General features: G+C 33.9%; 43 protein-coding genes, 1 tRNA gene and 1 pseudogene (2 of these 45 only partly in view). 24 read left to right on the top strand and 21 right to left on the bottom strand.

Translation table 11 applies throughout. From position 1 onward, the window contains the following. The 10 genes from I130_RS05820 to I130_RS05775 form a co-directional block, all read right to left on the bottom strand. Window positions 1–361, bottom strand: partial view of a dipeptide epimerase gene (locus tag I130_RS05820; RefSeq protein ID WP_034920396.1) — the 5' portion only. It extends 659 nt beyond the left edge of the window; the window shows 361 of its 1,020 coding nt (coding positions 1–361); the start codon lies at window positions 359–361; its stop codon lies beyond the left edge, outside the window. Between the two features lie 21 nt (window positions 362–382). Further along, window positions 383–1,831, bottom strand: a complete 1,449-nt coding sequence (locus tag I130_RS05815) for a sodium:solute symporter (protein WP_034920393.1) — start codon at window positions 1,829–1,831, stop codon at window positions 383–385. Between the two features lie 19 nt (window positions 1,832–1,850). After that, on the bottom strand, window positions 1,851–3,440 hold the full coding sequence (locus I130_RS05810) for a glycoside hydrolase family 10 protein (protein ID WP_232224029.1): 1,590 nt from the start codon (window positions 3,438–3,440) through the stop codon (window positions 1,851–1,853). Between the two features lie 193 nt (window positions 3,441–3,633). After that, a complete protein-coding gene (locus I130_RS05805) occupies window positions 3,634–5,133 on the bottom strand; it encodes a SusD/RagB family nutrient-binding outer membrane lipoprotein (protein ID WP_034920390.1) in 1,500 nt (499 codons plus the stop codon). 5 nt (window positions 5,134–5,138) lie between these two features. Further along, on the bottom strand, window positions 5,139–8,204 hold the full coding sequence (locus tag I130_RS05800; RefSeq protein ID WP_034920388.1) for a SusC/RagA family TonB-linked outer membrane protein: 3,066 nt from the start codon (window positions 8,202–8,204) through the stop codon (window positions 5,139–5,141). 170 nt (window positions 8,205–8,374) lie between these two features. Further along, window positions 8,375–9,862 (bottom strand): SusD/RagB family nutrient-binding outer membrane lipoprotein, encoded by a 1,488-nt coding sequence (locus I130_RS05795; RefSeq protein ID WP_034920510.1) that lies wholly within the window; start codon window positions 9,860–9,862, stop codon window positions 8,375–8,377. Between the two features lie 10 nt (window positions 9,863–9,872). After that, window positions 9,873–13,046 (bottom strand): SusC/RagA family TonB-linked outer membrane protein, encoded by a 3,174-nt coding sequence (locus tag I130_RS05790; protein ID WP_034920385.1) that lies wholly within the window; start codon window positions 13,044–13,046, stop codon window positions 9,873–9,875. 170 nt (window positions 13,047–13,216) lie between these two features. Further along, a complete protein-coding gene (gene murQ, locus I130_RS05785) occupies window positions 13,217–14,029 on the bottom strand; it encodes an N-acetylmuramic acid 6-phosphate etherase (protein WP_034920383.1) in 813 nt (270 codons plus the stop codon). 70 nt (window positions 14,030–14,099) lie between these two features. Then, window positions 14,100–15,635 (bottom strand): beta-N-acetylhexosaminidase, encoded by a 1,536-nt coding sequence (locus I130_RS05780; RefSeq protein WP_083932866.1) that lies wholly within the window; start codon window positions 15,633–15,635, stop codon window positions 14,100–14,102. Between the two features lie 18 nt (window positions 15,636–15,653). Next, window positions 15,654–16,943, bottom strand: coding sequence for a sugar MFS transporter (locus I130_RS05775; protein WP_034920381.1), 1,290 nt, complete (start codon window positions 16,941–16,943; stop codon window positions 15,654–15,656). A gap of 501 nt (window positions 16,944–17,444) precedes the next feature. Here I130_RS05775 and lepA point away from each other — a divergent pair. Continuing rightward, on the top strand, window positions 17,445–19,241 hold the full coding sequence (lepA, locus tag I130_RS05770) for a translation elongation factor 4 (RefSeq protein WP_034920380.1): 1,797 nt from the start codon (window positions 17,445–17,447) through the stop codon (window positions 19,239–19,241). A gap of 90 nt (window positions 19,242–19,331) precedes the next feature. Here the strand turns inward: lepA and I130_RS05765 are convergent, their stop codons facing one another. Further along, window positions 19,332–21,194 carry a cation:proton antiporter gene (locus I130_RS05765; protein WP_034920378.1) on the bottom strand — a complete coding sequence of 621 codons (1,863 nt, stop codon included), beginning with the start codon at window positions 21,192–21,194 and terminating at the stop codon, window positions 19,332–19,334. A 299-nt stretch (window positions 21,195–21,493) separates the two neighbouring features. Here I130_RS05765 and I130_RS05760 point away from each other — a divergent pair, with 299 nt between their 5' ends. From I130_RS05760 to I130_RS05735, 6 genes are all read left to right on the top strand, one after another. Beyond that, on the top strand, window positions 21,494–22,357 hold the full coding sequence (locus I130_RS05760; RefSeq protein ID WP_034920376.1) for an MBL fold metallo-hydrolase: 864 nt from the start codon (window positions 21,494–21,496) through the stop codon (window positions 22,355–22,357). 8 nt (window positions 22,358–22,365) lie between these two features. After that, window positions 22,366–24,042, top strand: a complete 1,677-nt coding sequence (locus tag I130_RS05755) for a S8 family peptidase (protein ID WP_034920374.1) — start codon at window positions 22,366–22,368, stop codon at window positions 24,040–24,042. Window positions 24,043–24,048: 6 nt separating this feature from the next. After that, window positions 24,049–25,899: a M1 family metallopeptidase gene (locus I130_RS05750; protein ID WP_034920372.1), complete on the top strand. Its 1,851-nt coding sequence runs from the start codon at window positions 24,049–24,051 to the stop codon at window positions 25,897–25,899. Window positions 25,900–25,996: 97 nt separating this feature from the next. Further along, window positions 25,997–26,389 carry a ribonuclease P protein component gene (gene rnpA, locus I130_RS05745; RefSeq protein WP_034920370.1) on the top strand — a complete coding sequence of 131 codons (393 nt, stop codon included), beginning with the start codon at window positions 25,997–25,999 and terminating at the stop codon, window positions 26,387–26,389. Beyond that, window positions 26,370–28,004 carry a S41 family peptidase gene (locus I130_RS05740; protein WP_034920369.1) on the top strand — a complete coding sequence of 545 codons (1,635 nt, stop codon included), beginning with the start codon at window positions 26,370–26,372 and terminating at the stop codon, window positions 28,002–28,004. The genes rnpA and I130_RS05740 overlap by 20 nt, the downstream gene beginning before the upstream one ends. Window positions 28,005–28,316: 312 nt before the next feature. Then, window positions 28,317–29,558: a cation:proton antiporter gene (locus tag I130_RS05735; protein WP_034920367.1), complete on the top strand. Its 1,242-nt coding sequence runs from the start codon at window positions 28,317–28,319 to the stop codon at window positions 29,556–29,558. A 159-nt stretch (window positions 29,559–29,717) separates the two neighbouring features. Here I130_RS05735 and I130_RS05730 read toward each other — a convergent pair whose 3' ends face one another. The 3 genes and pseudogenes from I130_RS05730 to rpiB form a co-directional block, all read right to left on the bottom strand. Next, complete coding sequence (locus I130_RS05730) at window positions 29,718–30,158, bottom strand: GNAT family N-acetyltransferase (RefSeq protein ID WP_034920365.1); 441 nt, start codon at window positions 30,156–30,158, stop codon at window positions 29,718–29,720. 180 nt (window positions 30,159–30,338) lie between these two features. Continuing rightward, window positions 30,339–31,246, bottom strand: a pseudogene (locus tag I130_RS05725) (cation diffusion facilitator family transporter). Between the two features lie 3 nt (window positions 31,247–31,249). After that, window positions 31,250–31,681 (bottom strand): ribose 5-phosphate isomerase B, encoded by a 432-nt coding sequence (rpiB, locus tag I130_RS05720; protein WP_034920363.1) that lies wholly within the window; start codon window positions 31,679–31,681, stop codon window positions 31,250–31,252. A 1,106-nt stretch (window positions 31,682–32,787) separates the two neighbouring features. Here rpiB and rnr point away from each other — a divergent pair. The 3 genes from rnr to I130_RS05705 are packed head-to-tail and all read left to right on the top strand — an operon-like array spanning window position 32,788 to window position 36,429. Next, entirely contained in the window at window positions 32,788–34,983 is a 2,196-nt protein-coding gene (gene rnr / locus I130_RS05715; RefSeq protein ID WP_034920362.1) for a ribonuclease R, read from the top strand. A gap of 11 nt (window positions 34,984–34,994) precedes the next feature. Next, window positions 34,995–35,666: a head GIN domain-containing protein gene (locus I130_RS05710; RefSeq protein WP_198012033.1), complete on the top strand. Its 672-nt coding sequence runs from the start codon at window positions 34,995–34,997 to the stop codon at window positions 35,664–35,666. A 31-nt stretch (window positions 35,667–35,697) separates the two neighbouring features. Next, window positions 35,698–36,429: a LysE family translocator gene (locus I130_RS05705; RefSeq protein ID WP_034920360.1), complete on the top strand. Its 732-nt coding sequence runs from the start codon at window positions 35,698–35,700 to the stop codon at window positions 36,427–36,429. Between the two features lie 67 nt (window positions 36,430–36,496). Here the strand turns inward: I130_RS05705 and I130_RS05700 are convergent. Both I130_RS05700 and folB read right to left on the bottom strand, forming a co-directional pair. Continuing rightward, a tRNA-Cys gene (locus tag I130_RS05700) sits at window positions 36,497–36,567 on the bottom strand. 54 nt (window positions 36,568–36,621) lie between these two features. Beyond that, window positions 36,622–36,978, bottom strand: coding sequence for a dihydroneopterin aldolase (gene folB / locus I130_RS05695; RefSeq protein WP_034920358.1), 357 nt, complete (start codon window positions 36,976–36,978; stop codon window positions 36,622–36,624). A gap of 198 nt (window positions 36,979–37,176) precedes the next feature. Between folB and I130_RS05690 the strand changes: the two genes are divergently transcribed. The 4 genes from I130_RS05690 to I130_RS05675 all read left to right on the top strand — a co-directional run bounded on the left by I130_RS05690 (window position 37,177) and on the right by I130_RS05675 (window position 39,945). Further along, entirely contained in the window at window positions 37,177–38,850 is a 1,674-nt protein-coding gene (locus tag I130_RS05690; protein WP_034920347.1) for a glutamine--tRNA ligase/YqeY domain fusion protein, read from the top strand. A 128-nt stretch (window positions 38,851–38,978) separates the two neighbouring features. Next, window positions 38,979–39,353, top strand: coding sequence for a YtxH domain-containing protein (locus I130_RS05685; RefSeq protein ID WP_034920346.1), 375 nt, complete (start codon window positions 38,979–38,981; stop codon window positions 39,351–39,353). 4 nt (window positions 39,354–39,357) lie between these two features. After that, the gene (locus I130_RS05680) at window positions 39,358–39,708 is read left to right on the top strand and encodes a phage holin family protein (RefSeq protein ID WP_034920345.1); all 351 of its coding nucleotides are present in this window, start codon (window positions 39,358–39,360) and stop codon (window positions 39,706–39,708) included. A gap of 9 nt (window positions 39,709–39,717) precedes the next feature. Continuing rightward, the gene (locus I130_RS05675) at window positions 39,718–39,945 is read left to right on the top strand and encodes a DUF6327 family protein (RefSeq protein ID WP_034920344.1); all 228 of its coding nucleotides are present in this window, start codon (window positions 39,718–39,720) and stop codon (window positions 39,943–39,945) included. Window positions 39,946–40,010: 65 nt separating this feature from the next. Here the strand turns inward: I130_RS05675 and I130_RS05670 are convergent, their stop codons facing one another. Beyond that, window positions 40,011–41,003 carry an SPFH domain-containing protein gene (locus I130_RS05670; RefSeq protein ID WP_034920343.1) on the bottom strand — a complete coding sequence of 331 codons (993 nt, stop codon included), beginning with the start codon at window positions 41,001–41,003 and terminating at the stop codon, window positions 40,011–40,013. A gap of 71 nt (window positions 41,004–41,074) precedes the next feature. Between I130_RS05670 and I130_RS16195 the strand changes: the two genes are divergently transcribed. After that, window positions 41,075–41,752, top strand: coding sequence for an outer membrane beta-barrel protein (locus I130_RS16195; RefSeq protein WP_051119617.1), 678 nt, complete (start codon window positions 41,075–41,077; stop codon window positions 41,750–41,752). A 5-nt stretch (window positions 41,753–41,757) separates the two neighbouring features. Here the strand turns inward: I130_RS16195 and gltX are convergent, their stop codons facing one another. Further along, a complete protein-coding gene (gltX, locus tag I130_RS05660; protein WP_034920342.1) occupies window positions 41,758–43,272 on the bottom strand; it encodes a glutamate--tRNA ligase in 1,515 nt (504 codons plus the stop codon). Window positions 43,273–43,437: 165 nt separating this feature from the next. Here gltX and I130_RS05655 point away from each other — a divergent pair, with 165 nt between their 5' ends. The 5 genes from I130_RS05655 to I130_RS05635 all read left to right on the top strand — a co-directional run bounded on the left by I130_RS05655 (window position 43,438) and on the right by I130_RS05635 (window position 50,730). Continuing rightward, the gene (locus tag I130_RS05655; protein ID WP_034920340.1) at window positions 43,438–46,755 is read left to right on the top strand and encodes a DUF4175 family protein; all 3,318 of its coding nucleotides are present in this window, start codon (window positions 43,438–43,440) and stop codon (window positions 46,753–46,755) included. Then, window positions 46,736–47,170: an rRNA maturation RNase YbeY gene (ybeY, locus tag I130_RS05650; RefSeq protein ID WP_083932865.1), complete on the top strand. Its 435-nt coding sequence runs from the start codon at window positions 46,736–46,738 to the stop codon at window positions 47,168–47,170. The genes I130_RS05655 and ybeY overlap by 20 nt, the downstream gene beginning before the upstream one ends. A gap of 13 nt (window positions 47,171–47,183) precedes the next feature. Then, window positions 47,184–49,055 (top strand): tRNA uridine-5-carboxymethylaminomethyl(34) synthesis enzyme MnmG, encoded by a 1,872-nt coding sequence (mnmG, locus tag I130_RS05645; RefSeq protein WP_034920339.1) that lies wholly within the window; start codon window positions 47,184–47,186, stop codon window positions 49,053–49,055. Window positions 49,056–49,129: 74 nt separating this feature from the next. After that, window positions 49,130–49,993: a class I SAM-dependent methyltransferase gene (locus I130_RS05640; protein WP_051119616.1), complete on the top strand. Its 864-nt coding sequence runs from the start codon at window positions 49,130–49,132 to the stop codon at window positions 49,991–49,993. Window positions 49,994–50,220: 227 nt separating this feature from the next. Then, window positions 50,221–50,730, top strand: coding sequence for an OmpH family outer membrane protein (locus tag I130_RS05635; RefSeq protein WP_034920337.1), 510 nt, complete (start codon window positions 50,221–50,223; stop codon window positions 50,728–50,730). Between the two features lie 239 nt (window positions 50,731–50,969). On the opposite strand, the gene I130_RS05630 is transcribed toward I130_RS05635, so the two are convergent. Beyond that, window positions 50,970–51,365, bottom strand: a complete 396-nt coding sequence (locus tag I130_RS05630) for a DoxX family membrane protein (RefSeq protein ID WP_034920333.1) — start codon at window positions 51,363–51,365, stop codon at window positions 50,970–50,972. Between the two features lie 6 nt (window positions 51,366–51,371). After that, on the bottom strand, window positions 51,372–52,526 hold the full coding sequence (locus I130_RS05625; protein WP_034920331.1) for an ATP-binding protein: 1,155 nt from the start codon (window positions 52,524–52,526) through the stop codon (window positions 51,372–51,374). 70 nt (window positions 52,527–52,596) lie between these two features. Between I130_RS05625 and I130_RS05620 the strand changes: the two genes are divergently transcribed. From I130_RS05620 to I130_RS05610, 3 genes are read left to right on the top strand one after another with little or no spacing between them, the layout of a single operon-like run. After that, window positions 52,597–53,784 (top strand): phosphoglycerate kinase, encoded by a 1,188-nt coding sequence (locus I130_RS05620; protein WP_034920329.1) that lies wholly within the window; start codon window positions 52,597–52,599, stop codon window positions 53,782–53,784. Window positions 53,785–53,831: 47 nt separating this feature from the next. Further along, the gene (locus I130_RS05615; RefSeq protein ID WP_034920327.1) at window positions 53,832–55,430 is read left to right on the top strand and encodes a lytic transglycosylase domain-containing protein; all 1,599 of its coding nucleotides are present in this window, start codon (window positions 53,832–53,834) and stop codon (window positions 55,428–55,430) included. A gap of 19 nt (window positions 55,431–55,449) precedes the next feature. Continuing rightward, the gene (locus I130_RS05610; protein WP_034920326.1) at window positions 55,450–56,430 is read left to right on the top strand and encodes a DUF4837 family protein; all 981 of its coding nucleotides are present in this window, start codon (window positions 55,450–55,452) and stop codon (window positions 56,428–56,430) included. A 49-nt stretch (window positions 56,431–56,479) separates the two neighbouring features. On the opposite strand, the gene tatA is transcribed toward I130_RS05610, so the two are convergent. After that, a complete protein-coding gene (gene tatA, locus I130_RS05605; protein WP_034920325.1) occupies window positions 56,480–56,695 on the bottom strand; it encodes a twin-arginine translocase TatA/TatE family subunit in 216 nt (71 codons plus the stop codon). A gap of 115 nt (window positions 56,696–56,810) precedes the next feature. Here tatA and I130_RS05600 point away from each other — a divergent pair, with 115 nt between their 5' ends. Next, window positions 56,811–57,671: the 5' portion of a M23 family metallopeptidase gene (locus tag I130_RS05600; protein ID WP_034920323.1), read on the top strand. Its footprint extends 9 nt past the window's final position; 861 of the gene's 870 nt are visible here — the first part of the coding sequence; it begins with the start codon at window positions 56,811–56,813; the stop codon falls past the right edge of the window.

Here is a 57,671-nt window from a genome sequence, read left to right as displayed (position 1 = left end):
AATTAAACCCCCACATTTTATAAAGTGCTTGCTTATTTCTTTTTCCGTGTAGATCATGCATGGCCATATCCAAAGCACATTGCGCAAATGGGTTATCTTTTAGATGCGGAAACGTAAGTTCCCAAAGTTCTTCTGGCTTTAAGTGAATATTTTCTGCAATAATATATTCAATAGATTTTATTGAAGCTATCATAGCCTTAGTATAAACTCCATAATAAACCGTTGCTGCTGCCTCTCCATATCCGGTATATTCCCCATCGGATAAAGCAACTATTAAAGTCTCCTGAAAATCTCTTGAACCATGACTAATGGTAAAGGTGTTTTTAAGCTCTAGGTTGTAGGTATAGAATTCAAGTTTCATAAGGTCTATTTCAGTATTTAACTACAGGTATCCTGGTTTTCTGTTATACAAAAGCGCCAATCCTATACAGGTAATCGCAGCATTTACCAGCAATATTTCAAATCCGAATTTATATCCGTAAAACCAGCTTACAGAATTTTGATCTAATATGAAAGATAAAATTGGAGACAGAATACAAACAAGTGGCACCCATTTATCTTTTACTCCACGCTTAGAAAGCAATCCAAATGCAAACAAGCCTAATAACGGACCATAGGTAAAACCCGCAACCTTAAAAACGGCACTTACTACACTGCTATCATTTAAGGAATTAAAAATTATGATTACCACGAACATCAATAATGAAAAACCTATGTGCACTAAAAATCTTGTTTTTTTCTGATTGGTCTTTCGTTTTGATATATCTAAAATATCTACACAAAATGAGGTTGTAAGGGCAGTAAGTGCAGAATCTGCACTAGAGAATGCAGCCGCTACAATACCTATTAAGAATACAACTCCAGCGAAAGTGCCAAAATAGTTTAGAGCAAGAGTTGGATATAGATCATCTGTTCTTTCTGGTAATAATATATTCTGATCTAAGGCATATTGATAAAGCAGCACTCCTAAGGCTAAAAACAATAAGGTAGAAATAAAGAAAACTATAGAGAACCAGAAAATATTCTTTTGAGCATCACCTTTACTTTTACAAGTTAGATTCTTCTGCATTACATTTTGATCCAGTCCGTTCATGGCGATAGTAATGAATATCCCCGCCAGAAAGGTTTTGTAGAAATTTCTATCTGATCTCCAGTCCCAATCAAAAACGGTAGACATTTTGTTTTTTGAAACAAGACTAAATACCTCTCCTACATTCAGATTCATATGATTAATAATCACGATGATACTAATAATTACAGCGGCCAATAAAAATGTTGTTTGAAGGGTATCTGTCCAAACAATGGTTTTAATTCCTCCCCGAAAAGTATATAACCAGATAAGTAAAATGGTTGTTAGTACGGTTACGAAAAATGGAATTCCAAATGCATCAAAAAATGCGATCTGCAATACTACTGCTGCTAAAAACAATCTAAAAGAAGCACCGATAGTTTGAGAAATAAGAAAAAATGAAGCCCCAGCCAGATAAGAATTCTTCCCAAATCTATCTCTTAAATATTCATAGATAGAAACCAGCTGAAGTCTATAAAAAAGCGGAATTAGTACAAATGCGATGACGGCATATCCCACCATATTTCCCATTACAAATTGAAGATAAGTCCAATTGGAATTTCCGACCTCTCCAGGCACTGATATAAATGTTACTCCAGATAATGAGGCTCCCACCATTCCATAAGCCACTAAAAACCACGGAGATCTTCTGTTTGCTGTGAAAAAGGTAGTATTATCTGCCTTTTGAGAAGTAAAATGACTTATAATTAGCAGTAATATAAAATATCCGGCAATTACGCCAAAAACCAATAATGGGGTCATATTGTAAAATTTTATTTAGCTATTTAGCTTCAATCTTAATTTCATTGAAACTGCTCTGATTTCCAGTTTTGTCTACTGCCGTAACACCAATAAAAGTTAATGGATCTTTTTTCTCCTTTTCTTTTAAATAATGAGAGAATTCTATAGAATTTTTTGTTCTGTCAAGGATTTTATAATCCCAGTTGTTTCCATATTTATAAAAAACCACCCAGCTGGATACGTCTCCTAATTCTGAATGAGACCAAGAAATATTTACCTTATTCCCTACAATATTTGTTGAAACCGAAGGTGTTTCTGGCAATACCTCATCTAACCACGGACTCGCAGGAACCAACGCCTGTTTTTTGTAGGGACCGTCTACCAATGCTTTTGCAAGATTTGGATATTTTAATAATGGAGCGATACTCCAGTGCACAGTTCCTTTACTCTCTGCAATCATGCCACGCGTTAACATGATCTGATTGATCGTTTCATCAACATTGGCAGCATCTCCCCCAAAATCTATATTAATTCCCGGCCATAAATGGCGATCCTGAGTATTTTCACTTTCCCACCAACCAAGAAGCACAGGAAAGCTCTGTGCCATTTGATTTATCTTCCAATATAACTGAGGAGTAAAATAATCTATCCAGCCTTTATTTAGCCAAAGTTTAGCGTCTGCATACAGTTCATTGTACTGGTCCATCCCAGAAATTGATTTTGGATAACCAGGTCTCCAGATTCCAAAAGGACTTATCCCAAATTTTACATCTGGTTTTTCTTCTTTGATCTCTTTATAGATTCGCTTTACAAATTCATTTACTTCATCTCTTCTCCAATCTGGCTTAGTAAGCTTTCCTCCTGTTTTTAAATATGCTTGATAACTTTCTGCATCTGGAAAATCTGCACCTTTATTATAAGATGCGTATGGGTAAAAATAATCGTCGAAATGAATTCCATCTATATCATATCGTTTCACAATATCCATAACTACAGCTGAGGAATGATCTTGTGTTGACTGCTTGGAAGGATCCATCCACCACATTCCATTCTTTAAACTCACCATGAATTCTGGGTGCATCTTCACCATAGATTTAGGAGCTACAGCCCCACCCGTAGAATGATGCGCTCTATATGGATTTAACCATACATGCAATTCCATGCCTCGGTCGTGCGCCGCTTCTATCCAAAAATTAAGCGGGTCGTAATATGGATTTGGAGCTTTTCCAACCTCTCCAGATAAAAAGAAAGACCATGGCTCTAAATTACTTTGGTACAAAGCATCTGCCTGTGGCCTTGCCTGAAAAATCACTGCATTGTAATTATGATCCTTTAAAAAATCTAATAGTTTTATTGCTTCATCCTGTTGTTGCTTTGTAGATAACCCAGACTTACTTGGCCAGTTTATGTTTGCCACAGTGGCAATCCATGCTGCACGAAATTCGCGCATTACATAAGGGCTAGTTTTAAATACCTGAACCGCTGGTATATTTTCTTCTCCTTTAATTTCCTTTTCAATTTCAGAAACTTTGGGCGATGGTTTTTCTACTCTCTGCGGTAATTCCTTTTTAGGAGTTTTAGGTTTTGAGGTAACTTGCTTAGGAGTTTTACAACCGGAAAAAACAAGCATTAATACTAAGGTTAGTATTACAAGAAATCTATTATTCTGCATCAGAAAATTTTCTTTAAAAGTAGAATTCGTTTTGGAATATATATACGAAATTATAGTAGATTTTTTATAAAAAGGTCCTCCAGTTTATAACCATTGGAGGACCTTTAAAATTTTAATGACATTATTAAAACTTAATACGATAAAACACTCTTTAGCCTTCTACATCCCACCAAACTGGTGTAGTTAATCTCACATAGGGATCATTATTGGGCATATTCTCATAATTTCTGTCTTCCTCATTATATTCATACATCATTGCCTGAATCCAATCATCTTCATTGGGAAAGATGTCTTGATTCACATTTTCTGGACGAACTAATCCTGGATATATATCAGAACTATAATCTACTCTTCGAAAATCCACCCATGTTTCAGGGTTTAAGACGTTAGCAATATATTTTTGAATAAATATCTCTGACAGTCCAAAATTTTCCGTTCCAATTTCATCATCAATTGTATTTAAATATGCTGATATATCTGCTGAAGGGATTCCAAGCTTCTGCATATCGGCTTCAATACCTAATACATAATCTGCATAAGCGCTTGCTTTATCCCCTTTCCTAAATTTTGCCTCAGCTTCAATAAATTTAAGCTCACTATACGTGATCATATATGTTGGTGAATTTGGCATTGTGTAAAACCCACCATTCCCTAAAGAATAATCATCTCCAGAATTACCATCTAAACCTCTTCCAGTAACAACTCCTTGATATCCACCATTTATAGCTTCTGGAACAATTACAGTCAATCTTGGATCTTCTACAGGAGTTTCTAGGGCTAATGAGTTTTTAAGTAATTTCACAAAAAAGTCTGAAAAATAATCAAATCGAGAAGAACCATATCCATTTATGCTAAATGGTTGGTTATCGTTTTCCATCTCTCCACCACCATACATGATCAAAGCATTTAAATCATTAGAAGAAATACCTTTTTCTGCTGCTTCAATTATTGCATCAGGATTATAAGCAAACTCACCAGATGACTTTTTAGATAAGTGGTTTAAGTATCTGGCTTTTATAGAATATGCAAATTGTTTCCATTTTTCTTGATCGCCATGATAAAGTACATCACCTCCTTCATCATCTAAACCAATAGCGCTTGGTTCATCTAACTGAATAATTGCTTCATCTAAAAGTTTGAATATTCTAGCATATATCTCTTCTTGGGTTTGAAATTTAGGTGTGATATTCATTGCAGATTCACTGTCATAAGTTTCATCCAAAACAATATCTCCATATTGATCTGTTGTCATTCCTAAAATATAGGCTCTTAGTATTTTCCCAACAGCTACATAGTTAGGAGCCTCAAATTGATTTCCTAAATAGATAAGATCTGAGGTATTTGGTAGCGCATACACATAGGCATTTTGCCAAAGAAAGTAGCTACCCGTGGTTAAGAATGTATTCCATGATTCAGAATAATAGGCAGCAGTATTTTGGGATCCATATTGAGTAATTCCAAGAACTTCTCTTGCCCCTCTATATTGAGCTGTTGCAACAGTATTTTCTATTGCTCCTTGAATCCTATATTGTGGTGCTAACGATGTTGTGGTAGGTGCAGTAACAGATCCGTTCACGTCAAAGTAATCATCGCTGCAAGAGACTGCAGTTGCGATGATACAGATTGATAATAAATATTTATATAATTTCATAATTCTTAAAATTTAAATCTTAGTCCTAAATCAAATCCTTTAGTATTTGGAGTTCCTAAATTGTCTATTCCAACAGATCCTGCTCCGGCAATTCCTGCTCCGTAAGTATTTACTTCTGGGTCTACTCCGCTATAATCTGTTATTGTCAATAAATTTCTCCCAGTGGCATACAATTGAGCCGATCTTAAAGATAGTTTGTCCATTAGAGAAGTTGGTAAATTATAAGTTAGCGTAACATATCTCAATCTGGCAAATGATCCATCTTCTATAAAATTCTCTGCATTTTGAGAATAATAGGTTTGATAGTAAGCTTGGTCCTTATTAACCTGAACAGTATTTGGAGCACCATTAGCATCTACCCCAGAAATAATTATACTTTCATCTCTGTTTGCCGTTTGAGCACTTAATCCGTTATATTGAAGTGCAGATTCTGTTGCATTGTAAACATCGTTACCTTGAACAATATCCAATAAGAAAGATAAGTTGAAGTTCTGGTAGCTTAAAGAGTTTGAAATCCCCAAAGTCCAATCTGGTAATCTACTAACATCTTCAAAAACTGCTGTTTCTAAACTTGGCAATCCACTTGGATTCACTACTACATCTCCGTTATCATTTCTAACTGGTCTCTTACCTCTTAATCCAAATAAGGAACCATCAAGTATTGCTGCTCCTGCAGCCGTATTATTAAATGTCCAAGAGTCTGACAGGTATACTTCATTTAGTTGTCCTGGTAGATCTTTAACCTCACTTTTATTAAGCCCAAAGTTATAATCCATATTCCATTGTAACTTAGATTTTTTCGGAAGTAATTTTACAGATACTAAGGCTTCAATACCTTTATTAATAATAGATCCACCATTTAGTGTAGCGTAAAAGGTTCCTGCAGATGGAGGAACTCGAATGTCTCTTAGTATCTGATTGTCAGATTTGCTATAATACACACTCAAGTCAAAACTTAATCTGCTTTCAAAGAATCTAGAATCTATACCAAATTCATAACTGTCTGTAAACTCTGGTTCTAAATTAGGGTTACCTACATTTACTCCATTATAAGTATAGGCCGAACTAGCTAAACCGTTAATATTTGTTCCTAAAGAACTTTCTAATGCTCCAATTGGTGCATCTTTTCCAACCTTAGCCCAAGTGGTTCTAAATTTTAGATAAGTTAGTCCTTTTGATGAAGTAATGTCTGTACCAGCATTTTTAAATAAATCTGTAATAATTGCTGAAGCTCCTATAGAAGGATAAAAAAAAGATCTCTTGTTTTCTGGTAAAGTTGAAGACCAGTCATTACGGCCAGTAGCATTTAAGAACAATGCATTTTTCCAAGAGAATTTTAATTCTCCAAATACCCCAACAGTTCTTTTTCTGGTAAGTAATTCTGAAATTGACTGGTTGGACTGAAGTACATTTCCTATACTATAAATACCAGGAGCCTGAAATCCTCTCCCATAGTTGTAAGTTGAATGGATTCTTAAGTCTTCAACAGTATTTCCTACTAATGCACTAAAGTTAAAATCTTCAGTAATGTCTTTATCATAACTTAATAAAAAATTGGAAGTGGTTCTTCTATGTTCGCTTTGAAATTGACTTATATATCCATCCCCACGATTTTCAATTAGAGATCCATCTCCTGTAATTCTTTTGCTAAAATCATTATAATAATCTGTTCCTAGTTTGTAGGAGATATTAAAGTCATTTAAGAAATCGTAACTAAGACTTATAATTCCCAATAATCTATGAACTTTGTTTGTATTAGGGCTATTAGCAATACTCCAATAAGGGTTGTCATAAGTTTGATCTGGATAGATCATTTTTTGAGAACCATCAGTATTCAGATAATCATTAATATCAACATTTACAGGATAAGATAATAAACTGCTATAGCTACTACCCGCAGAATTCCCTTGTTTGGTACTATTTGTTTCTGTTACTATATAGTTCGCTGAAGCACCAATTGTAAATTTATCTGTGAGTTTTGAAGTTGTATTTAATTTAAATGAAGTTTTATCATAACTAGTTCCACTTACAACTCCATCTTGGGATAGATCTCCAATAGAAAAGTACACAAGATTTTTTTCTGATCCTCCAGAATAACTAAGATTATTATTATAAGTAATAGCACTATCGTAAAAATCTTTAATATGATCAAAGGTTTGAGCTCCATTGCTTAACCTTTCTCCCCAAGAAAATGGAGAATCCGGATCATAACTAATAACTCCTGTTTCAGACTCTAATTGCTGACCTTGAGCATACATATTTTGAACATCTGGAGTTCCTAGAATATTATCAAAAGATACGGTACCTGAGTAAGAAATAGTACTAACTCCTGCTTTTCCTTTTTTAGTTGTAATTATCACAGCTCCTTCTGCTGCCTGAATACCATAAAGTGCTGCAGCGGCAGGCCCTTTTAGCACAGAAACGCTTTCAATATCTTCTGGATTAATGTCTGATGCTCTGTTAGTACTAGCAACTTCTAAACTCGAATTTGTAGAGTTATCTATGGGAATACCATCTACTACTATTAAAGGTTGATTATTTCCAGTAATAGAAGATCCACCTCTAATTAAGATCACGGCTGAAGAACCTGGTGCTCCACCAGAATTAGCAACGGTTACACCAGAAACTTTACCTTGTAAACCATTGACCATACTAGAATTATTACCCTCCAATAATTTATCAGAATTTACAGATTGAACAGCATATCCTAAGGCTTTTTTCTCTCGTTTAATACCAAGGGCAGTTACCACTACCTCATCCAAACTTTCAGTATCTGTGTCCATTTTAACGTTTAAAACGTCATTGTTACCTAAAACAATTTCTTGAGTTATAAAACCTAATGAGGAGAACACTAATATAGGCGAGGTTTTGTCTGGAATATTTAAATTAAATTCCCCATCAAAATTAGTAACGGTACCTTTATCTGTATCCTTAACAAAAACAGATACTCCTGGTAAGAGTATTCCATCTTTGTCTTGAACCACACCAGATATTTCTCTCTCTTGTGCCCACATTTGAAATGAGAAGAGGCACACTAAAAACAATAGTGCTTTCTGTAAATGTTTTTTCATAATTTAAGTTGATTTTAAAAAGCTCAATTCAATACTTTTTGAACAAGAGAACTATTTTGGTGTGATTATTTTTTGCACTAAGCAGTTATTGATATTGTCTTTTTAATAGCTAAGGATCTACTCCATATTTGTCGTCAGGCCTTTTTTGGAAATATGTATTTAATTACTTATTAATTCACATCCCACCACATTCTTGTGGTTAATTCATCTCCCCCTTGTTGATCAGTCGCTGCTTCAACATTCGCGGGATTATTCAATTTTTCAGAACCTGGATATACAAATCTTCTTGGAATTTGACCATTTGTTAAAAGATCTGCCACAGCAATAGGTTCTAAATTAGGATAACCTGATCTCTTCCAGTTGGAAAAGGTCTCTAGCCCATTTCCAAAAGTTGCTACCCAATATTGTTCATTAATCATTTTTAGAGCTTGTCCATTTACGAAAGGATTTTCTACTAAATAGGTGTCAATTGATTCTTGAGAAATGATACCACCTTCGCCATACATGGATAATTGTTCCATCGCAGACTTAACTCCTGCGTTATAATGGAACTCAACATCACCACCGGCTATTCCCCATCGCTCTGCTGCTTCAGCTAGCATAAATTCTACTTCTGCATAGGTTTGAAAGAAATATGGAGCGTCATAAACTACAACTCCCGACCCACCAAATAAATTTATATTTGGTTTTGAATTTGCAATTCCTCTACTAGGATTATTTATATCTTGTCCAGACTGCAATTCTGGACTGGTATCACCGTCCACTGTGGAACTTAAAACAGAAATCCGAGGGTCATTCCTTTCTTGTAAAAAGTCCAGAAAAGTTTTTGAAATTTTAACTTGAGTGGGAGCCCGTGAAGTAAAGCTTTTTGTAAGTGGGTTAACATTTGGGCCTCCATCGTTGGAGGAATTTTCATATTTAATATAGGCTATATCGGAATTACTTTCCATAACTCCACCATTTATTGCTTTTGTAGCCCAACTTTGGGCGGCAGATTCATCTACTTTTACCATTCGCATCGCTAAGCGCAACATAAGCGAATTAGAAAATTTTTGCCATTTCTCATTATCTCCACCAAACATTAGATCTGCAGATCCATAGGAATTTGGACCTCCTTGACTTAATGTTGTTGATGAACTTTCTAAAAGTGATAGCATGTCTGCATAAATATCACTTTGCTTATCATATGCAGGGAAACGAATACCCTCCAGAAAACCTTTACCTGCTTCACTATATGGAATATCCCCATAAGCGTCGGTAAGTCTACTAAATATCAGAACCTTTTGAATTCTCGCAATTGCCAAATCAGCCTCCGCCGTTGGATCTTCACTTTCTAATAATTGGGCTTCTAGATCAACAATACTTTTAACAGTAGTTTTATATTGTTCTTCAAATAGCCATTCTGTACTTCCTTCCTTATAAACAAAAGAAATATAAGAGGTATTATTCAAGTGTTGCACATTCTGCATCAAATGAATTACGTTATAAAATAAATGAGCTACATAACTACTCCCTCCAGTATATAATTGAGTATAAGTTAATTTGGTAGAAGGATCTAATTGAGTGGGTTTGGTAGGATTTACATTTATTTCATCAAATCCATCATCACAAGACCCCGTGACAAATACCATTATTAAGATTATCAATATTTTTTTCATGTTATTATTTTTAAAATTTAACATTAAAAGAAAGCCCTAAACTTCTTGTCGCTGGAATTCCAAATCGCTCTATACCTTGAGAATTCAGATTATTTAAAGAAGCTTCCGGATCAATATTATCAACCTTTTTTGAAATAAAGAATAGGTTCCTTCCTATAACAGAAAATCTTACATCGCGTAAAAACACATTTTCTAAATAACTCTTAGGCAGGTTGTAGGAAAGACTTAGTTCTCTAAACTTAATAAAATCTGTAGAGTAGACAAATTCTTCAGCGATACCAGAATTTTCTTCTCCAATAAATCCGTAGTATGTTCTTAAATTTTCAGGAGCCACAGTCATTGTAAAAGTTTCCCCAGTAGCATTATCTACTCCGGTCACTTCCAATCCTGTCTCTCTTCCTTCCAAAGTCTTTTTATGTAACCCCCTCATCATTAATTCTCTATTAGTCCCAGAGTGAACACTTCCTCCAAATTTCCCATCAATTAGAAAATTAAGTGTGACATTTTTATAATTAAATGAATTTGAGAAACCAACGGTATATGGTGCTACACCTTGACCCAAAATTTTATTTTCTCCTTGTACTGGTTTTGGAATAGAGCCACTAATGTCATAAATAATATTTCCGTTATCATCTCTTTTATATGAAGAACCGAAAATCACCCCATAATGTTCACCAACAATATGAGAGATAATCGCGTTTTTTGAACGAGACAAACTTCCATCCACATTAATAGCAGTTTCTTCGTCATCGGTGTAAACAATTTTACTATCATTATAACCAAGGTTAAAAGAAGTATTCCATGAAAAATTTTCATTCCTAATAGGATATCCAGCCACTAAAAGTTCTATTCCTTTATTTTGTAATTCTCCAATGTTAAGAATTGAGGAATTATATCCAGAAGATAAAGATGCCGCCGCTCTAACAATATCATTAGTGGTTTGATTTGAATAATATGCAAGATCTATACTTAAGCGATTACCGAAAAATCTACTATCTAAGCCAATTTCATATTCCTTTTTTTGAAATGGAACTAAATTCGCGTTCGGTATTGAATTCCCGTTTATTTGCCCAAAGGATTGTCCCTGAAATGAACCAGTAACAGCATAATCCAAATTTAAGGCATATGCATTGCTTGCTCCTCCAGCTACTTGCGCATAACTTGCTCTTATTTTAGCATAATCAATACTTTTTGGTAATTCAAAAGCCTTATTTAATAAAAAGCTACTACTTAAAGACCAATAGAAATCATTGTTGGGAGAAGTTTTTCCAGGAAAAGAAAGTGTAGAGTACCATTCATTTCTCCCTGTAAAAGTTACAAATAAGAATTCATCGTAGGCTGTTTCAAACGACCCATAAAGTGAATTCGTTTTAGTTTCGTAGAAATTATATGAAGGTTCTGGAAGTGTTGTATTATTAATATCCTCTAGACCAATAACAACAAATAAACTCCCTACAGCATTCAATGCATCATAGGATGATGTTCTGGTATTAGCTCCAATAATAGAATTCGTAGAAATTTTATCGGTCAAATCTTTATCTATTCCTAACATCAAATCTGCATCAAACAACTTGTAGGTAGACTTTCCTTGAGTCATTCTACCTGCTGGCCGGTATGCCGTCCCAAAAGGTGTAACTTGTCTTCTAGTTAACTCATAAGTATCTAAACCAGCCCTCCCAGTGGCATATAACCAATCCGTTATGTCATATTTTAAAGTAGTAGAAGCTATAAATCTATTTTTTTTGTCATCATTATTAAAGTTGTTTACTGCCCAATATGGATTGGAAATAAACTGACTAGGTTGAAATCTAAGCTCTGTACCCTCTTCATTGGATCCTGGCTTTAAATTATAAATATCTAAGCTATTAGGGAGTGTGAAGGCGACTGTATTGGCATTTCCAGGTGTATCTCCCACGGTGATTCGATTATGAACCTTTTCTAGTATATACTTTGTATTGATTGTAGATGTTAATCTTGGATTAATTTTAGCAGAAGCATTAAAGGAAAATGATTTCCTATTTAAATTAGTATTTGGGAAAATATCTTTGTTTTCTAAGTTAGAAAATGATAAACGATAACTATAAATATCTCCTGCATTTGACAACGCAACTGTATTAATAGCAGTAGTTCCAGTTTTGTAAAATTTATCTAAATTATTTCCAGTATTAGAATATGCCCTTTTAACTCCGTCCCAATTATAGACTTGTGATCCATCTAATTTAGCCCCCCAAGATTGTAAAGCACTTGTAAATGAATCATCTATAGCATTGGCCGGATCAGAAATTTCTCCAATACTTCCATCATCATTATATTCAAAACCAGGCTTTAAGGCATTATTTCCCTGTCCATATTCAGTTTGAAAATTCTGAAGATCAGTATTTACCTTGTCGAAGGTAAAAGAACTTGAATATTCAACACCCATTCCTTTTTGACCTTTTCCAGATTTGGTAGTAATCATTATAACACCGTTAGAAGCTTGTGATCCATATAGTGCTGCTGCGGAGCTACCTTTTAAGATAGAAACAGTTTTAATATCATCTGGATTGATAGAAGAAATGTCATCTCCACCATCTCCATGTTCTCCACCAAATGCACCTACTGCGGAACCGTTAGTTTGATTTATTATCGGTATCCCGTCAACAACATAAAGAGGCTGATTATTTCCAGTTAATGAACTAGCGCCACGAATAATAACCCGACTAGAACCTGAAGCACCCGTACTACTTGTTGAAATATTTACACCTGCAACCCTACCTTGTAATGAATTTATAGCACTTGTTGTTTTTACTTGAGATAAATCATCTCCTCCTACTTCAGTTAAGGAGTAACCTAAGGCTTTGGATTCTCTTTTAATACCTAAGGCCGTTACCACAACTTCATCTAATCCCTCTAGATTTTCAACTAGTGTTACATTAAAAGTATTTTTATCCCCTAGACTGAGTTCTTTTGGATCAAATCCTAAAGAGGAAATAACTAATACCGCATCAGTATTGTCTGGCGCACTTAAAGAGAACTTACCATCAATATCGGTTACGGTACCGTTACTCGTATCCTTTATATACACCGAAGCTCCTGTAACAGGCAAACCGTTACTATCTATGACTGTTCCTGTCACCATCCGCTCTTGGGCGAACGCCTGCATTCCAATAAAGCAGAGTAAAATTAAGAGTAATCGTTTTTCCATAATTTAGATCTATTTAATAAACTGTTATTGATTTTTAATTAAATACCGAAGTATTACTAAAATATTTGACTTAACAATTTTAGATGCATAATATTAATGAAAAAAATACAATTAACGTTAAAATTTATGGGTTAAAGTTAAACTTATATAAAATTTTTAGATAAGTGTCTTTATTTTTTATGATTTAAGATAGCTAAACGCACATTTTTGTGCTTTTGTAACAATTCTGAGGCTTCATTTTCATTTAATTTCAATTCTTCCATAATCATCTTAATACCGCGGTCTACCAATTTGCTATTAGAAAGTTGCATATCCACCATCTTATTACCTTTAACTCTTCCTAATTTTATCATTACAGAAGTCGAAATCATATTGAGGACAAGCTTTTGCGCGGATCCTGATTTCATTCTAGTGCTTCCCGTGACAAATTCTGGTCCCACAACCACTTCAATTGGAAATTCTACAGCATCAGCTAATGGTGAATAAGCATTATTGGTAATACAACCAGTAACCAACCCGTTCTCTCGAGCCTTTTTAACACCTCCAATTACATAAGGCGTTGTTCCAGATGCTGCAATTCCTATTAGAACATCATTTTTATTGATATTGAATTCTTTAAGGTCATCCCATGCCTGATTCTTATTGTCTTCTGCATTTTCTACTGCTTTTCTTAGGGCAACATCTCCTCCTGCTATTAGTCCTATTATCACATTATCTGATACTCCAAAAGTTGGAGGACATTCTGATGCATCTAAAACTCCTAATCTCCCACTAGTACCAGCTCCTATATAGAAAAGCCTACCATTGTCATTTGAAATCTTTGAAACAATGGAATCTACTAATTTTTCTATATTGGGAATTACTTTTTCTATAGCAACAGCAACTTTTTTATCTTCATTATTAATATTAACTAATAATTCATATGTTTCCATCTTCTCCAAATCATTATATAGTGAGCTTTGCTCAGTTGTTCTTTTACTCATAGGTGTGATTATTTATTTATAGGGAAGGTTTAGTTATATTCTGTAAAACTATTATAGGTTGTAAATTATATCAATCTAATTCTGCCGATGGAAAAAAATCTATGTTCAATGCTTTCAATCTTAATTTGTGATCTTTCAACCGCGTTGAGAATTCTTTGAAATCATTATGAGACTGAGACCAACCAATCTCTGCAACTGCTATTAATCTAGGCCAAAGACGGTTATCTAGCATTGCGTCGGTTATCACCAATTCTGTCCAAACTGGTGCCTCTACACCTATTATTTCTTCTTCTTTATCTATAAAACCATAAATATCTTCTAAAGTAACTCCAGATTTTTTACACCAGTTATTGGTATGTTCCTGGCCAGAAATATTTGCATGATCCAAATAAAAACTAGTGCAAATAGACTCTATAACCTTAGAACTGTTATGCGGAATCGTCTTCCCATTCCACCTCTGGCTTATGAGGTCTTTACTCACCTTAGCCTTAGAAACTTCTTCCCAACCAATTGGAGTTTTTCCAAAGCTTCTAACAATAGAATCTGCTTTAACTATAAAATTTTCATAGAGGTCATCTTTAATTTCATCACCTCCAATATGTATCCAAGGACCAATAGTTAATTCTGATACTTCTTTAAAAACTTCAGCTACAAAATTATAAGTTTCAGGATTAGTAAGACATAATTTACTCCAGCCCACCTTATAGCCATCAAATAGTTCAGGTGGAGATGCCATTTTCGGGTTAAGGTTACTTAGGTCTTCACAATTTAATTCTGGATATGAAACAAGAGCTGCATACGTGTGACCGGGAAGATCTATTTCTGGGATAATAACAATATGTCTCTCTTTTGCATAAGTTTGCAATTTTTTATAATCTTCTATAGACAAGTAGCCAGATCTTCCATTTTTAACTGATCCATTTCCACCTATTTCAGTAAGTTGGGGTTTACTTTTTAATTCCAACCTCCAACCTTGGTCATCTGTTAAGTGAAGGTGAAGTCTATTCATTTTATAAAGGGCCATCCTATCAAGGTGATCCTTTAAATAATCGATTCCAAAATAGCTCCTGGCAACATCTATCATACTTCCTCTCCAAGTATATTTGGGAGAATCTTGTATATGAAGTTTGGGTATTAAAATGTTTTTAGAGTTTAACGAGCCATCCTCTAAACTGGAAGGCAAAAGTTGTCTTAGGCTTTGGATTCCATAGAAAATTCCCGCTTCACTTGCAGCCTTGAGTGTTACTCCCTCTTTATTAATGTCGAGGATGTAACCTTCCTCGCCCAATTCCATTATTAATGAAAAATCCTCGACTATCCTAAAATTTCCTCGGTCTGAATTCTGCGAGATTTTACTATTTAAATTAGCTTTTAATAGTAATGTATTTAGCAGTTCTGCAGAAACTAGAGCTGATCCCGAATAAGAAATAATGTTGTTTTTCGGTATCCTATACATTCCCCTTTCCACTTTTAAAAATTGTGGCTTAGGAATAATAGCTATTGTAGGATTAGCTTCTCTAATTAAGGATGTGGATCTTGAGGAAGAACAGCCAAACACAGAGACCGTCAAAATAAATAACAGCAGGTTCTTTATATAGCTCTTCATTTTTTAGAATTTATTGGTCTATTTGGTTCTTATTTTATATCCTGAGGTAGCAAAGTATAAAATGTACAAATAACAGGGAATCACCACCCAATAGGCCTTTTGTGGAGAAGAAAGATCTGCAAAAAATCCGTAAACCAAAGGCATAATAGCGCCACCAGCGATAGCCATAATCATTAAGGAAGATCCAACTTTGGTAAATCTACCTAAACCTGAAATTGCCATTGGCCAAATTGCTGGCCAAACCAATGCATTTGCAATACCTAACAATGAAATACAGAGCACAGATACAAATCCATCTGAAAATATAGCTCCAAGACCAAGTGCTAATCCAAGAACTGCAGAGATTTTTAATGCTTTTTCTTGGGACAAGTATTTAGGAATACATAAAATTCCAATTACATAACCAACTAACATAGCAATTAAGGTATAGGTGGTAAAGAATTTTGCATTAGCGAAAGAGATCCCTTGAGCAACCCCATAACTAATTACTGTATCTCCGGCAATAACTTCTACTCCTACATATAAGAAAAGTGCTAAAGCTCCCAACAACAAATGTGGAAATTGAAAAATACTTGTTTTTTTGCTATTAGTATGTGCCAATTCTTCATCTTCTTGATCTGTATCCACTTCAGGTAAAGTTGAAAAATAAATTAAAGTAGCTAGAACGATTAGCACTCCCATCATAATTAAATAAGGGAAGATTACTCTTTCTGAAAGAAGATCCAGTTCTGCTATTTTTTGGGCAACCGGCATTACTTTAAGATTTTCGACTAAAGCATCTACATCCTTTAGCGCAATAGCACCTAAAATAATTGGAGCAATAGCACCGGCTACTTTATTACAAATCCCCATAATACTAATTCGCTTTGCAGCACTCTCTATAGGTCCAAGTATAGTTACATAGGGATTAGCAGCTGTTTGAAGGATTGCTAAACCTGTTCCTTGAACAAATAATCCTAGCAAGAACAGCTCATAAGTACGTGAGTAGGCTGCGGGAACAAAAATTAGAGATCCTACCGCCATCACTAGCAAGCCGAGAGACATTCCTTTTTTAAAACCAGTTAATTTAAGAATCCAGGCCGAGGGTAAGGCCATAACCAAATAAGCGATATAAAATGCGAAAGCCACAAAATAAGCTTCAAAATTATTTAATTCGCATGCGATTTTTAAATAAGGAATTAAAACCGAGTTCAACCATGTGACGAATCCGAAAATGAAAAAGAGGGCACCAATAATAATTATGGAACGGTTAGTTCCAGATTTTGCATTCTTCTGTGCAGCAGTATCAGAAATAGATTGATTTTTCATAGAAGGTACTCTTATGTAAGATTAATTAAAGATGATATGATCACAGTTCTTAATTCTTCGAAAACTATAGATAATGATGCTACATAAATATTATTGAAATATTCTAATCGAGCCTTCTAACGATAACATTTAAATTAAATTAAAAAAAATAAACAGCTTAATTCAAAATAGTTAACCGTCTAATATTTAGCTTTTCTACCAACAAAGAAGAAGTCTTTTTTTAATAAAACCAAATACTTCTATAATTTTTTTTGTAATCTTTTATATGTTTAGTAATTTTTTACAGTTTGGTTTGGTGAAAAAAGTCTTCAATATTTTATTCAGACATCGAATAACTTCAATATTAGATTTAAAAATTGAAATTTTAACAACTTCTCATCCATAATTTCGATTTTGCCAACCGCAGGTAAGAATATTTATACAAACCATATTAAAAAAACTATATTTGTAAACTTTAATATGATGGGTATTTATTGGCCTAATCAACTCTGAAATTGACTCATGAAGAACATACGTAACTTTTGTATAATTGCCCATATAGATCACGGAAAAAGTACTCTGGCAGACAGATTGCTGGAATTTACGGGATCTGTGACCGATCGTGAAAGTCAGGCTCAATTACTGGACAGTATGGACCTGGAACGCGAGCGTGGAATTACTATTAAAAGTCACGCGATCCAAATGAATTATACCTATAAAGGTGAAGAGTATGTATTAAATCTTATTGATACTCCTGGTCACGTAGATTTCTCTTACGAGGTATCTCGATCTATCGCAGCTTGTGAGGGCGCATTGCTAATTGTAGATGCTGCACAAAGTATCCAAGCTCAAACTATTTCTAACTTGTATCTTGCTTTAGAGAATGATCTGGAAATTATTCCAGTACTTAATAAAGTGGATCTTCCAAGTGCTAACATAGAAGTGGTAACAGATGATATCGTTGAATTATTAGGATGTAATATAGAAGATGTAATTCCTGCCAGTGCAAAAACTGGGATTGGAATTGAAGAAATACTTTCGGCAATTATAGAGCGTATTCCTGCTCCATCTGGTAAAATAGATGCTCCACTTCGAGCTTTGATCTTCGATTCGGTTTATAATCCTTTTAGAGGTGTAGAAACTTATTTTAGAGTGATAAATGGTTCTATTAAAAAAGGACAGCATATAAAATTTGTTGCAACAGGTAAGGACTATTTTGCAGATGAAGTGGGAACCTTAAGATTGAAACAGGATCCTAAGAAAGAAATTAAAGCTGGGGATGTAGGATATTTAATTACCGGAATTAAAGATGCGCGAGAAGTAAAGGTAGGAGATACAATTACTGATGCTAAAAACCCAACTACAGAAGCTGTTGCTGGATTTGAAGACGTAAAACCGATGGTTTTTGCCGGAATTTATCCTGTAGATACCGAAGATTATGAAGATTTGCGTTCTTCTATGGAAAAACTTCAGCTAAATGATGCCTCCCTAGTATTTGTTCCAGAAAGTTCAGCCGCTCTTGGTTTTGGATTTAGATGTGGATTCTTAGGAATGCTTCACTTGGAAATTATACAAGAAAGATTAGAGCGTGAATTTGATATGACGGTTATTACAACTGTTCCTAACGTATCTTATCATGCTTTTACTCATAAAAATCCAGACACAAAAATTCTGGTAAATAATCCATCAGATCTACCAGATCCTTCAAGTCTAAATAGAGTAGAAGAGCCTTTCATAAAAGCAAGCATCATTACAAAATCAGATTTTGTGGGTTCTGTAATGTCTTTATGTATTGAAAAAAGAGGTCAAATTACCAATCAAAACTATCTTACTCCTGAAAGAGTAGAATTAACTTTTGATATGCCTTTAGCAGAGATCGTATTCGATTTTTACGACAGATTAAAAACTGTTTCTAAAGGATATGCTTCCTTTGATTATTCTCCAATAGGAATGAGAGCATCTAAACTTGTAAAAGTAGATGTATTGCTTAACGCAAGTATTGTTGATGCACTTTCTGCGTTATTACACGCAGATAATGCTTATGATATTGGAAAGAAAATGTGTGAAAAATTAAGGGAATTAATCCCGAGACAACAATTTGATATTCCTATACAAGCTGCTATTGGTGCAAAGATTATTTCTAGAGAAACGGTAAAAGCTTTAAGAAAAGATGTTACCGCGAAATGTTATGGTGGTGATATTTCCAGAAAGAGAAAATTACTTGAAAAGCAGAAAAAAGGTAAAAAACGTATGAGATTAGTGGGAAATGTGGAAATTCCACAAGAAGCCTTTATGGCCGTTCTTAAATTAAACGATTAGGGAATTTATCTAATTATACAAAATCAAAAAAGGTCCCAAGCTACATAGTTTGGGACCTTTTTGGTTATAGAAATAATACTATAGAAATCACTAATCCTCAGTGCGTTCTACATCCTCTTTTTTCTGTTCTTCTTTATTTGGAATCTCTTTACCTAGATATACTAAAGCAAATCCTTCCTTGATTTCTACCTCTTGGCTATGAGATGGAATAATTTTTAAATCTCCAGTATCATTTTTTACAAATAACGGAACCATTTCAGATTCAGTCTTGGAGATCTCAATAATTCCTTCGTAATGCTCACGGCTATTCAATACGATTTCATGAATAGTTGGATATCTTCTAGATACCTCTGTAAGCTTAATAAAATCGTCTGTATGAGAGAATAATCCTTGCTCGGGGTTTCTTTCAGGATCGCTCATTTCATCGGTAGAAATAAGCCTAAAGGAGCCTTGTTCGCCAAATTGTTTCTGAAATTTATTGATCGCTGTTTTGTTAATGTCACTGTTCCCAGTTATTGCCATTAAATATCCAATATCACTTAATTCTATATTATTTAAAAGATCATCTGAATATACACTTCCTTCTAAAGCTTCAATTCCCAAGGCCTTTGCTTTTCTAATGTTCGAAAAGTTATTATCTACAACAACAACATGCCTATTGTTATCTTTCAGATATTTAGCTATAATCCTGGAGACTGAAGATGCTCCAATTATTAAGATCCCTTCAGAATTGGTGATAAATACACCTACCAGTTTTGCAAATAATCTAGCAGTTGTAGCATTCAGTAAAACGGAACATAATACGATCATGAATACCAAAGGAGTAATATATTCTGCTCCTTCCACACCTTCACTAGCAAGCTTTAATCCGAATAAAGAAGCTATACCTGCTGCAACAATACCTCTTGGACCAACCCAACTAATAAAAGCAATTTCATTTACTTTTAGTCCTGCTCCAATTGAACTTAAGATCACACCTAAAGGACGAATTATCAATACGACAGCTCCAAATAACATTAGTGCTTTGAAATTATAGACCAATAAAAGATCTTCAATTTCCATATTTGCTGCCAGCAGAATAAAAAGTATAGAAATAAGCAGCACACTCAATGATTCCTTGAAGTATAGAAGCTCCTTAAGATTTGGTAATTTGGTATTCCCCATAACCATTCCCATAATTACAACTGCCAATAATCCGCTTTCATGAGCGAACATATCAGATAATACAAATACACCTAAAACTGTTGCTAAAGTGAAAACATTTAGAAGGTAATGTGGAATTACATCTTTTTTAATTGCAAAAGCTAATACATGTGCAAATGTAAATCCGAAGGTGAAACCGAAAAGAACGATTTTTCCGAATTCGATAAGTGCTGTTTGGGTAAAATCTGCACCGCTTTCTACTCTTATAAATTCATAAACAAGTACAGCAACTAAAGCTCCTATAGGGTCTATTAATATTCCTTCCCATTTTAAAATGGAGGAAACATGCTTTTTTAAAGGTATATTTCTAAGGATAGGAGTGATTACCGTTGGCCCCGTAACTATTATTAAAGAAGAGAAAAGGAATGAAATCTCCCATGAAAAATCGTAAATAAAATGTGCGGCTAATCCTGCACCGAAAAAAGTAACGACCACCCCAACACTTATAAGTTTCAAGATTACCGGTCCCACATTTCCTATTTCACTTTTTCTAAGGGTTAATCCACCTTCAAAAAGTATTATAGCAATAGCTAAGGAAACAAAATAAAATAGACTTTCCCCTGGAAATAGACCTTCTTCTCCATTCCAAATAGGTTCTATCCATTTAGTACCATCTTCAGAAATCAATGTAGAAATTGGCCCTACAAAAAGTCCTATTAATATAAGTGGGAGAATAGCTGGGATCTTCAATTTAAAAGCCATCCATTGGGCCAATATTCCTAATATAATTATACCTGCGAGTTCTAGCATTCAAAAATTATTTTATTAAAAATGGCATTTACCATTTTTAGTTTATTCAAAAATTAGTATTCCCAATGCTCAAAAAGTAAGTATTAGTAGGGCTTTAATTCTAATTTAAAGTAAAATAGAATTAAAAATGCAAAAATAGGATGTTTCTGTTAATTAAATACAGAAGAATTTAACCTGAGTGAAAATTTTGCTTAATAGTAATGACAATCCTCAATGTTTTGTTAAAAATAATAAATTCTGAAGTTGAGCCAATAAGTAAGTATAGCGCTTTTAGTACTTTGCATCTCAAATAGCTATTTATGAAATTATATCCAATAGAAGCAGGGAATTTTAAATTAGATGGAGGTGCTATGTTTGGTGTGGTTCCAAAATCTTTATGGAACAAGACCAATCCTGCAGACAACAACAATATGATTGATATAGCTGCTCGCTGTTTATTAATAGAAGAGGGTGATAAACTCATTCTTATAGATACTGGAATGGGAGATAAACAAAGCGAAAAATTCTTTGGTTATTACTTTCAATGGGGAGATCACTCAATAGATAATTCGCTAAAACAACACGGATTTCATAGAGACGATATCACCGATGTGTTTATGACTCACCTTCATTTTGACCATTGTGGTGGAAGCGTGCAATGGAATAAAAATAGAACAGGGTATGAACCAGCATTTAAAAACGCCAGATTTTGGAGTAATAAAGATCATTGGTTATGGGCAACACAACCTAATGCTAGGGAAAAAGCATCATTTTTGAAAGAGAATATTATCCCGATGGAACAGAGTGGAAAACTTCATTTCCTTGAAAAGGAAGCCTCTAAAACCTTTACAATTTCTGAAGAACTAGGTTTTGGTGTCTTTTTTGCAGATGGACATACAGATAAACAGATGATCCCTCATATTACATATCAAGGAAAAACATTAGTTTTTATGGCAGATTTACTGCCAACTGCAGGGCATATTCCATTGCCATTTGTAATGGGTTATGATACCAGACCTTTATTAACACTTAATGAAAAAGAGCTTTTTCTAAATAAGGCTGCAGATGAGGAATTATACCTTTTCCTAGAGCATGATGCTCACAATGAAATAATTACCCTTAAACATACCGAAAAAGGTGTGAGACTAGATAAAACTTTTACTTTTAACGAATTATTTAATTAAAACTCTATATGAAAATCCCTTTTTTTAAACCCCTATTTGTTGCAGGTATAGCATTTACATTTGCTGCTTGTGGTACTACAAATCCTATTCTTATTTCTACACCAGTAGAAAACATAGATGAAATTCCTTTAAAAGTTACACCGCTCACAGATATTCAATTAAAAAATTGGGGACAGTACGATCTGGTTACAGATACTATTCCAGGAATGAGTATAAATAAGGCTTACAGTGAAATTATTAAAAACAAAACCGGAAATCAGGTTATTGTTGCAGTTTTAGATAGCGGAGTAGATATAACTCATGAAGACTTAAAAAGTGTTGTTTGGGTGAATAGAGGAGAAGTGGCCAACAACGGTAGAGATGATGATAACAATGGATATATAGATGATGTTAATGGATGGAATTTCCTTGGGGACGCAGTTAAAGAAAACTTGGAGTACACCCGTATTTATAAAAGGTTAAAGTCTAAATATGATGGAAAACCGGCAGGTGCTATAAGTTCTGGAAACAGAGCGGAGTATGATGTATATGTAAGCGCAAAGTCTGAATATGAGAAAGAATATAATGAGAATGTTCAAAATAAAACTCAATACGAACAAATAAAACAACAACTAACAATTGCGCATAAGGCCGTTTCAGCTAAACTTGGTAAAGAGGATTATACCAAGAAAGAATTGGCTGCGATGGAAGCTACTACTCAAGAAATGCAGCAGTATAAAGCTATGCTTGCTCAAATTCAGAATAACGTAAATGAGAATATCCCAGCGGCATTAAAAGAATTAAGTGAAGCTATAGATTATTTTACTAATAGAATAGATACTCATTTTAATTTAAATCTTGATGGAAGAGCTATTGTGGGAGATAATCCTTACGATATCACAGACAACAAATATGGAAATAACAAAGTGTCTGGGCCAACAAAAGATAAAGAAGATGTTAAGCATGGAACTCATGTAGCTGGAATTATCGCGGCAAAAAGAGGTAACAACCTCGGGATGGATGGTGTGGCTAATAATGTAAAAATAATGGCCATTCGCGCTGTTCCAGATGGAGATGAATATGATAAAGATATTGCCTTAGGTATTCGCTATGCGGTAGACAACGGAGCAAAAGTGATAAATACCAGTTTTGGAAAATACTTTTCTCCAAATCCTGAATTTGTAATAGATGCCTTAAAATATGCGGCTTCTAAAGATGTTCTAATTGTAAATGCAGCTGGAAACGAAGGATTAGATCTGGATACTAAAATGGTGTATCCAAACGATCAAACCCCACAAAATTCGACTGAAATCGTGAATAATGTATTAACAGTTGGAGCTTTAAATTATGAGTATGGTTCTGGTTTGGTTGCAGGCTTTTCAAACTTCGGAAAATCGAATGTAGATGTTTTTGCACCAGGAACTAAGATCTGGTCTACGACTCCAAATAATACTTACGAATATTTACAAGGGACTTCTATGGCTGCGCCTGCTGTAGCTGGTGTTGCCGCTGTAATTAGATCTTATTATCCAAAATTAACAGCTGCTCAGGTTAAGCAGATTATCATGAATAGCGGTGTTTCTACAAAAGCATCGGTGGTTGTTAGTGAGAATACATTAAACAAAAAGTTTACAGATCTTTCTGTTTCTGGAAAAATGGTAAACTTATACAACGCATTAATTTTAGCTGAAAAAGAATCGAAATAACAAATTATGAAGAGAATATTTATAGCAATTACTTTATTTACAAGCATTTGGGCTCAGGCTCAAAACAACAATTCTTATTGGCAACAAAAAGTTGACTACAAGATGGACGTGGATATGAATGTGAAAAACTTTCAATACACAGGAGATCAAGAGTTAATCTACACCAATAATTCCCCTGATACTTTAAATCGCGTTTTTTATCATTTATTTTTTAATGCCTTCCAACCGGGAAGCGAAATGGATGTAAGATCTAGAACTATCCAAGATCCAGATAGCAGAGTAGGAGATAGAATTTCTAAATTAACTGAAGCTGAGCAAGGTTATTTAAAAGTGAATTCTCTTACCCAAGATGGAGCAAGTCTTTCTTTTGAGGAAGTTGGAACTGTATTGGAAGTTCAACTAAGTAAGCCCATATTACCTGGTGAAACGGCTACTTTTAAGATGGATTTTAAAGGGCAAGTGCCTCAACAAATTAGAAGATCTGGAAGAAATAACGCTGAAGGAGTAGCGCTTTCTATGACACAGTGGTATCCTAAAATGGCAGAATATGATTTCCAAGGATGGCATGCAGATCCGTACATAGGCCGTGAATTTCACGGAGTATGGGGAGATTTTGATGTAAAGATCGCCATTGATAAAAACTATGTTATCGGAGGAACCGGATATCTTCAAAATCCGCAAGAAATTGGATTTGGTTATGAAGCCGAGGGAACGAAAGTAAAAAAACAAAAAGGGGAGAAGCTTACTTGGCATTTTTTAGCACCAATGGTGCACGATTTTGCTTGGGCTGCAGATCCTGAGTTTATTCATGATAAAAGAACCGCTGCAGATGGAACTGTGTTACATTTCTTTTACAAAAATGATGCAGAGATAAAAGAAAACTGGAAAAACCTTCAGCCTAAAACTGAAGAATTATTGTTGTTTTTTAATGAACATATTGGGGCTTATCCTTGGGAGCAATATTCTGTAATCCAAGGAGGAGATGGTGGAATGGAATATGCGATGGCTACCTTAATTACCGGAAAACGCAGTTTTGGAAGTTTAGTTGGAGTTACTGCTCATGAAATGGCACACGCCTGGTTTCAGCATTTAATGGCAACCAACGAAAGTGTAAATGAATGGATGGATGAAGGATTCACTTCTTACATTTCAACTTTAGCTGAAAATGAGATCAGCAGTTCTAAAAATGAAAATGTATTTGAAGGTTCTTTTAAAGGATATACTAGATTAGCAACTTCTGGAGTAGAGCAACCACAAAGTACACATGCAGATAGATACAATCTTAACGGAGCCTACGGGGCCGCGGCTTACACCAAAGGTTCTGTTTTCTTAGCACAATTAGGATATGTAATTGGACAAGAAAACCTTCAGAAAACATTAAATAGATATTACGACGAGTGGAAATTCAAACATCCAACTCCTAATGATTTTATTAGAATTGCTGAAAAAGTTTCTGGAGCAGAATTAGACTGGTATTTAATAGACTGGACACAAACAATTAATACTATAGATTATGCAGTTAAAGACCTTTCTGAAGAAGGGGAAACTACAATTGTAAATCTTGAGCGTATAGGTTTAATGCCTATGCCTTTGGACGTGAAGGTTTCTTATATTGATGGAACTTCAGAAATGATCTATATTCCATTGCAAATGATGCGTTGGAACAAACCAGCTGAAAATGGTGTGGAAAGAACACTTGCTAAGGACTGGGCTTGGGCGTATCCAACTTATAAATTAAGTATTGATAAGCCAAAGAGCACTATTTCTAATGTACAAATAGATCCTGCTGGACTAATGGCAGATATCAATAGAGAGAATAATGAGTTAAAGCAAGCTGTTACAGCAGAAGAGAAGTAATATTTCTTAACTATTATCATCTTTAAATTTAAAAGAAAATCCGTTTTGGGAATTCCCAAAGCGGATTTTTTTAATTTAGCCGAATCAATTGGTAATAATGAGTGAAACCTTTCCTGCTTCAGAAAAACTGAAAAGCAAAATATTAATAGATATCCTGTTTACTGAAGGGAATTCCATTAAGCAGTTTCCCATTAAACTACTTTATTATCCTATAAAAAACCCAGAAATTACTACTTGTAAAACTGGAGTTTCGGTTCCTAAAAGGAATTTCAAAAAAGCCGTTGAGCGCAATTATCTAAAAAGGCTTATGCGAGAAGCTTATAGGAAAAATAAGTATCTTGTAGAAAGCAACTTAAATCAGAAATACGCGTTAATGTTCATATTTACTGCTCGGAAAAAATATGATTCTCAAGAGATCTCAGATTGCTTCATTCAGCTTTTGAACAAATTAAAAGAAAAGGAGACCGCTCATGAAAACAAGAATACTTAAAAGAATATCAGTAATTTTTATTGCTGTAAGCCTCTTTATTGGGGCGAGCTCCTTTAGGACCGACTTTTTTGAAATCGCGAAACAATTAGAAATATTCACCACTCTTTTTAAAGAGTTGAATATGAATTATGTAGATGAAACCAATCCCGCTGAGTTAATGGATACTGCAATTAAAGCCATGCTTGCCGATCTGGATCCTTATACTAATTATTACAATGAGCAGGATGTTGAAGCTTCAAGAATGAATACCGCTGGGGAATACCAAGGAATTGGTGCTTCAGTGAGAATCCAGAAAGAAAGTTTTGTGATCCTTGAAACTTACAAAGGTTTTCCTGCAGATAAAGCAGGTTTAAAGCCCGGAGACGAAATAATAGAGATTGGCGGTCTATCTGTAGTCGATTTCACAGATAATGCTTCAGATTTGCTTAATGGAGCTCCAAATTCCCAGATCACACTTACTTATCTAAGACAGGGGAAAAAACTTTCTACTACCTTAACAAGAGGGATAGTTACGCTTAAAGCAGTTCCTTTTTATGAATTGTTAAGTGATAATACAGGATATATTGTTTTGTCTAGATTCAATGAAAATGCCTCTTCAGAAACTATTAAAGCCTTAAAAGATCTTGAAGCTGAAGGAGCAACAAAAATAATTTTAGATCTTAGAGGGAATCCAGGTGGCTTGCTTAGTGAAGCTATTAATGTTAGTAATATCTTTGTAGATAAAGGACAATTGATAACCACTACCAAATCTGTAATAGAAAAATATAACCGTGAATATTTTACCCAAAAAGAACCAATAAATACTAAGATTCCTTTGGTAGTAATTATTAATGGGCGCAGTGCTTCTGCTAGTGAAATTGTTGCAGGTTCTTTACAGGATCTAGATAGAGCTGTGATTGTAGGTGCAAGAAGTTTTGGAAAAGGACTTGTGCAACGTCCAAAAGAATTGGCCTACGGGACTCAGCTAAAACTTACAATTTCCAGATATTATACCCCAAGCGGACGATGTATTCAAGCTTTGAATTATCGTGAACGAGATAAGGATGGCAAAGCAATTAGAACCAAAGTAGAGGATTATAACGAATTTAAGACCAAGAATGGACGAAGCGTTTTTGATGGAGGAGGAGTATTACCAGATATCACCTTAGAGACTTCAGAATTTAGTGCAGTTACAAATGCCTTGCTGGCTAACAGTGCTATTTTTGACTTTGCTACCCAGTATTATTATACTCATAAATTGGAAAGTCCTCAAGATTTTAAATTTACTAATGAAGATTATACTGCTTTTAAGGCATATTTAAATAAAAGTGATTTTAGTTACCAGACTCGAACAGAAAAAGACTTGGAAGCTGCTTTATATACTGCTGAAAAAGAGGGTTTTTCTGAAGATATTTTAAACTCTTACAATCAAACATTAAATAAGATAGCCACAGCTAAAAAGGAAGATCTAGATGCTAAAAAAGCAGAGATAACAACTCTTTTGACCGATGAAATAATTAAACGATATTTCTATCAAGAAGGTTTGTACCAGCATTATATTCTAGAAAATCCTGAAATTACTGAAGCTCAAGATATTCTTGGAAATAGTTCAAGATATTCAGGTATTTTGAAGTAAAAAACAAGATTTTTATGTAAGCTGCGTCACCTTAATTTTTTAATGAGTTTATAAACAGCCATTGCTATTTTTTTCTAAGTGGACTGCAAATAAATCCTGAAACAAGTTCAGGGTGACGATACTATTTTAACTGCCGAAATGCTGTCCCGAGACGTCCGAAAATTCAGCATCTTTAATACCTCAAAAATATTCATTTAAAAAATGTTACAGTTTTGCAAAATTCTCCAGTATCATTTTTAAATAGGGTAATTTTATTTTTTAGATTAAAACTAATATTGGATTTCTTTTAAATCTATTCTAACTATATTTCCTATGAATGAACATTATCTAGTGCTGGCTTCATTGGGCTTTGCTACATTGATAATGGCATGGTTACCTTCAATTTCCAAAATAATAAAAATTAGTTTTCCTATAATTTTGATTCTTTTAGGATTCTTATTGTATGCTATTGGAGCCCCATTGGCCTGGCCGGATCCATTATGGAGTGACATCAATCTGATGTATTTTTCTGAATTAATAGTCATTATTGCTTTGATGGGAGCCGGCTTAAAGATAGGCAGCATTTTTTCTTTTTCGACGTGGAAAAGACCATTGTTATTGGTTTTTATAACAATGCCCATCTGCATTGCAGCTGCGTATTTTATGGGTATTTATTTTCTGGCCTTTAGTATTCCATCTTCTTTGCTTCTTGCTGCTGTCCTCGCACCTACAGATCCCGTACTTGCCGCTGAAGTTCAACTTGAAGAACCAACCCGGGAATCTGAACCAGAAGACAAGAGAAAATTCACCCTCACAACAGAGGCCGGTCTTAATGATGGGATGGCTTTTCCCTTTACCTACCTGGCTGTAATGGTGGCACAAGCAGGAGGATGGGCAACTTTAAATTTTGCTGACTGGTTTTGGGATAAACTACTTTTAAAAGTAGTGATTGGAGTTATATTGGGTATTGTAATTGGGAGATTGATAGGTTACTTACTTGACAGGCTTCATGTAGTTACAGGTATAAAAACTTTTGATGGATTTGTTTCACTTTCACTTACATTTATGACTTATGGCCTCACAGAAATCCTTCATGGATACGGCTTTCTTGCAGTGTTCTTTGTAGGCTTAACCTTGAGATACTACGAAAAAATAAGCGGGGATTATAAAACTAAAATGCACGATTTTATTAATGAAATCGAAAGACTTTTATTAACCGTTTGGGTGATACTTTTTGGAGGCTCTATCCTTAATGGAATTCTCACCCTTACAGATTGGAAGGGAATTCTTTTTGCTTTTATTTTTGTTCTTATTATTCGTCCCCTAGCTGGTCTTATTGGTTTAATAGGAGTTAAAGATCCCATTAAAACAAAACTTGCAATCAGTTTTCTGGGAATAAGAGGAATTGGTTCTGTGTTTTATATATCATGGGCATTTATTCAGTATGATAATTTTGAAAATAAAAATGAGCTATACGGCATCACTTTTTATGTCATTCTTATTTCTATTGTAATACATGGGTTAACGGCACCAAGAATTATTGGCCATTTTGACAAATTACGTAATAAGGAGTAAATGTAAGTTCCAGGGAAACAGTTAAATGGATTAAAAAAGAGTTAATAAAACCATTTAATATGATAATAAAACCAGGAGTACCAATCTTTCTAAAATATAAAAGCTAGCTTTTTTAAAGTCTGCTGCAAATTTAATGCAGCAAACTGAACAGTATTTACGTTAAGATTTTATCATTCCAATATGCGGAATTCCATCTTCTAAATATCCCTCTCCAGTTTGTTCAAAATTGTGGCTTTCATAGAATTTAATAAGATATTGTTGTGCTGAAATTTTAATTCTTTCAGCAGCAAATCTAGATTCTACTTCTTTTATTGAAGCTTCAAAAATTTGGTGACCATAACCATATTTTCGTTGATCTTCTTTCACTAAAACTCTTCCTATAGAAGCTTCCTCAAAATATTGACCTTTATTAAAACACCTGGTATAAGCAACCAATTTTCCTTCTTTATATCCTAAAATATGAAGCGCTTTTTGATCTTTCCCGTCAATATCCTGGTACACGCAATCTTGTTCTACCACAAAAACTTCAGACCTAAGAGCGAGCACTTCATATAATTCGTTCAAGCTTAATTCTTCAAATGTCTTTACTTTAATCTGCATATTTTTAATTTATATTGTCCATAAAAAATCATAAACTGAGTAGGTACGTCATTCTGAACTTGTTTCAGAATCTTTGAAAATTTAAATTGAGACCCTGAAACCCGCCCGAACGGTACGGGCAGGTAAATTCAGGGTGACGAGCTAATTAGTATGACAAAAAACACTTATATATTTTAGTTTTTAATCCTGAACTATTAGATCCTTATTATCACACTTTCCAAATTCAGGTTGAATATTCACATGATTTATTCCGTAGGAATGATACACTAATTCTTCTATTTCAGAAAGTATTTCTTCAAACTTAGTCAGGTTAATATCATCATAAAAATCCACATGTCCTTCTAGATGAATTTCTGCTTCATTTAGTTGCCATACATGTAGATGATGAACGTTCTTTATTTGAGAAATAGTACAAATTTTTTCAGCTATATCTTCTAAAGCGAGATCGCTAGGTGTAAAAAGCATAAGCACCTTAGTAGCCGATTTCAAGAGATCGTAACCTACGATAATCAGATAAATCGCAATAGCTAGAGTAAGTACACTATCTATCCAGAAAATTTGATAATATTTCATTAATAATCCCCCGGCTAGAACAGCTACAGAAGCCATCATATCTGTAAGTAAATGTAGATATGCAGAGCGCATATTAAGGTTGGCTTTACTATCTTTTTTTAATAGCAAAACACTAAATCCATTTCCTAAAATTGCTAAAATGGATAACAAATAACTAAATTAGAATTAATAGTTTCTGGATTCTTAAATCTTTGAGCTGCTTCTATAATTAGAATTACTGCTACAACAATAAGAGTAGAGGCATTAACGAAAGCCGCAACAATCTCGGCTCTTTTATATCCAAATGTATGTTTTAACGAAGCATCTTTTTTAGAAAGAATATTTGCTATATAACTTACCAATAATGAGAGAACATCACTAAAATTATGGAGTGCATCTGAAAGTAAAGCTAAGCTTCCACTTAACAAGCCACCTATTACCTGTGCAATTGTAATTCCAATATTAAGAAATATAGAAATTAAAAGATTTTTACCTTTTACATCCTTAATATTTCCATGATCGTGATTATGTCCCATTAACTATTTTACAGGTATTTTTTCTACTCTATTTTGATGACGTCCACCTTCAAATACAGTATTTAAAAATGCATCTACCATATCTACAGCTTGCGTTTGTGAAACATATCTAGCGGGAATGCTTAATATATTGGCATTGTTATGTTGTCTGGCAAGTTTGGTGATCTCTACTGTCCAACATAATGCACAACGGATACCTTGATGTTTATTAGCTGTCATAGAAGCTCCATTTCCGCTTCCACAAATAATAATACCCATATCTACAGCTTCAGTTTCTACATCGTTAGCTACAGGATGAACAAAATCTGGATAATCAACACTAGCTTCAGAATCTGTACCGTAATTAGTAAGGCTAATCCCTTTAGATTCTAAATACGCTACAATAGCATACTTATAATCGGTTCCTGCGTGGTCATTTCCAATGGCAATTTTCATATTTTTTGTTTTAAGAGGTTGAACAAAGGTAAAAAATGGGTTGTTAACTATTAAAATTTACATTGTTAATTACTATTTCTAAATGCCCTGTTCTTAAGCAGTTAAGAATTTTGATAAAATGTGAATAACAATATGCTAGAATATAACAACAAAATTTGCTTTTCTAGTTAGAATTTGGAATAGCAATTTAAAATCCATTTCTCCTAATTATAACTATAGAATTTCTAGGGAAGTTATGAGCATCAAATTGTAGATTGTGAACAACGAAAAGAGATATAGTTTTTAAGAAGTTCTATTAACATTTAATTGTTAACCATTGTTAAGTAAATCTTAAAATAATAAGAGTATCAGTTCTTTAGAAATTTTTAAAGCTGTTAACAAGTCAATCTAAAATGTTGGTATCTCAAAAACCTATTTTTTTTGGAAAAAGTTATGCTAGAAGTTAACAAGCTATAATAACCAACAGTTTTAATTTTTTAAATAGAAGAAAAAAGATAAATATAATATAAGTGTTTATAACTTCAGTTAAAAAGCTCTCAACCTAAATTCATTTCTTTAATTTATATTTAGAAAACAAAATGCTAATTTGATTATTTTTAAAGAATTTTTTCATTAATATACTGTATATAAGATATTTATGATTTTTATTACCAAGAGTGGAATTTATAAATTCTAGTCTTCTTTATCTAAACATCTGATTTTTAGACATTTTTAAATTCTGAATTAGGAGAATAAATAACTGTGGTAGAATTTAAATTTATTGTGCTTTTTTCATTTAGTGTTTTAGTAATAATTAAAAAAACACTTATTATTCCCAAGAGAAATATAAGATAAAATAGAAGCGATATTTTTGTTGAAATATTCATTAAAATCACTTTTTCTTACAAATATGTGGGGAAATTTAGAAAGAGATGTTATCTTAAAATTAAGAAAACTTTAATAATTAGAATATTTTTATTAGATTTTTTTTATATCTAAATATCTGAAAATCAAAATGAATTAGTCTTAATACAATCTTCATCTACGATTAGAGGCTTAACAAAACTTTATTGATAGATTAATTTAAAGTCACATTTTAACTGTAATTTTATAGCTTATTAAGATTTATGAATAGAAAGAATAAAGGATCACAATCTAAGAATGAAGGAAATCTTTCCAAAAGCATCTTAGATATATTAAGAAAATCCCCAAGCACAAGCTTTAACTACAAACAAATTGCTGCAAAACTAGATCTTACAGATGCTAGTTCCAGGAACCATATTATTAGAAATTTAGCTCAATTGGCTGCTAAAAAGCAAATTGAAGAGGAAGAAAGAGGAAAGTTTAAGATGGGTGGAAATCCAGAATATTATCAAGGTAAGCTTGATATGACCACTAAGGGTTTTGGTTATGTTGTAGTTGAGGATATGGAGGAGGATATTTTTATTCCTGCTAATGCCTTAAATAAAGCTTTGAATGGGGATGAAGTAGAAGTTTATGTCTACAACAAAAGGAAGAAAAGAAAATCTGAAGGAGAGATTGTACGGATTATAAACAGGAGAAAAACTGAATTCGTAGGTGTTTTACAAATGCAACCAAATTTTGGTTTTGTAGCCATTCAAGATCCTAAAATGTATACAGATATTTTTGTTCAGAAAAACAAAATGCTGGATGCGCAGGATGGAGATAAAGTTGTTGTAACCATGGAGGAATGGCCCGAAAAGGCAGATTCTCCGTTTGGAAGTATAAAAGAAGTTTTAGGAAAACCGGGAGAGCATCATACAGAAATGCATGCGATTCTAGCCCAATATGGATTGCCTCATGAATTTCCTAAAGAGATTGAAGATTTTGCCAACAATATAGATACCTCAATTCAGGAGGACGAAATAAAAAAACGTAGAGATCTTAGGGATACTCTAACTTTTACTATAGACCCTAAAGACGCAAAAGATTTTGATGATGCCTTAAGTTTTAAAAAGCTTGAAAATGGTAATCTTGAAATTGGAATTCATATTGCAGATGTTTCTCATTATTTAAAACCAGGAACTATTCTGGATGATGAAGCTTATGAGAGAGCAACCTCTGTTTATTTAGTGGATAGGGTTGTACCAATGTTACCAGAAGTTTTATCTAATAATGCATGTTCTTTGAGACCAAATGAAGAGAAATATACTTTTTCTGCGGTTTTTGAAATGGATAATAAAGGATTTGTAATTAACGAATGGTTTGGTAGAACGGTAACATTATCTGATGAGCGTTTTGCTTATGAAGAGGCTCAACATATAATTGAAACAGGAGAAGCAACTATTCCAGAAGAGATATCTATTCGTGAAAATGGATATAAGGTTGGTGATAATATTGTAGATGCGATTGTAACTCTTAACGATCTTGCAAAACAAATGCGTGTAAGACGTATGGCAGATGGTGCTATTTCTTTTGATAAAGTTGAAGTCAAATTCAATTTGAATGAGGAGAATGAACCTGTTGGAGTATTTTTTAAAACTTCAGAAGAGGCTAATAAACTGATTGAAGAATTTATGTTATTGGCTAATAGAAGAGTTGCACAGTTCATAGGAAAGCAAACTCCAAAAAAGACTTTTGTTTATCGATGTCATGATGAGCCGGATGAATCTAAATTGAATACACTGCAAACGGTGATTGCTAAATTTGGATATAAGATCGACTTAAAAGATAAATCTTCTGTCTCTTCCTCTTTAAATAGCCTTTTAAGCGACGTTCAAGGAACAAAAGAACAAAACTTGGTAGATACTCTTACTATTAGGACCATGAGTAAGGCTTACTATAGCACCAAGAATATTGGACATTACGGATTATCATTCGATTATTATTCACATTTTACTTCTCCAATTAGAAGATATCCAGATGTAATGACGCATAGATTATTACAAAATTATCTAGATGATAAACCTTCGGCAAAGGAAGAAGAATACGAAGAAAAATGTCATCATAGTAGTGAAATGGAAAGCTTAGCTACCAATGCAGAACGTGATTCCATAAAATTCATGCAAGTGAAGTTTATGTTAGATCATGAGGATGAAGAGTTTTTAGGTGTAATCTCTGGTGTTACAGAATGGGGTATTTATGTTGAAATTGTTTCTAATAAATGTGAAGGGATGGTTCGTCTAAGAGATATTAGAGATGATCATTATGATTTTGATGAAGAACAATATGCGATAGTTGGTAGAAAAAATAAGAAAATGTATCAATTAGGAGATGAAGTATATATTTCTGTTAAAAATGCAGATCTAGTAAGAAGACATCTAGATTTCAATTTAATAGGTAAAAAAGAACAGGTTGATTAATATTATTGATGATGAAAAAATATATATTATTAATGCTACTTTCTTGTGCATCAATAACATTTGCGCAGGAAATAACGGTGGAGTTAAATAATTTCACCGAGGTGGAGGTTAGAAAAGGTCTCAAAGTAAATTTAACTCAAACTGATGAAAATAAGGCGATTATTACCGGAAATAGTCGTAATGAGGTAAATCTTCAGGTGAAAAATGGAGTACTTAAGGTTAGTGTAGATTTGGACCATCTTTGGAATGAGGATAACACGATTGTTAACATCTATTATAAACAGTTATTAAAGGTTGAAGCTAAGCAAAATGCGACGGTAGATATCTGTGGTAAGGTTTCTCAACCAATGCTTAAAATAAGAGTTCAAGAAGGAGCAGATGTAAAAGCTAAAGTAGAGCTGGAAAATTTATATGCTAGTGTGGTCACTGGAGGGAATCTTTTTATAATTGGTACTGCAAAAAAACAGGATATAGATGTAAAAGCAGCTGGAGATTTTAAAGGGGAAAACCTTATAGGAACTGATGTTAGTATAAGTATTACCGGTGGAGGAACTGCTAGTATTTTTTCTAAAGCTTATGTAAACGCAAAAGTAAGAGCTGGGGGAACCATATATGTGTATGGAAATCCTGAAAAGATAGATGAGAGTACCACATTTGGTGGAACCATTAAGAAGATAAATTAGAACCTTATCTTTGTGAAAATCTATTAGTTATATGGTGCAAGATATTTTGGCAGCAATACCAATGGGAATCTTTTTAGCATTCTTATTAGGTCCTGTTTTCTTTGTGTTGTTGGAAACTGCAGCATTAAAAGGCTTTAGGGCAGCTATTTCATTTGATTTAGGGGTTATTTTGGCAGATATAGTTTTTCTTTTAATTGCATATTTAAGTACTTCTAAACTTTTAAATACTTTAAAAGACGATCCTGGATTATTTGTTTTTGGTGGGATGATCCTTGGAACATATGGGGTAATGTCCTTTATACAAACTAAAAAATCTATTACAGTAGAGGCTGATACACCGGAAGTAAGAAAATTGAGTCGAAGAGATTATTTTGGACTTGCTGCAAAAGGTTTTCTATTAAACTTTATAAATATTGGAGTTCTAGGCTTTTGGCTGGGACTAATTATTGTTTTTGGTCCTACCTTAGATATGGAGCCAAATAGAATTACAATCTTCTTTTCTACCGTATTACTAACCTATCTTTTCCTTGATATATTTAAAATACTTCTTGCTAAAAAATTAAATAGAAAACTTACACCAGGTCGTATATTTAAGATGAAGAGAGGGATAAGTATTGTAATGATAGTCTTTGGTGGAATTTTAATTACAAGAGGAATTTTTCCTAAAAAAATTGAACGTTTACAAGATCAAATTGAAATCTTAGAACCTGAAAATGTGGTCTTTGATCTTCAAAATTCAGAGAACATTAAGTCTTTTAATTAGAAGTTATTTTCTACCTATTATCTAAATAAATTTCAAAAAAAAGCTTCCTTTTAAAGGAAGCTTTTTGAGGCATCGAGCGGATTCGAACCGCTGTACGAGCTTTTGCAGAGCTCTGCCTAGCCACTCGGCCACGATGCCATTATTTTAATGGTTGGCAAATGTAATAAAAAATATCTGTTCGCACACAAGTTTCTATCTCGATTTAGTACTGGAAACAGTTACCATTCCAACATTACCACCTATAGGAGGGTTTATCTTAGAAACATCTACGCGTGCCTTTTTTACTAATTCTATTTCTGTAAAGATTCTTTTTAATATTCTTTCTGCAACTGTTTCCAACAACTTAGTTCGAATAGCCATTTCTTCTTTAACGATCTTATTTAGATGTACATAGTCTATCGTATCACCCAAAGAATCTGTTTGTGCAGACTTTGATAAATCCCCTTTTACCATAAGATCTACCCGGTAATCACTTCCTATTTTTCCTTCTTCATCCAAGCAACCGTGATAGGAGAAAACCTTGATGTTTTTTAATGTTATTTTTCCCAAAATATTTTTTTACAAAGGTAGAACTGCAGCCGATATTATAGTGTATTTCTAAAAATAAATAAATGAATATATTATTTTTTGGTCTTTAAGCGGAATATTAAACTCTATTTCCTTTTTTATTATCTATTCTAAACGTCTAGATATTGAATTTTCCGAGCTTATTTTTGATAACTTTGCGGGATATTTTGAAACATAATTATGTCTGAAGTTAAAAAGTCACTCAATTTTATTGAGCAAATTATAGAAGAAGATCTTAAAGGGTCTTATACTGAACAAGAATTAAAATTTAGATTCCCTCCAGAACCTAATGGTTATTTGCATATTGGTCATGCTTCCTCCATCTGTTTGAATTTTGGTTTGGGTGAGCGTTATAATGCTCCAGTGAACTTAAGGTTTGACGATACTAATCCTATAAAGGAAGAGCAAGAGTATGTAGATGCTATTAAAGAAGATGTGGTTTGGCTAGGATTTAAATGGGATAAGGAGTGTTATGCTTCAGATTATTTTCAACAATTATATGATTGGGCAGTAGAATTAATAAAGTCTGGAAATGCTTATGTAGATAGCCAATCATCTGCAGAAATCGCAGATCAAAAAGGAACTCCTACAGTTCCTGGAACAGAAAGTCCATATAGAAATAGATCTGTATCAGAAAACGTGGAACTCTTCGAGAAAATGAAGAATGGAGAAACTCCAGAGGGTGCTCATGTTTTAAGAGCAAAAATAGATATGACATCTTCTAACATGATCATGAGAGATCCTGTAATGTATAGAAGCTTGCATAAAAAGCACCATAGAACAGGGGATGCTTGGAAGATTTACCCTATGTACGACTGGGCTCATGGTGAAAGTGATTTTATAGAAAGTGTATCTCACTCTTTCTGTACCTTAGAATTTTTACCACATCGAGAATTATACAACTGGTTTATTAGTAAGGTAAGTGGTAAAGAAGATTTTATTCCGAAGCAACGAGAATTTGCTAGGAGAAATCTGAGCCATACTATAGTGAGTAAGCGTAAACTATTACAATTAGTAGAAAATAAGGTAGTAGATTCTTGGGACGATCCTAGAATGCCTACAATCTCTGGATTTAGAAGAAGAGGTTATACTCCAACTTCTATAAGGAAATTCGCAGATACTATTGGGATTGCCAAAAGGGAAAATATAATAGATGTTTCACTTTTAGAATTTTGTATTCGTGAAGATTTAAATAAAATTGCTCCACGAGTAATGGGTGTTTTAGACCCTGTAAAACTTGTTATAACCAACTACGAGGAAGGTGAAGAGTGGTTGGAAACCGAGAATAATCCTGAAGATGAAAATGCAGGCACTAGAAAAATACCTTTTTCAAAAGAACTTTTTATAGAGCGTGAAGATTTTAAAGAGGAGGCGAATAGAAAATTCTTCAGATTAACACTAGGAAAAGAAGTTCGCTTAAAAAGTGCGTATATAATAAAAGGGGAAAGCGTAATTAAGGATAATGATGGTAATATTTTAGAAATTCATTGTACCTACGATCCTAAGAGTAAAAGTGGAAGCGGTACCGAGGAGTCTTTAAGGAAGGTTAAAGGAACATTACATTGGGTTTCTATACCTCACGCTGTCAAAGCTGAAATAAGACTGTACGACCGTTTATTTACAGTTGCAGCACCAGATGCAGATAAAGAAAAGGATTTCATGGAATTTATTAACCCAGATTCACTTCAAGTGATTACAGGATATGTGGAACCTAGTTTAAAAAATGCAAGTGTTGCAGATAAATTTCAATTCCAGAGAATAGGATATTTTTGTATTGATAAAGAAAGTACAAACGAAAATCTTATTTTTAACAGAACCGTTTCCTTGAGAGATTCCTGGGAAAAGATTAGTTAGGAGATTTATTTTATATAATCTGTTAAGAATAATTTAATAAAGTAACTTCACATATTAACCGGTTATTAACAAGAATGTCTTGTGGTTTAACTTAAATTTGTGGAATTAATTATAAAAACCAAAAAATCATGGCAAATACAGGGAATACACTTTTAGCTTTAGTTACAGGAGCTGCAATAGGAGCTGCAGTTGGATTATTATATGCTCCAGAAAGCGGAGAAAACACAAGAATTAAATTGAATAAAGACGCTAAAAAAGCTCAAGATAAATTCAATAAAAAATACAAAGAAACAAGTTCTAATCTTTCTACAAAAGCTAAACAAGCTAAATTAGATTTTGAAACTCGTTTAGAATCTACTTTATCTTCAGCTAGTTTTAAAGCAGATGATATCTTATCTGCATTAGAATCTAAGTTAGAAGATTTAAGAACTCAAAATGCAAAATTGCAAAAAGACGTAAAAGTAGAACAAGTTAAAACAACGGCAAATAAAGCAGTAGTATAAGCCTATGGCATTTGAAAAACTAACCAACAGTATTAATGATCTTAATGACAATGTTCGCGATCTTGCTAAAAGTAGCACCGAATATTATAAACTTGATCTCTATAAAAAAATCATTAAAGGGGTAATCTCTTTAGTGAATATGATGTTGCTTGGTTTTATATGTCTAATTGCTTTATTTTTTATCTCTATTGCATTGGCTCTTGGAATAAGTAACGCCTTAGGAATTCCTAGTGCCGGGTTCTTTATAATTGGCGCATTTTATTTTCTGATATTCCTAGTTATATGGTTCTTCGGAAAAAAACATATAGAGAAAATCATTTTGATCAAATCTTCCAGAACCTTCTTTAACGACTAAATAATTTTTATGAAAGAGTATAGTTCATTTGAAGAAATAGACCGGGATTTGAAGATTTTGAAACTTCAAAATCAGATAGACAAAGAAGAAATTCGTCTTAGTGTACAACATACTAAGGAAAGCTTATCTCCAGTATCTTTAGTTGGTGGAATTTTGGGATCTATTATGCAAAAGGCATTCGTTTTAAAGGCAGTATCAAAAATATTTGGAGTTAAGAAGGTAGTTACCTCAAGATAATTTCAGAAGTAAAATAAAAAGGCGGAAGTTCTAATGAGCATCCGCCTTTTTAATTGAATAAATTTTTATTCGGTTTCTTCTTCCTCTTCTGTATTTCGAGTTTCTCTTTTTCTTTTAGGCTTAGGTTTTGCAGCTAATAATTCAGCATTCTTCTCTTTCATAGCTTCACCAATCTGGTTAGATGCGGTAAATGAAGCGATCATATTATTAAGCATATCACTTCCTGCCTGAGGAGAATTTGGTAACAATATTAAATTACTGTTAGTGTGTTCTCCAATAGATTGAAGAGTATCATAATGCTGAGTAACCACAATTAAAGCTGAAGCCTCTTGGGAGTTTATCCCTACATTATTTAACACATCTACACTTTCTTCTAAACCTCTTGCAATTTCTCTACGTTGATCTGCGATCCCTTGACCTTGCAAACGTTTGCTTTCTGCTTCTGCACGTGCTTTAGCAACGATTTTTATACGTTCTGCCTCTGCAACATACTCTGCTGCAACTTTCTCTCTCTCTGCAGCGTTAATTCGGTTCATAGCCGACTTTACTTGTGAGTCTGGGTCTATATCTGTTACCAAGGTTTTAATAATATCATATCCATAATCAGACATTGCCTGATTTAGTTCTCTTTTAACTGCAATGGCTACATCATCTTTTCTTTCAAAAACATCATCTAATTTCATTTTTGGTACCTCTGCACGAACGACATCAAATACATAGGAAGTAATTTGATCATGCGGACTTTCGAGCTTATAGAAAGCATCGTACACATTGGTTTTTATAACCTGAAACTGTACAGAGATCTTAAGTTTTACAAAAACATCATCTTTGGTTTTTGTTTCAACTAAAACGTCTAATTGCTGAACCTTTAAGTTTATTCTTCCTGCAATCTGATCAATAATTGGAATTTTAAAATGTAATCCGGAATTTCGAATGCTTCTAAATTTGCCGAAACGTTCCAAAACGGCAGAAGTTTGTTGCTTTACCGTAAAAATCCCGGTAAACAGAATTATTAAGCCAAAGACGACTAAAATGGGTATTAAAACTGTTGCTATCATATAGGTTATATAAATTTTGAAAGTTTAAGATAGCAATATTTAGGCTACATTTACCCTTAAAGTTATTTAACATGCGCTATTTATATCTATTTCTCTTCATCTTACTTTGTTCTCTTTTTAATCCACTTGCTGCCCAACGACGTAATTCTGGCGGAGATAGTTATAATAGGTTAGGGATACAGGCAGGAGTTACCTATGGAGGAATAGACAGCAATAGTTTTAATACGACTAAGACTACCGGTTTTACGGGTGGGCTAAGCACACGGGCTAATGTTTATAATAATTTCTTAGTGATTTACGGAGTAAACTTTTATTCTATGAAAACTGGGATAATGGGGCATAAGGCAGGAAGTAATGACTTTAATAACATCGATTTTAAGACCACAGGAGTGCAACTAAATTTATTTGCAGGCCATAAGATTATAAAGGAGCATCTAAGTATAGAGGCAGGGCCTGTCCTTCAAATAAACAGTAAGTGGGAGGTAGACAACCAATTTAAAGATCATCTAATAGAAGATTACTCTTTTACTGCGAAAGATTTAGAGGAGGTATCAAGAGTAAATTTAAATATTGCAGCTGGCCTATCTGCAGGAGTGGCAGATGTTAAATTGTGGCTTCAGTATCAATATGGAGTAAGTAATTTTTTTAAGGATTTAAAAGATGGAGATCTTCAAAATAAAGACTCCCGCGCCGCAAATCTAGAAGGTCATCTAGGCATGGCAACCGCAGGAGTGGTTTATTATTTCTAAATTTATTATTGCGTAGCTAAAAGTGATTCTAATCTTTTAATTGTTTCTTCTTTTCCTATAAAAGCAGAAATTTCAAATACATCTGGTCCTTGTAAAGAGCCTACTAGAGCAAGTCTTAGTGGCTGCATTACTTTTCCAAAGCCTATTTCATTCGCAGTGATCCAAGCTTTAATAGTATCCTGAACATTTTCTTTAGTATAATCTGAAGTTTCAGACACCAATTGGATCAGTGTCTCTAAAATTCCAGCGGTATCCTCTTTCCATGCTTTTTTCAAAGCTTTTTCATCATAGGACGCAGGGCTTACAAAGAAATAGCTTCCTAATTCCCAAAAATCTGTTACAAAGATTGCGCGTTCTTTTAAAAGAGCAATTACTGAAGTTGTATATTCTAATGTTGCAGTAACAACTTTGCTTTTTAAAATCTTCACAAACTCCTTCGCAAGTATTTCGTTATCGGTTTTCTGAAGGTAATGTGCCTGAAACCATTTTGTCTTTTCAGGATCAAATTTAGCACCAGATTTATGCACTCTAGAGATCTCAAAAGCTGAAATCAATTCATCTAAATCAAAAAATTCTTGCTCTGTCCCGGGATTCCACCCCAAGAAGCTTAACATATTAACTACTGCTTTAGGATCGTAATTCTCTTCTCTATATCCTGAAGAGATCTCACCAGATTTAGGATCTTTCCATTCTAAAGGAAATACTGGGAATCCCATTTTATCTCCATCACGCTTACTTAATTTCCCTTTTCCTTGTGGTTTTAAGATCAATGGTAAATGTGCGAATTTTGGCGCATCCCAATTAAAAGCACGATATAATAAATAATGTAATGCTAAAGAAGGCAACCATTCTTCCCCACGAATTACATGAGTGATCTTCATTAAGTGGTCATCTACAATATTTGCAAGGTGATAGGTAGGTAAACCATCACTTTTAAAAAGCACTTTATCGTCCAGGATGCTAGAATCTACTTGCATGTTTCCACGAATTTCATCTGCTAAATGCAATGTTTCAGATACAGGTGTTTTAAATCGGATCACATAATTTTCTTTAGCATCTAATTTCTTCTGAACTTCTTCTGAAGAAAGCGCAAGAGAATTCTGTAATTTCATTCTATTATGCCAGTTGTAGATAAAAGTTTTTCCTTTCTCTTCATGGTCTTTTCTATGTGCATCTAAAACTTCTGAAGTATCAAATGCATAATAAGCATCTCCAGAGGAGATCAGTTTTTCAGCATATTCATAATACAAACTTGCTCGCTCACTTTGTCTATAAGGCCCAAATCCACCATCTTTTCCGGGGCCTTCATCAAAAGGAATTCCACACCAATTCAAGGCTTCAACTATATATTCCTCTGCGCCTTCCACAAATCTATTTTGATCTGTATCTTCTATACGCAAAAGGAAATCTCCTCCATGCTTCTTGGCAAACAAATAATTATATAAGGCGGTTCTTACTCCTCCAATGTGTAAAGGTCCTGTTGGACTTGGCGCAAAACGAACTCGTACTTTAGCAGACATAAAATTGTAATTTTAGCCGCAAAGATAATGGATTCTTAGTGGAAAACCCATCAATTTAAGCCTGTCCTATTAATTGCATCCAGAAATATTTAATGCACAAATCGCAGCTAAATAAAGTAAAATGAAATTTGTAGTTTTAGGAGGAGGAAAAGTAGGGGAGTAAACATGGAGGAATTTACTGTTATTAAACAAAAACTAACGGCATTTATTAGGCGTTATTATCTAAATGAATTGTTGAAAGGGAGTATTCTGTTCTTTTCAGTTTGGTTGTTATATAGCATACTTATTTTGCTCGTCGAATATTTTTTATGGCTTTCTCCGCCTTATAGAAGTTTATTATTTTGGATTTTTATACTTTTTTCTGCGGCTCTCTTTTTTCGCTTTATATTATGGCCTCTTGCGAAACTCTTTAAATTATCTAAAGGTTTAGATCTTACAGATGCCTCTATTCTAATAGGAAAACATTTCCCTGAGGTTAATGATAAACTTCTAAACGTGCTTCAGCTTGAAAATTCATCAGATCAGTCAGATTTGTTACTCACAAGTATATCTCAAAAGTCTCAAGAACTCAGACCTGTTCCCTTTAAAACAGCCGTTAATTTTAATACAAGCCTTAAATATTTAAAATATGCGGCTTTTCCAATTCTGATAATCATTGCTATTATTTTCACAGGAAATTCTTCTGTTTTTTCTGATAGCTACACTCGGGTAGCGCACTATAATACCGCTTATGAGCGTCCTGCTCCATTTTCATTTATAATTAATTCGAGTGATTTGGTGGTTGAAGAAGGAAAGGATCTAAATCTAGAAGTTCAGACAATTGGTAAAGTTATTCCTGAAACTGTAGCCATTCACTTTAATGAGGAAGAATATTATCTAAAGAATTCTTCGCTTAATACTTTTCAATACTCCTTTGAAGGATTAAAAAAAGATATAGAAATCTACTTTACCGCCAATAGTGTAACGTCCAGAACTTATAAAATCAAAGTTATCCAAGTCCCGAAATTATTGGATTTTGAGATGAAGCTAAATTTTCCTTCTTATTTAAAAAAGCCTAGTGAAGTAATTAAGGGAACGGGGAATGCAAGGGTGCCAGAAGGAACTGAAATTTCATGGGTTTTAAAAACCCGCGCTACAGAGGAAGTGTCGTTTAAAACTGGAGACAGTATTTTGGGGTTTGATAAAAACGCTTCAGAATTCAATTATTCAAATAAGATCTTTTCTCTGTTGCAATACGCTATTACCACATCTAATAACAACGTAAAGGACTATGAATCTTTAAAATATGCTATAGACGTTATTAAGGATCAATATCCGCAAATAGATGTTCAGCATAAACAAGACACAATAGCTACAGAGATAAATTATTTCTTCGGAAAAGTGTCCGATGATCACGCTATCACAAAGGTAAATATGGTTTATTACCCCGAAACCAAAAGTGATGATAGTCAAAAAGTGGCAATTCCCATTGCAAATCAGAATGTTGGGGAATTTTTATATACGTTTCCAGGAAATCTAGAATTAGAACAAGGTACTAACTATGCTGTGTACTTCGAAGTATGTGATAATGATGGAGTTAGAGGCTCTAAATCTTCTAAAACTGAAGTTTTTACCTTCAGAATAAAGTCTGAAAAGGAATTAAGTGCCGAAAAATTAAATCAGCAAGGAGAATCTATACAGGGAATTTCTGAAAGTCTTGAGGAGATGCAGGAATCTAGAAAAGATTTGGAGGAATTATCGAGGCTTAAAATAGAAAAGGATCAGCTTAATTACAATGATAAAAAGAAGCTTGAAGATTTTTTGAAACGGCAGAAGGAGCAAAATGAAATGATGAAAAATTATTCTGAAAAGCTTAAAAACACCTTTGAAGATAAAACTGGTTCCAAAGAGAATAAAGATTTAGAGGAAGAACTTAAAGACAGGTTAGATAGAAACGAAGAACGCTTACAAGAAAACGAAGCCTTGTTAAAAGAGCTGCAAGAATATGCCGAAAAGATAAGTGAGGAAGACTTGCTAGATAAACTAGAGAAATTATCTAAACAGAACACCGCAGAGCAAAAAAACCTTGAGCAGTTACTGGAACTAACCAAACGTTATTATGTACAAGAAAAGACTCAAAAGCTAGCTAGAGATATTGAAAGAACGGGAGAAAAACAAGAGAATTTAATGAAGCAAGATTCCTTGAACTCTTTGGAAGAACAAGAAAAGTTGTCTGAAGATTTTGAAGAATTTAAGGAGGAAATGGATTCTTTAGAGAAAGAGAATAATGCACTTAAAAAGCCTTTTAATTTAGATCGAGATAAAGATGAAGAAAAGGAAATTCAAGAAGAACAAAATAAAGCAGAGGAGCAATTAGAGCAGAACAATAAAAAGGAAGCAAAATCTCCTCAGAAAAAAGCAGCGGATATGATGAAAGAAATGAGCAAGAAAATCAAATCTGCTCAATTAGATTCACAAGGGGAACAACTAACTGCCGATATTGAAACCATGCGTCAGATTTTAGATAATCTCATGGTATTTTCATTTGAACAGGAAGAATTGATGCTAAATTTTAAGGGCATTAGAATTAATAATCCAGCCTATCCTAAACAATTAAAAAAACAACAAGTTCTAAAAGAACACTTTGAACATATAGATGATAGTTTATTTGTACTGGCCATGAAGAATCCAATGGTTTCAGAGAAGATCACCACTAAGTTAACAGATATCGAGTTTGATATTACTAAGGCATTGGAGCGACTTGCTCAAAACGAACTTCCACAAGGAACGGCAAGTCAACAATACGTAATGACCAATACTAATGAATTAGCCAACATGTTAAGTGAGGTTTTAGGAAACATGCAAGACATGGCAAATCTTAGCCTTTCTCCGAATGGAAGTGGAGAAGGAATGCAGTTACCAGATATAATTAAATCTCAGGAAGGTTTAATTAAGGAAATGGAGGAAGGTCTTAAAGAAGGGGAAGGGGAACCAAAAGAGAACGGTAAAGATAAACTAGGAGAAGATGGTGATGATGGCAAGGATGGAGATAAAGAAGGACAAGGAGAGGGAGATGGCAGATTAGGAGAAGAAGGAAGCGCTAAGTTGTATAAGATCTTTAAAGAGCAACAAAAATTAAGACAACAATTAGAAGAAAAACTAAGGGAGGTAGGCTTAGATAAAAAGAATGCAAATGTTTTGAGTGAGATGGAGCGCATAGAAAAACAACTTTTGGAGAAGGGTTTTAATAGAGAAACTTTAAATAGAATGAATCAAATTCAGCATAAATTACTTCAGCTAGAAGATGCCGTAAGAGAGCAGGAAGAAGAGGAGCAAAGAACCTCAAAAACAAATCAGGAGAACTTCAAAAACACTACTCAGGATCAAATTCTTAGAGCCAAAGAATATTTTAATTCTACCGAAATTTTAAATAGACAAAGCCTACCTTTGCGGCAAATTTATAAGACTAAAGTAAAGAGGTATTTTGAATCTATCGAAAATTAATTTTTATTCCGAAAACGAATTTATCCTGGAGGATGAAGCACGTTATGCTTCATGGCTAGAAAATGTAATTATTTCTGAAGAAATGACTCTGGAGGAAATTAGTTATATTTTTTGTGACGACGAATATCTACTTAAGATCAATATTGAATATCTAGATCACGATACTTATACAGACATTATAACTTTCGATTATTCTGCAGGTAAAATTTTGCAGGGTGAGATATATATAAGTACAGAGCGCGTGCATGAAAATTCTGAAACTTTTAATGTAAAGTTTGATGATGAATTGCGACGAGTTTTAAGTCATGGGATTTTACATCTTAGTGGCTACAAGGATAAAACAGAAGAGGAAGCTGCTCTTATGAGAAGCAAAGAAGAGGAAAAAATGAAATTGTTCCACGTGGAACAATCTTAAAAAAAGGAGATTTATGTTTAGTGAAATATATGATGTAATTGTTGTTGGAGCTGGTCACGCTGGAAGTGAGGCCGCAGCCGCTGCCGCTAATATGGGTTCTAAAACCCTTTTGGTAACTATGAATTTACAGAATATAGCTCAAATGAGTTGTAATCCCGCCATGGGAGGAATTGCAAAAGGTCAGATAGTTCGTGAGATAGATGCCTTAGGTGGATACAGCGGATTAGTAAGTGATACTAGTGCAATTCAGTTTAAAATGCTAAACAAGTCTAAGGGTCCTGCAATGTGGAGTCCAAGAGTGCAAAGTGATAGAATGATGTTTGCAGATCACTGGCGATTGAGGCTAGAAGGAACACCAAATCTGGATTTTTATCAAGAAATGGTGGCCGGATTAATTGTAGAAGGAGGAGCCGTAGTTGGTATAAAAACTTCACTTGGATTAAAGATAAAAGGGAAATCTGTAGTTCTTACTAATGGTACTTTCTTAAATGGATTGATTCATATTGGAGATAAGAATTTTGGTGGAGGTAGATCTGGAGAAAGAGCTTCAACAGGAATAACAGAAGAGCTTATTCAGTTAGGATTTGAATCTGGCAGAATGAAAACTGGAACTCCTCCACGAGTAGATGGAAGATCTTTAGATTATTCCAAAATGGTAGAACAACCTGGTGATGTAAAACCATCTAAATTCTCTTACTTAGATGATACAAAACCTCTATCAAAACAACGATCTTGTTACATGACATATACTTCTCCAGAAGTGCATGAATTGCTAAAAGAAGGTTTTGATAGGTCTCCAATGTTTAATGGAAGAATACAAAGTGTCGGGCCACGTTATTGCCCTTCTATAGAGGATAAGATAAATAGATTCGCAGATAAAGATAGGCATCAGTTATTTGTTGAGCCTGAAGGTTGGAAAACTTGTGAGGTATATGTCAATGGTTTTTCCACTTCTTTACCAGAAGATGTTCAATTTAAAGCATTGCGGTCTGTTGTTGGATTTGAAAAAGTGAAGTTCTTTAGACCGGGATATGCAATAGAATATGATTATTTCCCACCAACACAATTAAAGCATACTCTAGAAACTAAGTTGGTAGATGGATTGTATTTTGCTGGTCAGATTAACGGGACCACTGGGTATGAAGAAGCAGCTTCTCAAGGTTTAATGGCTGGTATAAATGCCGCTTTAAAGGTTCAGGAAAAAGAATCATTTATTTTAAAAAGAGACGAGGCGTATATTGGTGTTTTGGTAGATGATCTTATAACCAAAGGAACAGAAGAACCTTATAGAATGTTTACGTCTAGAGCAGAATATAGAACCTTGTTAAGACAAGATAATGCCGACTTTAGGCTTACCCAAAAATCCTTTGATTTAGGTTTAGCATCAGAAAAGCGACTTCGCAAGATGGAGGAGAAGAAAGAGAAATCCTTGAGTTTTGTGGATTACCTACACGACACTAGTGTTACTCCAGAGTTCTCTAATCCGGTTTTAGAAGCTAAAGATTCTGCTCCAATGAAACAAAGTGATAAGATATTTAAGATCTTTTCAAGACCAAATATCACTATGGAAGATGTGATGGAATTTCCTGGAGTAAATGATTTTATTGCTGAAAATGAATTGAATGAAGAGATGCTAGAGCAAACCGAAATTCAAGTTAAATATGCAGGATATATAAATAAGGAAAAGAACAATGCAGATAAATTGCATAGGCTAGAGGATATTAAAATCCCGCAGGACTTCGATTACACCAATATTAAATCTATGTCGTTTGAAGCTAGAGAGAAATTAAATAAGATTCAGCCCGTAACGATTTCTCAAGCATCTAGAATTAGTGGAGTAAGCCCAAGTGATATTTCTGTGCTACTTGTTTATATGGGAAGATAAATTGTTTCACGTGGAACAATGTAATTTTTCATCTATATTTAGCACTCAATTTGTCTTAAACAAATTCCATATTTGTGAATAGTTCCAAGGAAAAAAAATCAAATCCAATTTATATTACTTGTAAGGATCATACGGTTTCTGGAGAGGAGTTTAAATTGATATTAGATCTGGAAATGGATCTTTTAATCACAACTCCAAAACCATCTATAGAAGCTTTACCTTCCTATTATAAAAGTGAAGAGTACATTTCTCATACCGATTCTAAAAATTCTTTTACAGATAAGATTTATCATAGCGTTAAAAAAAGGATGCTTTCTAAAAAGTTAAGTTGGATAGAATCTAATTTTCCAGAGCAAGGCAAACTCTTAGATATTGGAGCGGGAACAGGGGAGTTTTTATTGACAGCAAAAAATAATGGTTGGAAAGTTAAAGGGATAGAGCCAGATGAAAATGCTCGAAAGCTGGCAAAGCAAAAAGGAATTAAATTACTTCCAGATTCATCTAAGTTTAAAGCTGAAAAATTTGACGTAATTACAATGTGGCATGTATTTGAACATGTCTACGATTTAAAGAATCAAATAATAGAATTGGAACAATTGCTTAAAAAGGATGGGTTATTAATTATTGCCGTGCCCAATTTTAAAAGCTATGACGCTTTATATTATAAAGAGCATTGGGCAGCTTTTGATGTGCCAAGGCATTTATGGCATTTTTCCCGAAAGAGTTTCGAAAAACTATTTAGTGGGACTACTTTCTCACAGTTCGATGAAAAACCTTTATTGTATGATTCATTTTATGTGAGTCTACTTTCAGAAAAATACATGACTAAAAAGAGCAATTTTTTGAAAGCCTTTTTAATAGGACTCAAATCTAATCTTAAAGCAAAAAAGTCATCAGAGTATTCTTCCATTGCCTATTTCTTCAGAAAATCAAGCTAATTCTTAATTTAAAGCGATTTCCAAAGAATAATATCTAACTGTAAGGCTAATTATAGTTGTTAGTAGAAAAAGCCTCTTAAAAGTCTTTATATCCAATCCTTTTTGATTGAAATAATTTATTTTTTTTATTTTAACTATAAGATTTGCCTATTGTATGTAATAGAAAATATATTTTTCTTTTTTTCCATTGATACTTTATTACTTTTGCGGCAAACAAATTTAAAATTATGAAGAAGTTATTATTGGTTGTTTTAATTGCAGCCGGACTTACAAGTTGTACTGAACAAAAAACAGCTTATGTAGATACAACCAAAATTATTAAGGAGTATCGCGAAATGAAAGAAGTAGAAGAGGAATTTACTTCGAAATCTGATAAGGTTAAAGTTGAGTTGGATTCTTTAGCTCAAAGTTTTCAAAAAGAAGTGCAAGAATACCAAGCGAACATGAATGGAATGTCTACTGCACAAAGACAAGAAAAGGAACAAGAATTAATGGCTAAGCAACAAACCATTCAACAGCAACAACAAATGATGGGAAATCAGTTGCGTCAAGAAAGTGATGTTGTTATAGATTCTATCGTAACTAAAGTAAAGGAATATGTAAAAGAATACGGTAAGGATAATGATTACACCTATATCTTTGGTTCTAACGAGTCTGCAAACATCATGTATGCGAAAGATGGTTTAGATATTACTGAAGAAATTCTTGAGAAATTAAACGAGAGCTACAAGAAATAGGAATTGCCTAATTCTTTAAAATATAAAAAGCATCGGTCTTAAAAAGGTCGATGCTTTTTATGTTTTATTTGATTGTTCATTTATATTTTAACTAGCAGTATTTAGGTTTTTCGTCATGCTGTTCCGATATCTATCGAAATTGTTTCAGCATCCCAATAAGGCGGAATTAGACCCTGAATCAAGTTCAGGGTGACGCGATTTGAAGAGTTAGGCCGGTTGACAAACCGACTGAATTTAAATTAAGACAGTAAAGTTACCCCTAAAATTACTACAATAAAGTATCCCACAATTGTAAAAGCTCCTGCATAATCCTTAGCTACACGTTGTCCAAATAACAACATTAACAAGGTTATTGCTGCCAAAACATTTGCATAAAGAGCTATTTCTGTTTGTCCGCTGCTTATAATATAGAAAATTCCAACTAAAGCCATAAGTCCTGCGATCACTTCGATGATCAAAATAATACCAACCATTAGAGGTACCTGGCCTGCAAGGAATGTCTTTGAAAAATGTCCTTTCAGCCATCCAATATTACCCTGCCAATCAGTGATTTTATCGAAACCAGATTGCAAAAAAGTAATTGCTATAAATATTAGGATAAGGATCTCTGTAATATAATTTGTAATGTTTTCCATATGTTTTTAAGCGACTTTTTTATGAATTAATCTTGTTAATTTAATAGATAGATCTGTTAGAATAATCTTTGCATTTCCATTACGTTCTATGTGATAGATAGCATCTTCAATTTCTGAAGTTATTCCTATTATATTTGCTCCTGTTATAAATGGCGCAAACTTTTCTAATTTGAAATTGGCTGATTTAGGCTGAATATAAACTAGTTTTTCTGCCTTGTAATTATAAAGTAGAGCCTGACGAAAAAAGTCTAAACAGTAGTGTAAAAAACTTTTTTGAGTTTCTCTTCCCGAAGCTGCTATAGTATCGCTCCATGTAATTAGTTCTAAGATGGAGGCTTTATTTCCCTTTGCCTTAAAAGCTGTTCTAACCCAAGTGATAAACCAATTTTCAAATTGTTCATCTCCAGAGTCATTTTTTAATATATGTTGTGCTTGAAAATAGCTCCCATTTGCCTGTACAGCGATTTTCTTTGCAGTTAAGACATCCACTTTGGAAGTTGCAATTAATTCTTCTTCAATAACAGTTTCAGAAAGAGGAGGAAATCTGAGAATCTGGCAACGAGACCTAATAGTTTGTATAATTTGCTCTTCGTCTTCAGCAATAAGTATGAATAGCGTCTTATTTGGAGGTTCCTCAATTAATTTCAACAATTTATTGGAACAGGCAGTGTTCATCTTATCTGCCATCCAGATCAACATTATTTTATAGCCGCCTTCATAAGATTTCAATGAAAGTGATCTTAAAATATCCTGCGCTTCATCTACCCCAATTTGCCCTTGCTTATTTTCTATTCCTATTTCCTGATACCAGTCAAATAAACTCCCGTAAGAATCTTTATTAATAAAAGTTCTCCAAGATTCCATAAAATGATTGGAAACTGGATGGGTTTTAATTTTGTCATTTGTGGCTACAGGAAAAGCAAAATGTAAATCTGGGTGAGATAAATGATTGAATTTTGTGTTACAAACTGTATTTCCTGTATTGTTTTCGGAATTTGTGTTTCCGCACAATACATACTGCGCATATGCAATAGCCATTGGTAATAATCCACTACCATGATTCCCTACAAATAATTGCGCATGTGGAATGCGACCCCTGTCTGCAGTGGTGGTTAAGTGATTTTTAATATGGGGTAAGCCTAAAACTTCAGAAAAGAGCATAGGCAAAGATAAAATTAATCTTCACTTTATATCTTTAGAAAAATTTATATTTGTAACATACACATTACTTATGAAAACAGTAGACGACTATAATTTTAAAGATAAAAAGGCTCTTATTCGAGTAGATTTCAACGTTCCATTAGATGACGATGGTAATGTTACAGACAATACTAGAATAGTAGCCGCTAAACCTAGCATTATAAAAGTTTTAGAAGATGGCGGAAGCGTTGTTTTAATGACACACTTGGGAAGGCCTAAGAATAAAGAAGCTAAGTTTTCTTTACAACAAATTGTTTCAGAAGTTTCTGAAATAATGGGAGTGGAAACTAAATTCGTTAATGATTGCGTGGGCGAAGTTGCAGAAAACGCGGTAAATGAACTTAAGCCCGGAGAGATTCTTTTACTTGAGAATTTAAGATATCACCAAGAAGAAACAGATGGAGATTCAAGCTTTGCTAAGCAATTATCAAATCTGGGAGATATTTATGTAAATGACGCCTTTGGAACCGCTCATCGAGCACATGCATCCACAACAGTTGTGGCCAAATATTTCGATGATAAATGTTTTGGATATCTATTAAAGCAAGAGATAGAAAGCTTAAATAAGGTCTTAAAATCGGCCGAAAAACCTGTTACTGCAATTATTGGTGGTGCAAAAGTGTCTTCCAAGATCACTGTTTTAGAAAATATTTTAGATAAAGTAGATCATTTAATAATTGGTGGAGGTATGGCTTTTACCTTTATTAAGGCTCAAGGAGGAAAAATAGGAAGTTCTTTGGTAGAGGATGACAAACAAGAATTGGCTTTAGAGATCTTAAAAAAAGCTTCTAAAAAAGGGGTGGAAGTACATTTACCTGTAGATTCTATTATCGCAGATAGTTTTTCTGAAATGGCAAATAAAGATGTTTGCCCTATAGATGATATCCCAGATGGATGGATGGGATTAGATGCAGGTCCAAAATCTGTAGCGCTTTTTTCAGAGGTTGTTTTAAAATCGAAGACAATCCTTTGGAATGGGCCAATAGGAGTTTTTGAAATGGAAGCTTTTGCTGAAGGAACCAAGAAACTTGGAGAAGCTATTGGTAAAGCAACTGCAAATGGAGCATTTTCACTTGTAGGTGGAGGAGATTCGGTTGCAGCAGTTAAAAAGTTTAATTTGGAGAATGATGTGAGTTACGTTTCTACCGGTGGTGGGGCGATGTTGGAAATGCTTGAAGGGAAAACACTTCCTGGAATTAAGGCAATTTCTGAAGACTAAGTAAGAAATTGAAATATTAAACGTTTCTGTACCATAGATGTAGAAATATGAAAAAGATAATCACCCTATTAATGTTGTTCATTTTTTTTACCTCCTTGGGTCAAAAAAATCCAGTTAAGAACAGCTCGAAAACTATAAATAAATCGGAAAAAGCCAATTTTAGAGTTCAGGTTTTTAAAAAATCTGATAGTGCTAAGATAGAGTTGAAAAATCCCGATCCAGAATTCAAGGATAGATTACCAATTTCAGCAAAAATAAATAAGGGTTCTATTAAAGATCTTAAGGATCTCCCTCATGCTGCTAATATAGATTCGGTATGGAAAAAGGAACTTTTAAATTCAGACCTTTATGAAGAAATGCAAAATGAGATCCTTAGGCAGGATTATTCTGAAGTTGTATTTAAAGACTTACCTACAGATACTCTAAAAGCTAGACTGGCAAAATTAAATGCACGCACACCTTTTAATATTGAATATAATCCCATTCTGGAGAGTGTAATAAAATCTTATCTTAAAAGGAACAAGAAGTCTATGGAACGCCTAATGGCGCTAAGCGAATATTATTTCCCAATGTTCGAGCAGCAATTAGATAGGTATGATGTTCCTTTAGAGATTAAATATCTTGCCATAGTAGAGTCTGCACTTAATCCGCGGGCAAAGTCTAGAGTTGGAGCAACTGGTTTGTGGCAATTTATGTTCGCTACGGGCAAAATGCAGGGCTTAGATGTAAGTTCTTATGTAGATGAGCGTATGGATCCTATAATGGCTACGGAAGCGGCAGTAAGGTATCTAGCAAGTTTATATAAGACATTTGGAGATTGGGACATGGTGTTAGCTTCTTATAATTCTGGCCCAGGGAATGTAGCTAAAGCAATAAGAAGAAGTGGGGGTTCCACTAATTATTGGACACTTAGAAATTATTTGCCACGAGAAACAGCTGGTTATGTGCCTGCTTTTCTAGCTACACTTTACTTATTTGAATATGCGAAGGAGCACGATTTCCAGCCAAACGGACCTGAGGTAGCCTTTTTTGATACAGATACGTTACACGTAAAACAAATGCTAACTTTTGATCAGATCAATAAAGTTTCAGGTGTAGATAAAGAAATGTTACAATTCTTAAACCCTAGCTATAAGTTGGATATTATCCCTTATGTTGAGGATGAAGCATACGCTTTAAGGTTGCCTAGAAAGAGCGTTGGAATCTTTGTGAATAATGAAGCAGCGATTTATAATTTTGCTGAAACAGAGTTAGCTGAAAAAGAAAAGGAATTACCTCAATTTTTAGAGGCTGAGGATAAAGTGAGATACAGAGTTAAAAGTGGAGACTATCTAGGTAAAATAGCCAGTAGATATGGGGTTGGGGTTAGCAGTGTTAAAAAATGGAATAATTTAAGAAGTAACAACCTTAGAGTAGGACAATATCTAACTATATATCCTAAAAAACCGGTTGCTATAGCAAAAAGTACCGTGAGTAGTTCCAGGCCAGCCGTTCAGGCAAAAACATATACAGTCAAAAATGGAGATTCATTATGGAGTATTTCTAAAAAGTTCCCAGGAATTACGGTACAGAATTTGAGGGCATGGAATAGGATGTCTAGTACATCTCTTAAACCCGGAATGACCTTAAAACTCTCGGGGAGCTAGTATTAATTAAAATATCATTATGAAGAATTTTGTATTTCTAAGTTTATGTATTTCCCTTTTATTTACAGGATGTCAAGATTCCGATAGTAAAACCCCTATACTACTAGCTACCTCTTCTGGAAATATCAATAATATTTCTGTAGTTATTGATAATGAAATGTGGGAAGGTTCTATTGGAGAAGCGCTTAGAAAATCTTTAGCAGCTCCGGTAGACGGATTGCCTCAGGAAGAACCTATATTCTCATTAAATCAAATGCCACCAGAGGCTTTTTCTGGTTTTGTGCGTAAGAATAGATTGTTTGTGAAGATTGAAAAAGGTGAAGCTGGAAGATTTAAAATTTTCAATGATCCTTTTGCGCACCCTCAGATAGGTGTTGTAATTACTGGACAAGACTCTAATGAAATCATCGAACAGATCAATAAAAATTCAGAAGAAATCATTGAAACTCTTCGAAATACTGAAATAAAAGAAAAGCAAAGAAGGATTAACAAGTCATTAAAGGAGGATGAAAAGTTAAAAAATAACCTAGGAGTATCGCTTAAATTTCCAACCGCTTATAGGTATGCTTTGGAAAATGAAGAATTCTTTTGGCTTAGAAAAGACATACCTAAAGGAAATATGGAAATCTTAGTATATGCTGTGCCGCTCAACCAAATTGACGGTGATACTAGTGTAATTGCGAATATTATAAAAATGAGAGATTCTATTGGGAAGGCTTATATCCATGGAGCTTTAGAGGGTAGATACATGATTACAGAAGAAGCCTACGCACCTTATTTATTCAACACAGAAGTAGATGGGAAGTTTGCGTATGAAACAAAGGGAACTTGGGAGATGAAGAGTGCTTTTATGGCAGGACCTTTTATTAATTATGCGGTTAAAGACAGCGTTAACAATAGGTATATTATTCTAGAAGGATTTACTTTTGCTCCTGCAACAGCAAAACGAGATAATATGTTTGAGCTCGAGGCTATATTGAAATCGGCAAAAATTGACTAAAAAAAATGCCCAATTTTAATTGGGCATTTTTTAGATATTATAAGTAATTCTATTTTTTATCTCCAGGAATTTTTCCGTCTTCAGGAATTTTATTGTCCTTATTGTCGTCATCATCCTTAGAGGCATCTTTGAATTCTTTAATACCGCTACCTAATCCTCTCATTAACTCAGGAATCTTTCTTCCTCCAAATAATAATAGTATCACAATTACGATTAATATTATTTGTGGAGCACCTATAACTAAAGGTAAAAATAATGCGTTCATAATAATAAAGTTTTGTTGTTACAAACTTAGCAAGAAATCATTAATATAAACGTTTATCAGCATTAAAATAGTATAAATTTAACTTTATGCTATCTTTGTGATAGCAGCATAAATTATGTCTCAAACAAAAGAAAATAAAAAGAAATTCACTAAAAAGTTACTTCACAAATACAGATTGGTAGTATTAAATGAAGATACTTTTGAGGAGCGTTTATCATTTAAATTAACTAAGTTAAATTTATTTGTAGCAATTACCTCTAGTGCTATTTTGCTAATCGCTTTAACAACCTTTATTATAGCGTTCACAGGCTTAAGGGAATATATCCCTGGATATTCTTCAACTAAACTAAAGAGACAAGCTACAGAATTAACTTATAAAACAGATTCTCTTCAAACCGCAATGATGTTGAATAATCAATATTATGAGTCAATTAGAAAGGTGCTTACTGGAGATCTTGACATAGGAGATCTCAATAGAGATTCATTACTGAGCACTCAACAAATAGATTCAGAATATATAGACCTTACCCCTTCTAGAGCAGATTCTTTATTAAGAGAGGAAGTTGCTCTAGAAGATAAATATAATGTACTTCAAACGGCGGGATCTAATATAGAATTTGCATTATTTCCTCCAGCTAAAGGACCAATTACTGAAGGATATAATGTTAAGACAAGACATTATGCAATAGATATTGTAGTTGCCAAAAATGCTCCTGTAAAAAGTGTAGCAGATGGTAGAGTGATCTTTGCTGAATGGAGTGCTGGTACGGGATATGTAATTATTATAGAGCACAACTACGGCTTACTTTCTGTCTATAAACACAATTCTTCATTAACAAAAGAACAAGGAGATTTCGTGAAATCTGGAGAAGTTATCGCTGCTGCAGGATCTGCAGGAGAACTCACAACAGGGCCACACCTGCATTTTGAATTGTGGAATGAAGGGAATCCAGTAAATCCAAAAGATTATATTGAT

The organism is Gillisia sp. CAL575 (assembly GCF_000403785.1).
In the GTDB taxonomy this organism is placed as follows: Bacteria; Bacteroidota; Bacteroidia; order Flavobacteriales; family Flavobacteriaceae; genus Gillisia.
This window is presented reverse-complemented; position numbering and strand designations above follow the sequence as displayed.

What these genes read in the sequence shown, in the direction of transcription:
- I130_RS05790 (WP_034920385.1), bottom strand. Translation starts at nt 13,046, where the DNA reads ATGGAAAAACGATTACTCTTAATTTTACTCTGCTTTATTGGAATGCAG.
- I130_RS05685 (WP_034920346.1), top strand. Translation starts at nt 38,979, where the DNA reads ATGGCAAATACAGGGAATACACTTTTAGCTTTAGTTACAGGAGCTGCA.
- I130_RS16195 (WP_051119617.1), top strand. Translation starts at nt 41,075, where the DNA reads ATGCGCTATTTATATCTATTTCTCTTCATCTTACTTTGTTCTCTTTTT.
- I130_RS05680 (WP_034920345.1), top strand. Translation starts at nt 39,358, where the DNA reads ATGGCATTTGAAAAACTAACCAACAGTATTAATGATCTTAATGACAAT.
- I130_RS05810 (WP_232224029.1), bottom strand. Translation starts at nt 3,440, where the DNA reads ATGCTTGTTTTTTCCGGTTGTAAAACTCCTAAGCAAGTTACCTCAAAA.
- mnmG (WP_034920339.1), top strand. Translation starts at nt 47,184, where the DNA reads ATGTTTAGTGAAATATATGATGTAATTGTTGTTGGAGCTGGTCACGCT.
- tatA (WP_034920325.1), bottom strand. Translation starts at nt 56,695, where the DNA reads ATGAACGCATTATTTTTACCTTTAGTTATAGGTGCTCCACAAATAATA.
- I130_RS05670 (WP_034920343.1), bottom strand. Translation starts at nt 41,003, where the DNA reads ATGATAGCAACAGTTTTAATACCCATTTTAGTCGTCTTTGGCTTAATA.
- I130_RS05705 (WP_034920360.1), top strand. Translation starts at nt 35,698, where the DNA reads ATGGTGCAAGATATTTTGGCAGCAATACCAATGGGAATCTTTTTAGCA.
- I130_RS05800 (WP_034920388.1), bottom strand. Translation starts at nt 8,204, where the DNA reads ATGAAAAAACATTTACAGAAAGCACTATTGTTTTTAGTGTGCCTCTTC.
- I130_RS05615 (WP_034920327.1), top strand. Translation starts at nt 53,832, where the DNA reads ATGAAAAAGATAATCACCCTATTAATGTTGTTCATTTTTTTTACCTCC.
- I130_RS05625 (WP_034920331.1), bottom strand. Translation starts at nt 52,526, where the DNA reads ATGCTCTTTTCTGAAGTTTTAGGCTTACCCCATATTAAAAATCACTTA.
- I130_RS05655 (WP_034920340.1), top strand. Translation starts at nt 43,438, where the DNA reads ATGGAGGAATTTACTGTTATTAAACAAAAACTAACGGCATTTATTAGG.
- I130_RS05690 (WP_034920347.1), top strand. Translation starts at nt 37,177, where the DNA reads ATGTCTGAAGTTAAAAAGTCACTCAATTTTATTGAGCAAATTATAGAA.
- rnpA (WP_034920370.1), top strand. Translation starts at nt 25,997, where the DNA reads ATGAGTGAAACCTTTCCTGCTTCAGAAAAACTGAAAAGCAAAATATTA.
- lepA (WP_034920380.1), top strand. Translation starts at nt 17,445, where the DNA reads ATGAAGAACATACGTAACTTTTGTATAATTGCCCATATAGATCACGGA.
- I130_RS05730 (WP_034920365.1), bottom strand. Translation starts at nt 30,158, where the DNA reads ATGCAGATTAAAGTAAAGACATTTGAAGAATTAAGCTTGAACGAATTA.
- I130_RS05620 (WP_034920329.1), top strand. Translation starts at nt 52,597, where the DNA reads ATGAAAACAGTAGACGACTATAATTTTAAAGATAAAAAGGCTCTTATT.
- I130_RS05735 (WP_034920367.1), top strand. Translation starts at nt 28,317, where the DNA reads ATGAATGAACATTATCTAGTGCTGGCTTCATTGGGCTTTGCTACATTG.
- murQ (WP_034920383.1), bottom strand. Translation starts at nt 14,029, where the DNA reads ATGAGTAAAAGAACAACTGAGCAAAGCTCACTATATAATGATTTGGAG.
- I130_RS05610 (WP_034920326.1), top strand. Translation starts at nt 55,450, where the DNA reads ATGAAGAATTTTGTATTTCTAAGTTTATGTATTTCCCTTTTATTTACA.
- rpiB (WP_034920363.1), bottom strand. Translation starts at nt 31,681, where the DNA reads ATGAAAATTGCCATTGGAAATGACCACGCAGGAACCGATTATAAGTAT.
- I130_RS05635 (WP_034920337.1), top strand. Translation starts at nt 50,221, where the DNA reads ATGAAGAAGTTATTATTGGTTGTTTTAATTGCAGCCGGACTTACAAGT.
- rnr (WP_034920362.1), top strand. Translation starts at nt 32,788, where the DNA reads ATGAATAGAAAGAATAAAGGATCACAATCTAAGAATGAAGGAAATCTT.
- I130_RS05675 (WP_034920344.1), top strand. Translation starts at nt 39,718, where the DNA reads ATGAAAGAGTATAGTTCATTTGAAGAAATAGACCGGGATTTGAAGATT.
- I130_RS05765 (WP_034920378.1), bottom strand. Translation starts at nt 21,194, where the DNA reads ATGCTAGAACTCGCAGGTATAATTATATTAGGAATATTGGCCCAATGG.
- gltX (WP_034920342.1), bottom strand. Translation starts at nt 43,272, where the DNA reads ATGTCTGCTAAAGTACGAGTTCGTTTTGCGCCAAGTCCAACAGGACCT.
- I130_RS05805 (WP_034920390.1), bottom strand. Translation starts at nt 5,133, where the DNA reads ATGAAATTATATAAATATTTATTATCAATCTGTATCATCGCAACTGCA.
- I130_RS05755 (WP_034920374.1), top strand. Translation starts at nt 22,366, where the DNA reads ATGAAAATCCCTTTTTTTAAACCCCTATTTGTTGCAGGTATAGCATTT.
- I130_RS05795 (WP_034920510.1), bottom strand. Translation starts at nt 9,862, where the DNA reads ATGAAAAAAATATTGATAATCTTAATAATGGTATTTGTCACGGGGTCT.
- I130_RS05775 (WP_034920381.1), bottom strand. Translation starts at nt 16,943, where the DNA reads ATGAAAAATCAATCTATTTCTGATACTGCTGCACAGAAGAATGCAAAA.
- I130_RS05710 (WP_198012033.1), top strand. Translation starts at nt 34,995, where the DNA reads ATGAAAAAATATATATTATTAATGCTACTTTCTTGTGCATCAATAACA.
- I130_RS05815 (WP_034920393.1), bottom strand. Translation starts at nt 1,831, where the DNA reads ATGACCCCATTATTGGTTTTTGGCGTAATTGCCGGATATTTTATATTA.
- I130_RS05760 (WP_034920376.1), top strand. Translation starts at nt 21,494, where the DNA reads ATGAAATTATATCCAATAGAAGCAGGGAATTTTAAATTAGATGGAGGT.
- I130_RS05630 (WP_034920333.1), bottom strand. Translation starts at nt 51,365, where the DNA reads ATGGAAAACATTACAAATTATATTACAGAGATCCTTATCCTAATATTT.
- I130_RS05780 (WP_083932866.1), bottom strand. Translation starts at nt 15,635, where the DNA reads ATGAAGAGCTATATAAAGAACCTGCTGTTATTTATTTTGACGGTCTCT.
- I130_RS05740 (WP_034920369.1), top strand. Translation starts at nt 26,370, where the DNA reads ATGAAAACAAGAATACTTAAAAGAATATCAGTAATTTTTATTGCTGTA.
- I130_RS05750 (WP_034920372.1), top strand. Translation starts at nt 24,049, where the DNA reads ATGAAGAGAATATTTATAGCAATTACTTTATTTACAAGCATTTGGGCT.